45 protein-coding genes, 1 tRNA gene and 1 pseudogene are annotated in these 43,500 nt (G+C 68.9%); 25 read left to right on the top strand and 22 right to left on the bottom strand.

Features of this window, described 5'->3' with window-relative positions; all coding sequences use genetic code 11:
- The first annotated feature begins 90 nt into the window (after nucleotides 1-90).
- Nucleotides 91-579 carry a hypothetical protein gene (locus Q4F04_RS03495; protein WP_303368439.1) on the top strand — a complete coding sequence of 163 codons (489 nt, stop codon included), beginning with the start codon at nucleotides 91-93 and terminating at the stop codon, nucleotides 577-579.
- Nucleotides 580-582: 3 nt separating this feature from the next.
- Here Q4F04_RS03495 and Q4F04_RS03490 read toward each other — a convergent pair whose 3' ends face one another.
- The 6 genes from Q4F04_RS03490 to Q4F04_RS03465 form a co-directional block, all read right to left on the bottom strand.
- Entirely contained in the window at nucleotides 583-1,695 is a 1,113-nt protein-coding gene (locus Q4F04_RS03490; protein WP_303368438.1) for a Hint domain-containing protein, read from the bottom strand.
- Nucleotides 1,696-1,764: 69 nt separating this feature from the next.
- The gene (locus tag Q4F04_RS03485) at nucleotides 1,765-2,526 is read right to left on the bottom strand and encodes an ABC transporter permease (protein WP_303368437.1); all 762 of its coding nucleotides are present in this window, start codon (nucleotides 2,524-2,526) and stop codon (nucleotides 1,765-1,767) included.
- Nucleotides 2,523-3,461 carry an ABC transporter ATP-binding protein gene (locus tag Q4F04_RS03480; RefSeq protein ID WP_303368436.1) on the bottom strand — a complete coding sequence of 313 codons (939 nt, stop codon included), beginning with the start codon at nucleotides 3,459-3,461 and terminating at the stop codon, nucleotides 2,523-2,525. Before Q4F04_RS03480 ends, Q4F04_RS03485 begins: the two co-directional genes overlap by 4 nt.
- Before the next feature lie 30 nt (nucleotides 3,462-3,491).
- Entirely contained in the window at nucleotides 3,492-4,223 is a 732-nt protein-coding gene (locus Q4F04_RS03475; RefSeq protein WP_303368435.1) for a 1-acyl-sn-glycerol-3-phosphate acyltransferase, read from the bottom strand.
- A 173-nt stretch (nucleotides 4,224-4,396) separates the two neighbouring features.
- Nucleotides 4,397-5,341: an ABC transporter permease gene (locus Q4F04_RS03470; protein ID WP_303368434.1), complete on the bottom strand. Its 945-nt coding sequence runs from the start codon at nucleotides 5,339-5,341 to the stop codon at nucleotides 4,397-4,399.
- Between the two features lie 29 nt (nucleotides 5,342-5,370).
- Nucleotides 5,371-6,045, bottom strand: a complete 675-nt coding sequence (locus Q4F04_RS03465; RefSeq protein ID WP_303368433.1) for a cell division ATP-binding protein FtsE — start codon at nucleotides 6,043-6,045, stop codon at nucleotides 5,371-5,373.
- 106 nt (nucleotides 6,046-6,151) lie between these two features.
- On the opposite strand from Q4F04_RS03465, the gene Q4F04_RS03460 reads away from it, so the two are divergent.
- Complete coding sequence (locus tag Q4F04_RS03460) at nucleotides 6,152-7,123, top strand: zinc-ribbon domain-containing protein (RefSeq protein WP_303368432.1); 972 nt, start codon at nucleotides 6,152-6,154, stop codon at nucleotides 7,121-7,123.
- Between the two features lie 481 nt (nucleotides 7,124-7,604).
- On the opposite strand, the gene Q4F04_RS03455 is transcribed toward Q4F04_RS03460, so the two are convergent.
- The 5 genes from Q4F04_RS03455 to argH all read right to left on the bottom strand — a co-directional run bounded on the left by Q4F04_RS03455 (nucleotide 7,605) and on the right by argH (nucleotide 13,418).
- Nucleotides 7,605-10,172, bottom strand: coding sequence for a DUF4175 domain-containing protein (locus Q4F04_RS03455; protein ID WP_303368431.1), 2,568 nt, complete (start codon nucleotides 10,170-10,172; stop codon nucleotides 7,605-7,607).
- Nucleotides 10,169-11,434 (bottom strand): diaminopimelate decarboxylase, encoded by a 1,266-nt coding sequence (gene lysA / locus Q4F04_RS03450; RefSeq protein ID WP_303368430.1) that lies wholly within the window; start codon nucleotides 11,432-11,434, stop codon nucleotides 10,169-10,171. Before lysA ends, Q4F04_RS03455 begins: the two co-directional genes overlap by 4 nt.
- A 129-nt stretch (nucleotides 11,435-11,563) precedes the next feature.
- Nucleotides 11,564-11,752 carry a hypothetical protein gene (locus Q4F04_RS03445; RefSeq protein ID WP_303368429.1) on the bottom strand — a complete coding sequence of 63 codons (189 nt, stop codon included), beginning with the start codon at nucleotides 11,750-11,752 and terminating at the stop codon, nucleotides 11,564-11,566.
- A gap of 119 nt (nucleotides 11,753-11,871) precedes the next feature.
- On the bottom strand, nucleotides 11,872-12,015 hold the full coding sequence (locus Q4F04_RS03440) for a hypothetical protein (RefSeq protein ID WP_303368428.1): 144 nt from the start codon (nucleotides 12,013-12,015) through the stop codon (nucleotides 11,872-11,874).
- The gene (gene argH, locus Q4F04_RS03435; RefSeq protein ID WP_303368427.1) at nucleotides 12,009-13,418 is read right to left on the bottom strand and encodes an argininosuccinate lyase; all 1,410 of its coding nucleotides are present in this window, start codon (nucleotides 13,416-13,418) and stop codon (nucleotides 12,009-12,011) included. Before argH ends, Q4F04_RS03440 begins: the two co-directional genes overlap by 7 nt.
- A gap of 24 nt (nucleotides 13,419-13,442) precedes the next feature.
- Between argH and Q4F04_RS03430 the strand changes: the two genes are divergently transcribed.
- From Q4F04_RS03430 to Q4F04_RS03415, 4 genes are all read left to right on the top strand, one after another.
- Nucleotides 13,443-13,988, top strand: a complete 546-nt coding sequence (locus tag Q4F04_RS03430; protein WP_303368426.1) for a TlpA disulfide reductase family protein — start codon at nucleotides 13,443-13,445, stop codon at nucleotides 13,986-13,988.
- 89 nt (nucleotides 13,989-14,077) lie between these two features.
- On the top strand, nucleotides 14,078-14,908 hold the full coding sequence (locus tag Q4F04_RS03425; RefSeq protein ID WP_303368425.1) for an EAL domain-containing protein: 831 nt from the start codon (nucleotides 14,078-14,080) through the stop codon (nucleotides 14,906-14,908).
- Nucleotides 14,909-15,004: 96 nt separating this feature from the next.
- Complete coding sequence (phbB, locus tag Q4F04_RS03420; protein ID WP_303368424.1) at nucleotides 15,005-15,730, top strand: acetoacetyl-CoA reductase; 726 nt, start codon at nucleotides 15,005-15,007, stop codon at nucleotides 15,728-15,730.
- A gap of 1,011 nt (nucleotides 15,731-16,741) precedes the next feature.
- Nucleotides 16,742-18,241, top strand: coding sequence for a catalase (locus Q4F04_RS03415; RefSeq protein ID WP_303368423.1), 1,500 nt, complete (start codon nucleotides 16,742-16,744; stop codon nucleotides 18,239-18,241).
- 83 nt (nucleotides 18,242-18,324) lie between these two features.
- On the opposite strand, the gene Q4F04_RS03410 is transcribed toward Q4F04_RS03415, so the two are convergent.
- The 3 genes and pseudogenes from Q4F04_RS03410 to Q4F04_RS03400 all read right to left on the bottom strand — a co-directional run.
- Entirely contained in the window at nucleotides 18,325-18,948 is a 624-nt protein-coding gene (locus tag Q4F04_RS03410; protein WP_303368444.1) for a LysR substrate-binding domain-containing protein, read from the bottom strand.
- On the bottom strand, nucleotides 18,942-19,220 hold the full coding sequence (locus Q4F04_RS03405) for a hypothetical protein (protein WP_303368446.1): 279 nt from the start codon (nucleotides 19,218-19,220) through the stop codon (nucleotides 18,942-18,944). Before Q4F04_RS03405 ends, Q4F04_RS03410 begins: the two co-directional genes overlap by 7 nt.
- 6 nt (nucleotides 19,221-19,226) lie before the next feature.
- Nucleotides 19,227-19,403 (bottom strand): annotated as a pseudogene (locus Q4F04_RS03400) (hypothetical protein); the annotation flags it as partial.
- 26 nt (nucleotides 19,404-19,429) lie between these two features.
- On the opposite strand from Q4F04_RS03400, the gene Q4F04_RS03395 reads away from it, so the two are divergent.
- Both Q4F04_RS03395 and Q4F04_RS03390 read left to right on the top strand, forming a co-directional pair.
- Nucleotides 19,430-20,638, top strand: coding sequence for a pyridoxal phosphate-dependent aminotransferase (locus tag Q4F04_RS03395; protein ID WP_303368422.1), 1,209 nt, complete (start codon nucleotides 19,430-19,432; stop codon nucleotides 20,636-20,638).
- A complete protein-coding gene (locus Q4F04_RS03390) occupies nucleotides 20,635-21,069 on the top strand; it encodes a RidA family protein (RefSeq protein ID WP_303368421.1) in 435 nt (144 codons plus the stop codon). The genes Q4F04_RS03395 and Q4F04_RS03390 overlap by 4 nt, the downstream gene beginning before the upstream one ends.
- 73 nt (nucleotides 21,070-21,142) lie before the next feature.
- Here Q4F04_RS03390 and Q4F04_RS03385 read toward each other — a convergent pair whose 3' ends face one another.
- Together Q4F04_RS03385 and Q4F04_RS03380 are read right to left on the bottom strand one after the other, a co-directional pair.
- Nucleotides 21,143-21,445: a LysR substrate-binding domain-containing protein gene (locus Q4F04_RS03385; protein WP_303368420.1), complete on the bottom strand. Its 303-nt coding sequence runs from the start codon at nucleotides 21,443-21,445 to the stop codon at nucleotides 21,143-21,145.
- A gap of 144 nt (nucleotides 21,446-21,589) precedes the next feature.
- Complete coding sequence (locus tag Q4F04_RS03380; RefSeq protein WP_303368419.1) at nucleotides 21,590-21,823, bottom strand: hypothetical protein; 234 nt, start codon at nucleotides 21,821-21,823, stop codon at nucleotides 21,590-21,592.
- Nucleotides 21,824-22,333: 510 nt separating this feature from the next.
- Between Q4F04_RS03380 and Q4F04_RS15995 the strand changes: the two genes are divergently transcribed.
- The 5 genes from Q4F04_RS15995 (at nucleotide 22,334) to Q4F04_RS03360 (ending at nucleotide 25,854) form a co-directional block, all read left to right on the top strand.
- Complete coding sequence (locus Q4F04_RS15995; RefSeq protein ID WP_368660697.1) at nucleotides 22,334-22,507, top strand: FAD-dependent oxidoreductase; 174 nt, start codon at nucleotides 22,334-22,336, stop codon at nucleotides 22,505-22,507.
- 687 nt (nucleotides 22,508-23,194) lie between these two features.
- A complete protein-coding gene (locus tag Q4F04_RS03375; protein ID WP_303368418.1) occupies nucleotides 23,195-24,424 on the top strand; it encodes a hypothetical protein in 1,230 nt (409 codons plus the stop codon).
- The gene (locus Q4F04_RS03370) at nucleotides 24,390-24,617 is read left to right on the top strand and encodes a glycine cleavage T C-terminal barrel domain-containing protein (protein ID WP_303368417.1); all 228 of its coding nucleotides are present in this window, start codon (nucleotides 24,390-24,392) and stop codon (nucleotides 24,615-24,617) included. Before Q4F04_RS03375 ends, Q4F04_RS03370 begins: the two co-directional genes overlap by 35 nt.
- Nucleotide 24,618: 1 nt before the next feature.
- A complete protein-coding gene (locus tag Q4F04_RS03365) occupies nucleotides 24,619-24,948 on the top strand; it encodes a hypothetical protein (RefSeq protein ID WP_303368416.1) in 330 nt (109 codons plus the stop codon).
- Nucleotides 24,949-25,035: 87 nt separating this feature from the next.
- Entirely contained in the window at nucleotides 25,036-25,854 is an 819-nt protein-coding gene (locus tag Q4F04_RS03360) for a response regulator (protein WP_303368415.1), read from the top strand.
- Here Q4F04_RS03360 and Q4F04_RS03355 read toward each other — a convergent pair.
- Together Q4F04_RS03355 and Q4F04_RS03350 are read right to left on the bottom strand one after the other, a co-directional pair.
- Nucleotides 25,851-28,493, bottom strand: a complete 2,643-nt coding sequence (locus Q4F04_RS03355; RefSeq protein WP_303368414.1) for an ATP-binding protein — start codon at nucleotides 28,491-28,493, stop codon at nucleotides 25,851-25,853. The two genes, Q4F04_RS03360 and Q4F04_RS03355, sit on opposite strands and share 4 nt — an antisense overlap.
- Nucleotides 28,490-29,221, bottom strand: a complete 732-nt coding sequence (locus Q4F04_RS03350; protein WP_303368413.1) for an ABC transporter substrate-binding protein — start codon at nucleotides 29,219-29,221, stop codon at nucleotides 28,490-28,492. The genes Q4F04_RS03355 and Q4F04_RS03350 overlap by 4 nt, the downstream gene beginning before the upstream one ends.
- Nucleotides 29,222-29,420: 199 nt before the next feature.
- Here Q4F04_RS03350 and Q4F04_RS03345 point away from each other — a divergent pair, with 199 nt between their 5' ends.
- Genes Q4F04_RS03345 through Q4F04_RS03330 form a run of 4 tightly spaced genes read left to right on the top strand, consistent with a single transcriptional unit; the run spans nucleotide 29,421 to nucleotide 32,662 of the window.
- Nucleotides 29,421-30,263, top strand: a complete 843-nt coding sequence (locus tag Q4F04_RS03345) for a transporter substrate-binding domain-containing protein (protein WP_303368412.1) — start codon at nucleotides 29,421-29,423, stop codon at nucleotides 30,261-30,263.
- Nucleotides 30,264-30,275: 12 nt separating this feature from the next.
- Nucleotides 30,276-31,031 (top strand): amino acid ABC transporter permease, encoded by a 756-nt coding sequence (locus tag Q4F04_RS03340; RefSeq protein ID WP_303368411.1) that lies wholly within the window; start codon nucleotides 30,276-30,278, stop codon nucleotides 31,029-31,031.
- The gene (locus Q4F04_RS03335; protein ID WP_303368410.1) at nucleotides 31,021-31,902 is read left to right on the top strand and encodes an amino acid ABC transporter permease; all 882 of its coding nucleotides are present in this window, start codon (nucleotides 31,021-31,023) and stop codon (nucleotides 31,900-31,902) included. The genes Q4F04_RS03340 and Q4F04_RS03335 overlap by 11 nt, the downstream gene beginning before the upstream one ends.
- Before the next feature lie 10 nt (nucleotides 31,903-31,912).
- The gene (locus Q4F04_RS03330) at nucleotides 31,913-32,662 is read left to right on the top strand and encodes an amino acid ABC transporter ATP-binding protein (RefSeq protein ID WP_303368409.1); all 750 of its coding nucleotides are present in this window, start codon (nucleotides 31,913-31,915) and stop codon (nucleotides 32,660-32,662) included.
- On the opposite strand, the gene Q4F04_RS03325 is transcribed toward Q4F04_RS03330, so the two are convergent.
- A complete protein-coding gene (locus tag Q4F04_RS03325; RefSeq protein ID WP_303368408.1) occupies nucleotides 32,646-33,620 on the bottom strand; it encodes a GlxA family transcriptional regulator in 975 nt (324 codons plus the stop codon). The two genes, Q4F04_RS03330 and Q4F04_RS03325, sit on opposite strands and share 17 nt — an antisense overlap.
- 118 nt (nucleotides 33,621-33,738) lie before the next feature.
- Between Q4F04_RS03325 and Q4F04_RS03320 the strand changes: the two genes are divergently transcribed.
- Genes Q4F04_RS03320 through purU form a run of 6 tightly spaced genes read left to right on the top strand, consistent with a single transcriptional unit; the run spans nucleotide 33,739 to nucleotide 40,594 of the window.
- On the top strand, nucleotides 33,739-34,989 hold the full coding sequence (locus Q4F04_RS03320) for a sarcosine oxidase subunit beta family protein (RefSeq protein WP_303368407.1): 1,251 nt from the start codon (nucleotides 33,739-33,741) through the stop codon (nucleotides 34,987-34,989).
- Between the two features lie 9 nt (nucleotides 34,990-34,998).
- Complete coding sequence (locus Q4F04_RS03315; protein ID WP_303368406.1) at nucleotides 34,999-35,289, top strand: sarcosine oxidase subunit delta; 291 nt, start codon at nucleotides 34,999-35,001, stop codon at nucleotides 35,287-35,289.
- Nucleotides 35,286-38,216, top strand: coding sequence for a sarcosine oxidase subunit alpha family protein (locus tag Q4F04_RS03310; protein WP_303368405.1), 2,931 nt, complete (start codon nucleotides 35,286-35,288; stop codon nucleotides 38,214-38,216). Before Q4F04_RS03315 ends, Q4F04_RS03310 begins: the two co-directional genes overlap by 4 nt.
- The gene (locus tag Q4F04_RS03305; protein WP_303368404.1) at nucleotides 38,209-38,787 is read left to right on the top strand and encodes a sarcosine oxidase subunit gamma; all 579 of its coding nucleotides are present in this window, start codon (nucleotides 38,209-38,211) and stop codon (nucleotides 38,785-38,787) included. The genes Q4F04_RS03310 and Q4F04_RS03305 overlap by 8 nt, the downstream gene beginning before the upstream one ends.
- Nucleotides 38,784-39,674 (top strand): bifunctional methylenetetrahydrofolate dehydrogenase/methenyltetrahydrofolate cyclohydrolase FolD, encoded by an 891-nt coding sequence (gene folD / locus Q4F04_RS03300; protein ID WP_303368403.1) that lies wholly within the window; start codon nucleotides 38,784-38,786, stop codon nucleotides 39,672-39,674. Before Q4F04_RS03305 ends, folD begins: the two co-directional genes overlap by 4 nt.
- A gap of 35 nt (nucleotides 39,675-39,709) precedes the next feature.
- Nucleotides 39,710-40,594 (top strand): formyltetrahydrofolate deformylase, encoded by an 885-nt coding sequence (purU, locus tag Q4F04_RS03295; RefSeq protein ID WP_303368402.1) that lies wholly within the window; start codon nucleotides 39,710-39,712, stop codon nucleotides 40,592-40,594.
- Between the two features lie 452 nt (nucleotides 40,595-41,046).
- On the opposite strand, the gene Q4F04_RS03290 is transcribed toward purU, so the two are convergent.
- The 3 genes from Q4F04_RS03290 to Q4F04_RS03280 all read right to left on the bottom strand — a co-directional run bounded on the left by Q4F04_RS03290 (nucleotide 41,047) and on the right by Q4F04_RS03280 (nucleotide 42,091).
- A tRNA-Arg gene (locus tag Q4F04_RS03290) sits at nucleotides 41,047-41,123 on the bottom strand.
- A gap of 54 nt (nucleotides 41,124-41,177) precedes the next feature.
- Complete coding sequence (locus Q4F04_RS03285) at nucleotides 41,178-41,693, bottom strand: GNAT family N-acetyltransferase (protein WP_368660696.1); 516 nt, start codon at nucleotides 41,691-41,693, stop codon at nucleotides 41,178-41,180.
- Between the two features lie 86 nt (nucleotides 41,694-41,779).
- Nucleotides 41,780-42,091: an ETC complex I subunit gene (locus Q4F04_RS03280; protein ID WP_303368401.1), complete on the bottom strand. Its 312-nt coding sequence runs from the start codon at nucleotides 42,089-42,091 to the stop codon at nucleotides 41,780-41,782.
- 153 nt (nucleotides 42,092-42,244) lie between these two features.
- Here Q4F04_RS03280 and Q4F04_RS03275 point away from each other — a divergent pair, with 153 nt between their 5' ends.
- Both Q4F04_RS03275 and Q4F04_RS03270 read left to right on the top strand, forming a co-directional pair.
- Nucleotides 42,245-42,940, top strand: coding sequence for a superoxide dismutase family protein (locus tag Q4F04_RS03275; protein ID WP_303368400.1), 696 nt, complete (start codon nucleotides 42,245-42,247; stop codon nucleotides 42,938-42,940).
- Nucleotides 42,941-43,054: 114 nt separating this feature from the next.
- Nucleotides 43,055-43,500 (top strand): DEAD/DEAH box helicase family protein (locus Q4F04_RS03270; RefSeq protein WP_303368399.1); only part of this gene is annotated, 446 nt, incomplete at its 3' end.

Below are 43,500 nucleotides of genomic sequence, written 5' to 3'. Positions count from 1 at the left end.
AGCCAGGTTCACCACCCCTTGGCGCGGTCGTGATGCAGGCCGCGCGGCGAACGGATTTCCATCCCCGCAGACAGTCGGCATGATGCCGCCATGCAGATCATCCCTCGCCTTTTCCGCCGTGCCGCCGTCCTCGCGCTGATCGCCCTTCCCGCCTGCGCGGCGCCGCCGCAGGCGACAGTCGCGACCGCATCGCAATCCCGCCCTGCCGCCGGTTCGGGCGAGCCCATCACCATCCACAACAACCGCGGCGGCAACGTCCTGCAGATGATGGCCCGCCGGAACGAGCTTGAGGCCTCGGGCCGCCCCGTCCGCATCACCGGTCTCTGCAACTCGGCCTGCACGATGCTGATCACGCTGCCGAACGCCTGCCTCGACCCCGATGCCTCGGTGGGCTTTCACGCGCCGCGCCTGCCGGGGACGCAGATCATCCCGCCCATCGTGGACCAGCTGATGGCGATGCACTACCGGAACGGCATCCTCGAACGCTGGAACGGCGAATGGCGCCATTCGCTGAAGATACAAAGCATCAGCGCCCGCGAATATGTCCGGCTGGACCCGCAGACCCGGCTGTGCCGGTAAGGGTCAGGCCAGCGCCGAGACCAGCGGCTTGAAGTTGCGGACCTGCCGCTCGATCAGCTTCGCCACGGGCTTGCCGCGCATCACCGGGCGGGCAGTGGGTGGCGGATCACCCTGTCCCGGGTCGACCAGGTCGGGAAACAGCGCCCGCAGTTCCCGCAGCGCGCCCCCGGTCATCGAGGCCACGGCCATCGGCCCCAAGTAAAGCGATTCGGCCTCGGCCCCTTCGGCAAAGACGATCTCGTGGCGGTCGAACATCAGGTGCCAGTAGCCGATGCCGTCCTCTGCCGGGACGCGCTCGATCCCCGGGTGGCCGACAAGATGGACGGCGGCGATCAGCACCTCGGTCGAGCCGGTCATGCGTTCCGCGATGGCCGAGCGGACCAGGATCCGGTGCTGCGGGGACAGGACCAGATCGCGCAGCGGCATCCCTGGCCCCAAGGCGCCGGCGGCGATGCGGATCGGGTTCAGACTGGGGTTTGCCGCAAGGCCCGCTGCCGAAAGCCGCCTGCCGCCCAGCCAGCGCAGGGGCTGCAGGCCATGGTCGCGGGTGCGGACCAGGTCGCCCACGCGCAGCAGATGGACCGGGCGCGGCCCGTCGCCGGTCTCGATCAGCGTGCCGGTGGCAAAGCAGGTGACGTCGATCCTGAAATCGTCGTCATCGTCCAGGCTGCGCCATGGCACCTGCCGCAAGGGCTCGGTCGGGCCGATGAAGATGAACTTGACGGTCTTTCCGGGCTCTTCGCTCCAATCGACCACGGCGCCGTCATAGGGCAGCCAGAGCCGGGCGGTCGCGGATGCATCGGCGGTTCCGGCCAGAGACAGGACCAGCGCCTCGATGTCCCGGCCGGTGATGCCGTTCGGGGCCGCGAACTCGGTATACATCAAGGCCCGGCTGATCCCCGAGATGCGGTATTCGGCGCTGTTCAGGGTGACGAGGTCGCCCAGCGACAGGAAGTCCGGGTCCGACCGGACAACATCCAGCGGGTCGAGGCTGGCCGAGAGGTGATGCGTCGGCTTGTAAGGGTGGTCGTCGCCCGTCCGTCCTTCCGGGAAGACGTAAGCCCCGCCCGCGATGTCCGGCCCCGTAAGGATGCTTGCGTCATGAAGCTTTGCCATGGCTCTCCCCTCGTTTTCACAAAGGGTTAATGGCGATGGGTTAAAGCTTGGTTAAGGGCAGTGGAAAGATCACTCGCGCAGGCGCCAGCCGGTCAGGAAGATCCAGCGGATCGCGGCCAGCAGCACCACGATCATCAGCGCGACCGCGACCAGCGAGACGCCCACCGGCACGTCGGCCAGGTCGAAGAAGGACCAGCGGAAGCCCGAGACGAGGTAAAGGACCGGGTTCAGCTTGGCCACCTGTTCCCAGAAGGGCGGCAGCATGGAGGCCGAGTAGAAGGCCCCGCCCAGGAAGACCAGCGGCGTGATGATCATCATCGGCACGATCTGCAACTGCTCGAAGTTCCTGGCCCAGAGGCCGAGGATGAAGCCCAGAAGCGCGAAGGCCGTCGAGGTCAGGACGAGAAAGGCGACCATCCAGAACGGATGGACGATATGGACGCCGACGAACCAGAAGCTGGTCAGCAGGATCACCAGCGCGATCAGGATGGCTTTCGAAGCGGCCGCGCCGACGAAGCCCAGCGTGACCTCGACCCAGCCGGTGGGGGCCACGAGGTATTCGTAGATCGTGCCAGAGAACTTGGGGAAGAAGATGCCGAAGCTGGCGTTCGACACCGACTGCTGCAGCACCGTCAGCATCATCAGCCCCGGCACGATGAAGGCGCCGTAGGGCACGCCCTCGACCGACTGGATGCGGCCGCCGATGGCCGCGCCGAAGACGACGAAATACAGCACCGTGGACAGGACCGGGGATGCCAGCGACTGCCAGATGGTGCGGAAGAAGCGCGACATCTCGTGGCGGTAGATCGCGCGGACGGAACCCCAGTTCATCGCCGCTCTCCTTCGCCGGATTCCAGAAGCGACATGAACACCTCCTCCAGCGAGGATTGCTTGGTGGCGACATCGCGGATGCCGATGCCGCGCGCGTTCAGGTCGGCCAGCAGCCGGCCGATGCCGGTGCGTTCCGCTCGCGCGTCATAGGCATAGCCGAGCCTGCGGCCGTCGTCCGACAGGGTGATATCGTCCTCGGCCCAGCCGTCGGGCAGCGCGGACAGCGGGGGGTCCAGTTCCACCGTCAGGTGCTTGCGCCCGAACTCGCCCATCAACTCGGCCTTGGGGCGGACCAGCAGCAGGCGGCCCTTGTCGATGACGCCGATGCGGTCGGCCATCTCCTCGGCTTCTTCAAGATAGTGCGTGGTCAGGATGATCGTCACGCCCGAGGCGCGCAGCTCGCTGACGACGGCCCACATCTCGCGCCGCAGATGCACGTCCACGCCGGCGGTCGGTTCGTCGAGGAACAGCACCTTGGGCCGGTGCGACAGCGCCTTGGCGATCAGCACCCGCCGCTTCATGCCGCCCGACAGCGCTCGCGTCGGCGCATCGCGCTTGTCCCACAGGGCAAGGCTGCGCAGCACCTGCTCGACATAGGCCTCGTCCGGCCCCTCGCCGTAAAGGCCGCGGGTGAAGCGGACCGCGTTGGCGACGGTCTCGAAGGGTTCGAGCGCGATTTCCTGCGGGACAAGGCCGATCAGCCGGCGCGCCGCGCGCCAGTCCGTGCGAATGTCATGGCCGCCGACGCGGACGGTGCCGCCCGTGGGCACCACCAGCCCGCAGATGATCGAGATCAGCGTGGTCTTGCCCGCCCCGTTCGGCCCCAGCAACGCGAGGATCTCACCCTGCTCGATGGTCAGGCTGACATCGTCCAGCGCCTTGGTCCCGCCCGCATATTGCTTTGACAGGTGGACGATCTCGATGATCGGGGGCATGGGCGTTCCTTCCAGCGGCTGGATCGAGAGCTATGCAGCCCCGCCCTGCTTGTCCAGCGCAAGCCCGGCATCCGCCATCAGCCGGTCCGAGGCGGCCTCGACCTTTTCCTCCACCCGGGCCACCAGTTCTGCGGCGGGCAGGGTGACGGTCACAGGATCGAGGAACTCGATCACCGCGCGTCCGGGCCTGATCCGCAACCCGTCCTTTGGCCAGAACATCCCGCAATTGACCGCCACCGGATGGACCGGCAGCCCGGTCGCCTGGTGGATGGTGCCGACGCCGTGCTTGTAGCTGCGCCGCTCGCCCGGCCGGGTGCGGGTGCCCTCGGGGTAGATGATGAGCTGGCCCAGGCCGTCGGCCGAGGCGCGCGAGGCCTGAATCCCGGCGATGATCTGGCGCATCGCCTCGGACCCGCGGGTGCGGTCGATGGGGATGCAGCCCGCAAGCCGCGCGTAATGGCCCATGATCGGCACCCGCAGCACCTCGCGCTTCATGATGAAGGCGCATTGCGGGACGGCATGGGCGATGGCGAGGATGTCGAGGAAGCTCTGGTGCTTGGCGGCGATGATGCAGTCATGCACGGGCGGCGTGCCCCGGATCTCGACCGAGATGCCGAGGATCGCGCGGGCCGCGGCTAGCAGTCGCCCGGTCCAGGCGATGGGCAGGACATGGGCGTTCTGCGGGTTGTGCCGGATCTTCGGCCACCACCACAGGCCCATGAAGATGGTGACAAGGGCAATCCAGATGTAGAACACGGCCATTCTGAGCGGCCAGAGGAGCGGCAGGGGGCGGGGTTCGTAGCGCGGATCGGCGCCGGACCGGGGCGCTGCCCCGGACCCCGGGATACTTGTGGCCGAAAGACTTTCGTTGAATGTGCTGCCGGCAGGCGCGGGCAGCAGCGCCCAGCCGGGTTGCTCGATGCGGCGCGCGGACATCAGCGGACCTCGCGCAGCATCCGCAGCGCGGCGGCGCGCGTGGCGACGAAGCCCACCAGCGCGCCCACCGGCGGGATCAGCAGCGGCCAGAGCCAGCCCCAGCCGGTAAATCCGAGACCCGTCAGGAAGCCCCCCGCCGCCTGCATGTCGGGCAGCGCAAGGACCGCGAGCATTCCCAGCGCGGTGCCGCCTACGGCCCCCATCGCGGTGCGGCGGGTGAGGCGGCGGACAAAGGCGGTTGCGATGGTCAGGTCGCGGGCGCCGATCAGCCGCATGACCCGGATCACCTGCACGTTCGCGGCCAGCGTCGCCTGCGCGGCCAGCGTGACGATGGCGGCGCCGGCGGCCCCGATCAGGACCAGCGACAGCCAGCCCAGCATCCGCAGCCGCGATGCGGCCGAGACCAGCGGCTGGCGCCAGCGGGTATGGTCGTCCAGCACCGCGCCCGGCGCCTCGGCCTCAAGCCGCAGCCGCAGCCCTTGGGCGTCAAAGCCCCGCGCGGTCGTGACCTGCACCAGACGGGGCACCGGCAGCGCATCGACGGGGACATCGGGACCGAACCACGGTTCCAGCAGTGCCTCGACCTCGGCGGCGTCCAGGGGGTGGCTTTCGGCGATTCCGGGCGTCGTTTCCAGCACCTGCCGGACCGTGGCCGTCCGCGCTTCGATCTGGTCCGCGGGGGCCGAGACGCGGATCGTCACCGTCTGCGCCAGTCCTTCCGCCCAGCGATCGGCCAGCCGCCCCGTCGCCAGCGCCAGCGCCAGCGCGAAGACCGCAAGGAAGGCCATCACCCCCGCGCCGAAGGCCGTCAGCTTCGCCGTCACGCCCGAAGGCGGCACGATCCGGTCGGCAAGCCCCGCCTCGCGCCGGGCCAGCGACCGCCAGAGCGTGCCGAAGTCCAGCGCCTGCAGGTCAGCGCGCACGGGGCGCGGACGGCGGAACATGGCGCGCCAGCCAGGACGGTTCGGGGCGCTCACAGGTCGGCTCCCGCTGCCTGAATGCGGCCCCCGCCGATCCGCAGCACGCGGGCCGAGACCTGCTGCCGGGCGGCGCGCACGAGGTTCATGTCATGGGTGGCGATCAGCACGGTCTTGCCCGACTTGTTCAACTCGATCAGCAATTGCAGCAGCCTCAGCGACATGTCCCAGTCGAGGTTGCCGGTCGGCTCGTCCGCCAGGATCACGTCCGGCGACAGGATCACCGCGCGGGCCAGCGCCGCGCGCTGCCTTTCGCCCCCCGACAGCGACGGCGGCAGGGCGCGGGCCGCCTGCGTCATCTGCACCCAGGCCAAGAGGTCGCGGATCGCCGCCATGTCCACCGGCTCGCCCGCGATGGTCATGGGCAGGGCGATGTTTTCCGCCACCGGCAGGTGGTCGAGGAACTGCGTGTCCTGGTGGACCAGGCCTATCCTGCGGCGCAGGCTGGCGATGGCGTCGCGCCCCAGCGCCGCCGCATCCTCGCCGAACAGCGAAAGCCGCCCCGCCGTCGGCAGCAGGTCGGCGATGCACAGGCGCAGGAAGGTGGTCTTACCCGACCCCGAAGGCCCGATCAGGAAATGGAACGACCCGCGCGGCAGGCTGAGCGTGATGCCCTGAAACAGCGCCTCTCCCCGAGGGTAGGCGAAGCCAACATCCCGCATTTCGATCACGTCCGCCCTCCTTGGCCCGCGGCGCGCTTGGCGGCCGAACGCGGCGTTGATAGAACGTCCGCGCGCCGATGAAAACCAGCGGCGCAGGCGAAACGGGGGCCATGCGATGCGGCTGATCTGCCCGCGCTGCAACGCGCAATATGAAATCGACGCGGGCGCGGTCCCCCCGGCCGGGCGCGACGTGGAATGTTCCGCCTGCGATCACGTCTGGCGGGCGCTGCCCGGACCCGAGGCCTTCAACCCCGGGGCGCGGCCGCAACTCAGCCGCCCCCTGAGCGAATCGGTGATCGGCATCCTGCGCGAGGAAGCCGCGCGCGAGCTTGAGGTCCGCGCCTCCGACCGCCGGACCCAGCGAGCGGCCGAACGCGCCGCGGCGATCGCGGCAGAGCTTGGGGAGCCGGACCCTGCGCCGCCCTTCCCGGACGGCAGGGCCGATGCAGGGGAGGCAGTCCGACAGGACCCGGACATCACCGCCCTTGCCGCGCCCGGCGGCGTCCTGCCGGAAGAAACGGCCGGGCCGACAGTCGATACGCCCGAAACCCGCGCGCAGGAGGTTGAGCCAAGCGCCGACACGGGCGGGGGAATGGCGGCTGTTCATCCGGTTTCCGATCCGGGGGCTTCTTCTGCAAGCGCGGCCCTGACCGGCGGGGGCCGGACGGATGCCGAACCGCAAGGCGCCTCGGCCGATCACGTCAGAGCCGGACCCGGCACGGGCGCCGACGCGGAAGACCTGCGGGTCCCCCGTGGCGAGACGCCGCGCCCGGGAACCACGGGCGCAGGCCCGCGCGAAGATCGGGACCAGAGGACTGCCCCTTCCATCAGCACGGCAGAGCCGGCGGCGGCCCGGAAAGGCGCTGCGGGTTCCCGTCGGGGTTATGCGGCAGGCGTCAGCACCGCCGCGATCATCGCGCTTGTGGCGCTGGCGCTTTACGCGCTTGCGCCGCGGGTGGCGGATCAGGGGGCGCCGGGGGCGACCCTCGTCGGCTGGCGGAGCGAGGTCGATCGTGGCCGCGACTGGCTGGCCCGACAAGGCAACGCCGCAACAAGCGGCCTGCGTGATCTTCTGGGGGGCGAATAGCGCCCCGGCAAGCAAGGCCCCCAGATGCAGCCAGACAGAGATGCCGCACGGCAGGGGCGGACTTCAGCGCAGGCCGAGCGCCGGATGCGTCCGACGCCACGGAAGAACCGGCCTGACGGCACGGGAAGACCCCGGCCCATGCGCCGCCGCAGCAACGACGGATGCCCGAGCCGCCTTCCGACCGGCCGCTTCTGCGCAGTCTCGCCCCCTTTGCGAAGCGGCGCGTCCGGTCACACCATGATCCGGGCATGTGGTCTGCCCCGGGCATCTGCAGGATTCATCCCGTGACGGCTAATGCCGGGGCCCACTTCTGTCAGCCCCTTCGTCGCTGAGACACTCCCTTTCGGGCCTCCGGCCAGAACACGATCCGCGCGTCTGATTCGAACCCGAAGGGGTGCAGGCCTCATCCCCTGACGGCGGGTGCCCGGACCGCCTTCAGGCCGGCGGCTCAAGCGCCACCCTGCCCCCTCCGGCCGTCCGGTCAGAACCTGTCCAGCAGCCGCCCCAGATAGTCACGTTCCACGCGGGGGCGGTCGGGGTCGCCGCTGCGGCGGCGGATCTCGTCCTGCAGTTCGCGGGCGCGATTGGCCTGCCGCTCGCCTTCGGCCAGCGGCTCGCCGGTGGTCACGTTGCTGCCTTGGCCGCGGGTCTGGCGCCCCAGCGGGTCCAGCGTCGCGCGATCACTGAACCCTTCGCCGCCATCCGCCCGCGACTGGCCCTGCTGGCCGGGCTGGTTGCCCTGGCCGTCTTGCGCCTGCCCCTGCTCGCCCTGCTGCGAGCGGGCAAGATCGCTCAGCGCCCGCATGCCTTCGCGCATCGCCTCGATGGCATCGGCCTGCCCTTCCATCGCGCCAGCCGGGTCGCCCCCGCGCAAGGCGCGCTCGGCGTCTTCCATGGCCCGGCCCGCTTCGTCCAGCCGCCGGCGGGCGGCATCGCCCTCGGGCGTGCCCTGACCGGGCAGAAGCCCCTGCTGCCGCCCGAGATCCTCGCGCAGCCCGCGCTGGCGCTCGGCAAGCGAGCCCTGACCCCCCTGACCTTCGCCGCCCTGGCCGCCGCCCTGCTGGCCTTGCTGGCCCTGGCCCTGCCCCGGCTGCTCGCCCCCGCCCGGCTGCTGGCCGAAGGGATTCTGGCCGAAGGGCTCGCGCTGCGCCTCGCGCATGGCCTCGTCGGCCAGCCGCTGCTGCTCGCGCAGGGTCTCGCCCAACTGCTCCATCGAGCGGCCGCCGGGGCTGCCCTCGCCGCCGCCCTGGCCCTCGCGGACCTGAAGGTTCTCCATCATGCGGTTGAACTGTTCCAGCAGTTCCTGCGCCTCGGCCATGCGGCCCTCGTTCATCAGGCGCTGTATTTCATCCATCATCGCCTGGATCTGGTCGCCGGTGACCGCCTGCCCCTGCTGTTCGGACCGGTCGAAGCGCGCGGCCGGGTCCTCGCCGCGTTCGGCCAGCATCCGGGTATAGTCGTCGGTCGCGGCCTTCAGCTCGCCCATCAGCTTCTGGATCTCGTCGGGGCTGGCACCGTTGCGGATGGCCTCGGACAGCCTCTCCTGCGCCTGCCGCATCCGCTCCAAGGCGTCGCCCAGGCCGCCGTCCTCGATCTGCACCGCCGCGTCCCACAGCGAGTCCGCCACTTGGTCGCGGACCTCGGGCGACAGCGACCCGGCCTCCAGCGTCTGCACGGCGTTCACGATGGCGGCTGCAGCTTCCGCGGGCATGGAGCGGTCCTGCCGCCAGACCATCGCCCGCAGCAGCCGGGCGGAGCGGGCGGCGTTCTCGCGCGACCACAGCAGGTCGCGGCGCATTTCCACCAGCCCGGCGGCCAGAGGGTCGAAGAATCGCCGCCCCGGCAGGATCATCGCGGTGGGGGTGGTCTCGGCGGACTGGCCGATGCCGTCCTGCACCGACAGACGCACGCGCACCGGCAGGTTCGCCCATGGGTGGCGGGAAAGATCGGCGGTGATCGTGCCCTCGACCTGGCGGCGCTGGCCGGCGGCGGGCAGCGGCAGGTCCAGCACCAGCGCTTCGCGCGGTTCCGGGTCGGGGGTCAGGCCGAAGCGGCGGTCCACGGCAGGCAGGTCGAGTTCCAGCGCGGCCAGCCCCGAGGCGATGCCGTGGTCGTCCCTGGCCGAAAATCCCTGCGCCATCCGGCCATCGGCCCGGCGCTCGGCCAGCGCCGCAAGCTGGACGGTAGGGGCGTCGTCGGGGTCCACGGTCAGCGTGAAACTACGCCCGCCCACGCTGACGATGCCGTTCTCCTCAGCGGTGAATCGCGGCGCGTCGGGCGGACTTTCGACGGCGACGCCCACGCCCTGCTCGACCGCCAGCCCCTGCCCGTAAAGGCGGAAGCTCAGCACCGTGCCCTCGGGCACCGTCAGCGCGTCGCCCTTGAGCGCGTTGAGGTAGATCGTAGGGCGACGGGTGTGGCGCGGGGGTTCCGCCCAGCCCTCCCATGCGGGGCCGGTCGCGACCGGCTCGTCCGGGCCGCGGGGGCTGGGCGCCCAGCTTGCGGCCAAGGCGCCCAAGCCCTGCCCGACCGGACCCGCGCCCCCGAACAGCAGCGCCATCGCCAGCGCGGTCAGCCCGACCAGCCGCAGGGCAAAGGGATCGCGCCTCGGCAGCCCCGCGTCGGGCGTGGCGCGGCGGGCCTTGGCGGCGGCCTTGCGCGCGGCGTCCAGATGGGCGCGCCACAGCGCCTCGGCCCCCGGCCCGCCCAGCGCCATGCGGTCACCCAGCGCCGAAAGCGGACGCCCCGCGATCCGCATGTCCACCCGCGCCAGCGCCTCGGCCCGTGCGGGCCGACGGAAGCGCATCCACCCGGCCAGCAGCGCGGCGAGGAAGGTCAGCGCCCAAAGGACCGATACCCAGCCCAGCGCGGCAGGCGGCAGCGCCGCCACCAGCCCCAGCGCCAGCGCGGCCACGGCCAGCATCGCCAGCGTTGCCGGCAGCCAGAAGGCGCGGGCCAGCCGTTCCCACCACATCCCCGCCAGTGTCAGCGCCACGGCCCGCCGGGCGGCGGGGGGTAGCGCGTCGCTCTGGGGGGCCAGGTGGGTCACAGCCAGGCGGGGATGCGGTCCCGCGACAGCATCTCCTCGATCGTGGGACGGGGCCGGATGACGGCAAAGCGGTCGCCCGAGACCAGCACCTCGGGCACCAGCGGCCGCGAATTGTATTCCGAAGCCATCACCGCGCCGTAAGCCCCGGCCGAGCGGAAGGCGACCAGTTCCCCCTGGTCCAGCGGCGGCAGTTGCACCCCGCGGGCAAAGGTGTCCCCCGTCTCGCAGACCGGGCCGACCACGTCCACGGGCGCAAGATCGGTGCCGGGCGCGCGTTCCCGCACCGGCACGATGTCGTGATGCGCGTCATACATCGCGGGCCGGATCAGGTCGTTCATGGCTGCGTCCACGATCAGGAAGTCCCGCCCCTCGCCCCGCTTCAGCCAGATGACCGAGGAGAGCAGCACCCCCGCGTTGCCGGCGATGTTGCGGCCCGGCTCGATCTCGATCTCGCAGCCGAGGTCGCCCACGGTTTCCCGCACCACCTGCCCGTATTCCAGAGGCAGCGGCGGCGCCGCATTGTCGCGCCGATAGGGGATGCCCAGGCCGCCGCCCAAGTCCAGCCGCGTGATCTCGTGCCCGTCCGCCCGCAGCGCGTGGCAGAGTTCCGCCATCTTCGTGTATGCCTGCCGGTAGGGGTCGAGGTCGGTCAGCTGGCTGCCGATGTGCATGTCGATGCCGACCACCTGCAGCCCCGGCAGCGAGGCCGCCAGCGCATAGACTTCGCGCGCCCGCGAGATCGGGATGCCAAACTTGTTTTCCGACTTGCCGGTGGCGATCTTGGCGTGGGTCTTCGCATCCACGTCCGGGTTCACCCTGACGGCGATGGGGACGGTTGCGCCCAGCGACTGCGCCACCTCTGACAGCGCCGTCAGTTCCGGCTCGCTTTCCACGTTGAACTGGCGGATGCCGCCGCGGATGGCCTGCGCCATCTCCTCGCGTGTCTTGCCGACGCCGGAAAAGACGATGCGCTCGCCCGGCACCCCCGCCGCGCGGGCGCGGGCGTATTCACCGCCCGACACGACATCCATCCCGGCCCCCAGATCGCCCAGCAGCTTCAGCACCGCGAGATTCGAGTTCGCCTTGACCGCGAAGCAGATCAGGTGGTCCGTCCAGGCCAAAGCCTCGCGGAACAGGTTGAAATGCCGCGTCAGGGTGGCGGTGGAATAGACATAGACCGGGGTGCCGACCGCGCGCGCGATCTCGGCCAGCGGCACGTCTTCGGCGTGCAGCGCGCCATCCTTGGTGTTGAAGTGGTCCATGCCGTTCCATGTCGTGATCCCCGAGGTCACGATATTGCGCCAGCATGGACGCCTTTGCAAAGGCTGCGCGATGGTGCGGGACGCCGCTCGGGCGAGCCGCACGCAATCGTGCGCGGCGACAGGCTGCGGTCAGGTCGGTTCCAGTCCGATCAGGTCGGCGCCCGACAGCGACACCGGGGCGTGGCGCTGGTTCGGGTTGTAGGTGTAGGTGCCCTGCTGGATCATCACCTCGCCGTCGTCCCGGCCGGACCCGCCCGAGCCGGCGCAAGCCGAAAGGGCCGCCATCGCCAGGGCGATCATCGTCAGTCGTGCGATCATGTCTTGCCTCGTCTGCTCGTTGCGCGGGTCTTGCGCCCGCTTGGGAAAAGCCGCGCCGCCGTTCCGGCGTGTCGCGGATGGCAGGCCGGGCAAGGGCGACCCCCTGCCCGGCTGGATGGTCAGGGCGTGAAGACGACGCCCATGGTGGCGTCGCCCGAAATGCTCACGCCCGGTGCGGGTCCGGCGCGCGGCGCCTCGGGCGGGCCGTCCACGCCGCAGCCCGCGAGGGCCAGTGCGGCGGCGAATGCGAGTCCCTTCACCATTCCTCCATCACCTTGCGCCAGCGGGCAACCTGGGCGCGCACCTGATCGGGCGCGGTTCCCCCGTAGGATTGCCGCGAGGAAACCGAGTTGTGAACGCCCAAAACGCCGAACACGGCAGATGTGATCGCCGGACTGACGGCCTGCATCTCCTCCAGCGTCAGTTCCGGCAGATCGACGCCCCGCGCCTCGGCCGCAGCGACCAGAGCGCCGGTCACGTGATGGGCGTCGCGGAAGGGCAAGCCGGCCTCGCGCACCAGCCAGTCGGCAAGGTCGGTGGCGGTGGAAAAGCCCGAGGAGGCCGCAGCCTCAAGCCGGTCACGGTTCACGGTCAGGTCGGACATCATGCCGGTCATCGCAGCCAAGGCCAGCATCAGGGTGTCGGCGGCGTCGAAGACCTGCTCCTTGTCCTCCTGCATGTCCTTGGAATAGGCCAAGGGCAGGCCCTTCATCACCGTGAACAGCGCGACTGTTGCCCCCAGGATGCGGCCGATCTTGGCGCGGATCAGCTCCGCCGCATCCGGGTTGCGCTTCTGGGGCATGATGCTGGACCCCGTGGACCAGCGGTCGGACATGGAAACGAAACGGAACTGGGCCGAGGACCAGATCACCAGTTCCTCGGCCAGCCGGCTCAGGTGGGTGGCGCAGATCACGGCGGCGCTCAGGAACTCCAGCGCGAAGTCGCGGTCGCTGACGGCATCGAGGCTGTTCGCCGTGGGCCGGTCGAAGCCCAGCGCCTCGGCTGTCGCGTGCCGGTCGATGGGGAACCCCGTCCCCGCCAGCGCGGCGGACCCCAGCGGCGATTCGTTCATCCGCGCCCGCGCGTCGGTGAACCGCCCGATGTCGCGGCCCAGCATTTCCACATAGGCCATCATGTGATGCCCCCATGTGACCGGCTGCGCCACCTGCAGATGGGTGAAGCCCGGCATCACCCAATCCGCCCCCGCCTCGGCCTGATCCACCAGCACCCGGATCAGCGCCCGCAGGCCCTGAACCGCCGCGTCGCACTGGTCGCGCACCCACAGGCGGAAGTCCGTCGCCACCTGGTCGTTGCGGCTTCGCGCCGTGTGCAGCCGGCCCGCCGGTTCCCCGATCAGTTCCTTCAGCCGCGCCTCCACGTTCATGTGGATGTCTTCCAGCGCCGTTTGGAACTGGAACTGCCCGCCCTCGATCTCTGACAAGACGGTGAGCAGCCCTTTCCGGATCGCCTCGGCATCGCTAGGGCTGATGATGCCCGTTGCTGCCAGCATCGCCGCATGGGCCCGGCTGCCCCGGATATCCTGGGCGTAGAGCCGCCGGTCGAAGCCGATCGAGGCGTTGATCGCCTCCATGATGGCATCGGGACCCGCGGCGAAGCGCCCGCCCCACATGGTGTTGGCCGTGGGATGTTCGGGCGTGTCGGTCATCGGATCGGTCCTGTCGGAGGTCACATGTTGCGTTCCCTCGCCCTTTATACGTCGCTGCTAATCGCTGCAAACGCGGCGGTCGCGGGGCCGGTTGACTGGCAGGCCGCGCGCGACGCGGGCCTGCCCAAGCTGATCGAGTCCGAAATCGCCCCTGTCCCGGAAATCGAGTTCACCGATCTGGACGGCGGCACGCACCGGCTGGCCGACTGGCAGGGCAAGGTCGTGCTGCTGAACTTCTGGGCCACATGGTGCGCCCCCTGCCGCGAGGAGATGCCCGCGCTGGACGCGCTGCAGAAAGCGAAGGGCGGCGAGGATTTCGAGGTCCTCACCGTCGCCTCGGGCCGCAACACCGCCGCGGCGATCCACCGCTTCTTCGAGGAATCGGGCGTGACGGACCTGCCGACGCTGACCGATCCCCAGATGGCGCTGGCCCGCGCCTTCGGGGTCATGGCGATGCCGGTGACGGTGCTGATCGACGCCGAGGGGCGCGAAGTCGCCAGGATGAGCGGGGACGCCGACTGGTCATCGCCCGCCGCGCTGGCGCTGGTGGACCAGATGCTGGCGGATTAACCCGTTAATCTTCTTGCCAGAAGCCGGCTGGCATTTACGATTTGTTCGCTCATCCTTGTCACAGTCGCTTCGAGGACAAGGGGACAGCGATGCGATTCGAGAATCAAGACGGGACGCCTGCGGGCCATGCCTCTCCGCTGGATTTCGCGGTCGATCACCAGTCGCGGCTGACCATGGCGACGGTGCGCCGTGCCGTCGAACGGGGCGACGGGGTGCTGGCCTTCCAGCCCATCGTGCAGGCCAGCCGCACCGACCGGCCCGCCTTCCACGAGGGGCTGATCCGCATCATCGACGAAACCGGCCGGATCGTGCCCCTGCGCGACTTCATGCCGCTGGCGGAACTGGGCGAACTGGGGCGGCAGATCGACTGCCTCGCGCTGGCGCTGGGCCTGCGCTCACTGTCCGAGGAACCGGGGCTGCGGCTCTCCATCAACATGTCGGCGCGGTCCATCGGCTATCCCGACTGGCTGCGGACCCTGCGCCAAGGCATCGCGCAGGATTCGACCGTGGCCGAGCGGCTGATTCTGGAAATCACCGAAAGCTCGGCCATGGGCCTGCCCGACCAGGTCCGCCAGTTCATGCGCGAATTGCAGCAGGCCGGGGTCTGCTTTGCGCTGGACGACTTCGGGGCCGGATACACCTCGTTCCGCTACCTGCGGGATTTTTCCTTCGATCTCATCAAGATCGACGGCCAGTTCATCCGCGAGATCGCCGAGCATCCCGACAACCAGGTGCTGACCCGCGCGCTGATGTCGATCGCCGCGCATTTCGACATGTTCACCGTGGCCGAGCAGGTGGAAACCGCCGATGACGCGGCCTTCCTGATCGGGCTGGGGATCGACTGCCTGCAGGGCTTCTATTTCGGGGCGCCGACGATCTCTCCGCCTTGGCGCGCGCCGAATGCGGCGGCGCAGCGCTGAGGCTTTTGGCAAAACTTCCACCAAGGCCTTGCGTAACATTATTTCCTCTCATACCCCTTGGACGAAAGAGGATTTCACGCCAAGTTGGAGGGGATGATGGCAAAGGTCGCTTTGGTTACAGGGGGTTCGCGCGGGATCGGCGCGGCAATCTCGAAGGCGCTCAAGGATGCGGGCTACGAGGTCGCGGCCAACTATGCCGGCAACGACGAGGCCGCAAAGGCCTTTACCGAGGAAACCGGCATCAGGACGTTCAAGTGGTCGGTCGCCGACTATGACGCCTGCGCCGAGGGCATCAAGCAGGTCGAATCCGAGATCGGCCCGGTGGACGTTCTGGTGAACAATGCCGGCATCACCCGCGACTCGATGTTCCACAAGATGACCCCCCAGCAGTGGAAAGAGGTCATCGACACCAACCTGACCGGCGTGTTCAACATGACCCACGGGGTCTGGAACGGAATGCGCGACCGCAAGTTCGGCCGCATCGTCAACATCAGTTCGGTGAACGGACAGAAGGGCCAGGCGGGACAGGCGAACTATTCGGCAGCCAAGGCGGGCGACATCGGCTTCACCCGCGCCTTGGCGCAGGAAGGCGCCCGCGCCGGCATCACCGTCAACGTGGTGGCGCCCGGCTATATCGGGACCGAGATGGTGCGCGCCATCGACGAAAAGGTGTTGAACGAGCGCATCATCCCCCAGATCCCCGTCGGCCGCCTGGGTGAGCCCGAGGAAATTGCCCGCTGCGTCGTCTTCCTTGCCTCTGACGATGCTGGCTTCATCTCGGGCTCGACCATCAGCGCCAACGGGGCGCAGTTCTTCGCCTGACAAACGGCGGCCGACCGGATATCCGGTCCAGTCGGCCGCCTGTCTTCCCAGCGGGAAGGCAGGCAGTCCCACCAGCCCATGAGGCAATCGCCTTGCCGAGTGCCCCAGTTGCCGCGGCTGGTGCCTCAGCGGACAGGTGTCGCCTGATCCGTGACCAAGCAGCAGACAGTCCCCCTGCCGCCTGAACCCTTGCCCGCAGGAAGAGCAAGCAGTTTCATCAGCCGATCAGGCGGCTGCCCAGCCGCATGGCGCCCTTGCTGCGGCCATGTTCCGGCAGGCCCGCATCATCACCCACATTCTGACAAGCGGGGCATCCCTCGGCTGTCCGCCTCAGTGACCGCAGGAAAGGCGGGCAAGTTCGCAAGTCGATCAGGCGCTTGTCCGACCGAATGCCGTTATTGCTGAGCCCATGCCCCGACGAGCCGGCAATTCCCGAACCTGGCAGGGCGGCAGGGACGCCTGCTGCAGCAGTCTTTCGCCACGCAGAAGAGGCTGCCCCCTGTCCGGGCCGCGCAATCCTTGGCGATGATCCGCATGCCCATGATCTGGAATATCCGACCTCCGCGACCGATCCCAGCCCGGCGATGCCGCGCGGGAACGTTGCGCCTCTTGCCCCTCGCGCCCTCGGCGCAGACTGCTTCGTCGTCCCCGGACCGCAACCATTGGCCGGGCGGGCGTCCATTCTCTCTGCAACGATCAGGCACACTGGCATGGCGCACCCCTTGGCCATCGACGCTGCGGCAGGTCCGCGCAAGGTGACGCAGCGGCCCGACCGGGTCTTTCCCCGCCGGGCCGGCTTGCTCCTCCGAGCGAAATCGTAAACATTGCCGCGCATCAAGGCGAAGAGGTCCTTGCGGCCTGCGGTTGCCGGCCGAGGGACCCCGTGGCCACGGCGGGTTGATCGTGCCGCGCATGGCCGCCTTCCGGGCCTCCAACCTCGCAATCGCGCAACTTTTCAACTATCTGCTGTGGCAGAGCCGAATTGCCAAACGAAAGAAGGAAGAAGACGAGATGTCCGACGACACCCAGCGCGGTAAGTTCCCCTCGACCATGTCCACGGGCGCGCCCGCCGTCAGCGACCGCCACAGCCTGACGGTCGGCGCGGACGGCCCCCTGGTCCTGCACGACGTGCATTTCCTGGAACAGATGGCGCATTTTAACCGCGAGAAGACGATCGAGCGCCTGCCCCATGCCAAGGGCTCGGGCGCCTTCGGCACCTTCGAGACGACCGAGGACGTATCGAAATACACCAAGGCCGCGTTGTTCCAGAAGGGCGCGCAGACCGAGATGCTGGCCCGGTTTTCCACCGTCGCCGGCGAGCAGGGCAGCCCCGACACCTGGCGCGACGTCCGCGGCTTCAGCCTCAAGTTCTACACCTCCGAGGGCAACTATGACCTCGTGGGCAACAACACCCCGGTCTTCTTCGTCCGCGACCCGATGAAGTTCCCGCATTTCATCCGCAGCCAGCGGCGGCTGGCGGCCAGCGGGCTGCGCGACAACCACATGCAGTGGGACTTCTGGACGCTGAACCCGGAAAGCGCGCATCAGGTGACCTACCTGATGGGTCCGCGGGGCCTGCCGCGCACCTGGCGCAACATGAACGGCTACGGCTCGCACACCTACATGTGGGTGAACGAGGCGGGCGACCGCTTCTGGGTGAAATACCACTTCCACACCCGCCAGGGGATGAAGTTCTTTTCCGACGAGGAAGCCTCGCAGATGTCGGGCCATGACGCCGACTTCCACCGCCGCGACCTGTTCGACGCGATCCAGCGTGGCGAGTTCCCCCAGTGGGACCTGTCGGTGCAGATCATGCCCTACGAGGAGGGCAAGACCTACCGCATCAACCCCTTCGACCTGACAAAGGTCTGGCCGCACGGGGATTACCCGCTGATCCCGGTCGGCGTCATGACGCTGAACCGGAACCCGGAAAACTTCCACGCCCAGATCGAGCAGGCGGCCTTCTCGCCGGGCAACACCGTGCCGGGCATCGGGCTTTCGCCCGACAAGATGCTGCAGGGCCGCGCCTTCGCCTATAACGACGCGCAGCGGAACCGGATCGGCGCGAACTTCCACCAGCTTCCGGTGAACCAGCCGAAGGTGCCGGTGAACACCTACCAGTTCGACGGCCCGATGCCCTATCTGCATTCGGGTTCGGCGGCGACCTATGCGCCCAACAGCGAAGGCCGCCCGTGGTCGGACGAGACCGGCGCGGTGGACAACGGCTGGCAGGCCGACGGCGACATGGTCCGCAGCGCCTATACCCTGCGGCCCGGTGACGACGACTTCACCCAGCCGGGCATCATGGTGCGCGAGGTCTTCAACGACGCCGAGCGCGAGGCCTTGGTGAACACCGTTGCCGGCAGCCTGGCGGGCGGCGTCCGCGAGCCGGTGCTAAGCCGCGCCTTCGATTACTGGAAGTCGATCGACGCCGAGATCGGCCGCCGGATCGAGGAAAAGGCCCGCGCGGGTGCCGCGCCCCAGCCCGCCGAGGGCATGGGCGAGGGCTGAGTTCCTCTACTCTGATAACAAGGGGGCGCGGGGGAGACTCCGCGCCCTTTTCGTCTGCCGGGGAGTCTACGCGGCCCTTCTGTTCATCCCCTTCCTGCCCGGCAGGGCGCGACGGGGCGCCCTGCCCCGACATCGGAGCCCGCACCGGAAGGCCCGACCGCAGCGCATCCCGCGCCTGCCCGGCGGGCAAGCAGCCCGCGACATGTCTGCATCGTCCGTCTGCACACCGCCTGCAGAGCCGATGCGCCCTGCCCGGCCGCAGGCGCGGACAAAGGCGCCGATCGCCGCCTGACCCGCCCATGAAAGGCGCCAGATGATGCCGGTGTAACGCATGCAGCCGCCGGGCAGCAGCCTTTTGCGTATTCGCAGTCCCTCGGCCCAGGGGGGCGCTCAGTCGGGCACGATGGCGACCCCAGCCCCTTGCCCACCGAAGCGGCGATGGCATCCAGGGTGTCCAGTTCAAGCCATTCCCGCACCGTCAGGCCGTGATCGCGCAGATACCTGTCCACGAGCTGCGCGCCCCACTGGTTGCGGTCGCAGCGGATGAAGCGCGCCTGTCCGATCGCCAGATGCGGGCCCTCCTCGGCGGCGTCCTGCGGGGTGATGAAGACCAAAGGCTCGTCCCGGACCGTCAGCCAGCCGACCCTCTTGGACAGGGCGAATTGCGGGCGCACGATGATCGCGGCGCCCAAATCGCCCCTCAGCACGCGATGAGAAAGGTCGGCCGAGGACCCCGGCTGCACGTAACATTCAAGGCCGGATAACCCGCGCCGAGGTCCATGAGGATCGAGGGCAGCAGCCCGGTCAGCGCGGTCGCCGTCGCCCCCAGCCGCAACTGCCAAGTGGGCACATCCTGCGCGGCAAGCGCGCGCAGGTCGCGCGCCCCTTCGACCAGCGCGCGGGCGTGACGCAGGATCGCCAGCCACTCGGCCGTGGGCTGGATGGTCCGGCCCGAGCGCATGACAAGGGGATGGCCCAAGTCCTGTTCCAGCGCGCACAGGCGCGGGACCGGCGCGGCGGGGGTGCGGTTCAGGCGCCGCGCCGCCTCGGCGATCGACGACGGTGATGAAGGTTTCCAGGAACCTGATGTCCATCGGTTTTCCTGCGGTCTGAAGACAGGAAAGCAAGTTTCCCTTGTGTCTGCTGCGCCGCTATATGTCACCCCGACACAGGCTCCGGAGACCGCAGATGACCATCCAGGACAAGTTCCTCAAACTCGCGACCGACAATGCCCCCGGCCAAGAGGTGCGCCAGTCCTGCGAGGCGGATTTCCTGCGGGGCGAGCCGCTGGACGGCCCCCTTGTCGATTTCTCGCATGGCGACGTCGATGCGCACGAACCCACCCCCGGCGCCTTTCAGGCCTTTGCGGCGGGCGTCGAGGAAGGCGGCGCGCAGGCCTATACCGAATATCGCGGCCGGTCGGACATCAGGGACGCGCTGGCCGCCCGGCTGGCGGATTTCACCGGCGCCCCGGTCGATGCGGCGAACGGGCTCATCATCACCCCCGGCACCCAGGGGGCGCTGTTCCTGGCGGTGGCCTCGACCGTCACGCGGGGCGACAAGGTCGCCATCGTGCAGCCCGATTATTTCGCCAACCGCAAGCTGGTCGAGTTCTTCGAGGGCGAGATGGTGCCCGTCCAGATCGCCTATTCAGGCGCGGCCGAACACGAGGCCGGGCTGAACCTTGACGAACTGGAAGCGGCCTTCAGGGACGGGGCCAGGCTGTTCCTGTTCTCGAACCCGAACAACCCCGCGGGCGTCGTCTATTCGGCCGCAGAGATCGACCGCATCGCCGCGCTGGCCGCCCGCTACGGGGCGACCGTGATCGTGGACCAGCTTTATTCCCGCCTGCTTTACGAGGGCGCGAGTTACACCCACCTGCGGGCGCACCCGGTCGCGGAAAACGTTGTCACCATCATGGGGCCGTCCAAGACGGAATCCCTCAGCGGCTACCGGCTGGGCGTGGCCTTCGGTCCCGCGGACATCATCGCGCGGATGGAAAAGCTGCAGGCGATCGTCTCGCTGCGGGCGGCGGGCTATGCCCAGGCCGTGCTGCGGACCTGGTTCAACGAGCCCGAGGGCTGGATGGCCGAGCGCATCCGCCGCCATCAGGCGATCCGCGACGACCTGGTGGCGCTGTTCCGGGACATCCCCGGCTGTTCGGTGCGGGTGCCGCAGGCGGGCAGCTACCTGTTCCCCGGCCTGCCCGCGCTGGCGATCCGGCCTGCCGAGTTCGTCAAGGCGCTGCGGCTGCAGGGCCATGTGATCGTCACGCCCGGCACCGAGTTCAGCCCCCACACCTCCGGCTCAGTCCGGCTGAACTTTTCGCAGGACCACGCGGCGGCGGTCGCGGCGGTCGAACGGATCGCCGCGCTCGTGGACCGGTATCGCGCGTGATCGCCGCGCCCGCCCACGGCGCCCCGGTTCCGCAGGGCGAATACGTCCCCGCCCGGCGCAGCGGCAAGCTGATCGTCACCGCGGGGATGACCCCGCGGATCGACGGCAGGCTGGCCTGTCAGGGGCCGGTCCGCAGCGACGCGCCTGTCGAGGACCATCGCGATGCCGTAGTCCTGGCCTGCAGCAACGCCCTGACCGCGGCGCGAAGCATGCTGCAGCCGGGCGAGGAACTGGACGCCATCCTGTCGATGACGGTCTATATCGCCGCGGAACCCGGCTTCACCGCCCATTCCCGCCTGGCGGACCACGCCTCTGCCTTCCTGCGGCAAGAGCTTGGCGATGCGGGCATCTGCAGCCGCGCGGCGGTGGGCGTCGCCTCGCTGCCCGGCGGCGCCCCGGTCGAGATCCAGTTGATGGCGGCCGTCAGGTAGGCGGCCGGACCGGCCAGCCGTGGATCACGACCACTTGACCGGGAAGCGCATCATGCGGGCTTTTCCCGGCCAGTCATCCGCCCTTTCGCGGGTCAGTGACCTGACCCTCGACAGCGGGAAAACGGACTGACACCCAAGCCATGAAATCGCAGACCGCGGCGGTTTCCCTGCAGTACGGGTTCCGGCTCATCCCGAGGACAAGCGGGGCCGGGACGCCCGCGCCCAGCGGCGCGGCCAGCCGCCCCTCGGCCAGTGGCCGTTCCGCATAGGTCCGGCAGATCACCGTCACGCCCGCCCCCGCGGCGGCGAGTTCGACCGCCAACAGCGCGTTGTCCACGCGGATGGACGGCAGCCGGGGACGGCGCTCGCGGCCCATGCCGTGACACCACAGGTCTCACAGCGAATGCCGCCCCTGCACCTCGATCTACGGCAGTTCATCGGCATCAGCCGCGCCCGCGTGCTGCGGCCTGCCGACCAGCACCAGCAATTCCCGCGCCAAGACGACCGCCCCGGACGGCAGCTAGGCCGGGTCCATGACGCCGAAGCTCAGGTCGGCAAGCCCGCTGTTCGGATCGGTCCAGATCGAGCTGTTCAACTGCAGCGCAATCCCGCGATGCTGCGCAAGGAAGCCGGGCAGGCGCGGGCCGAGCCACAAGTTCAGGAACGAGATCGGCGCGGAAACCGTCAGCGTCTGGTGCAGCCTGCGTCCGGTCAGGCCGCGGGTTGCCGCCTCGGCGATGTCCAGCGCCTGCATGATCCCCGGCAGGAACGCCTGTCCGGTGGAACTCAGGTCCAGCCCGCTTGCCCGGCGATGGAACAGGGGCCGGCCGAAGCCCCCGCGTGCCCGACATCATCGCCTCCTTCGCGCTGGATCGCTTCGACAGGTTCGCCCTGCTGAACGAGATGGGCGCGACGGCGGCCAGCCAGTGAGGGATTCGTGATGAAACACCTGACCTGCCGGATGAACGGTATGCGCGACATGTTCGAGTACCGGCCGACCGCCATCCATTGTCGGCGGGGCTGTCGGTGACGGCCCAGAACACGACCCACGGCGCTGACCGCGACCTGAACAGCGCGCTGGACCGGCTGGACCGCTTCATGCCGGTGGGCTTTTATTACCGCAGCTTCTTCGGCCCGCGGAAGACCGACTGGCTACGTTACTGGGAACCGCTGATCCGCAGGTCGGCGGGCCTGGGCTGCATCGACACGGCCCTGCCCCCGGGCGGATTACCGCAAGCGGAACCTTCATTGCGACGTTCTGGGGGTGGGCGCCGGACCGGCGGGCATGGCGGCGGCCTGCCGGGCGGCGCAGGCTGGGGCCGAGGTCGTCCTGGTTGATTTCGAGCCTGAAACCGGCGGGGCGCTGACCTATGGCTGCCATGCGGGCGACCTGCAACGGCTGATTCGCGGACAACTTCATCCCGGTGCTTCAGGGTGACCTGCTTTGCCGCGTCCGCGCCGCGCAGGTGATCGTCGCGGCGGGCACGCAGGACCAGCCGCTGGTCTTCCGCAACAACGACCTGCCCGGCATCGTGACGGCCTCGGCTCTCCAGCGGATGCTGCGGCATTACCGGGTCCGCCCCCGGCAGCCGCGCTATGGTCTTTGCCGGGACGCCGCACGGGGCGGCGGCGGCGCTGGACCTGGCAGATGCGGGGGTTGCCGTCGGCGCCGTGCCGATCCCGCCGGCGGCCTGACTGCCCGAGGCCTTGGTGGCCGAGTTGCGCGCCCATGGCCTGCGCATCCTGCAGGGCGCAGCGATCGCCGCGGCGCAGGGGACCCGCGGCAACCGCCGCGTGAGATCGCTGCGCGTCGAAACCGCGTCAGGGCATGAGACGCTGGACTGCGACCTTGCCGTGATCGACGCAGGGACCTCCCCCCCGGCTGCCAGCTTCCGCTGCATGCCGGGACGAAGCTGGGCTTTGACGAGGAAAGCCAGGGCTTTTCGCTGACGGGCCTTCCGGCCCCGATGCACCTTGCCGGATCGGTCGCAGGGGTCTACGGGCTGGACAGCGTGATCCGCAGCGGCGAGATCGCCGGCTGCAGGGCGGCGCGGGCGCTGGGACTGGCGGCCGACATGCCGCCCCCCCGCCCGATGCCGAAGCCGGCTGTCACCGCACCTCTCCCGTGCCTTCCGCGCACAGGCAGGGCCGCGACTTCGTCGACTTCGACGAGGACCTTCAGGTCAAGGACATCGTGAACGCCGTCGCCGACGGCTATGCCGAGCTTGAGCTGGTCAAGCGCTATTCCACCGTCGGCATGGGGCCGTCGCAGGGTCGCCATTCGGCGCTGGCGACGGCGAAGATCGTGGCAGAGGCCACCGGCCGCAGCGTGGCGCAGATCGGCGTCACCACCTCTCGCCCCTCCTTCGGGCCGGAAAAGCTGGGCCTGTTCACCGGCCCCCGGCACCGCCATGACCGGCTGACGCCGATGGACGCATGGCACCGCGCGGCAAGCGCGAAGATGATCCCGGCGGGGATCTGGTGGCGTGCGCTCTACTATGGCCCCTCGCCCGACGCGGTCGCCGCCGAGGTCCGCAGCGAGGGCGTGGGGATGCTGGACGTCTCGACGCTGGGCAAGCTGGCGTTGCGCGGCACGGACGCGGGCGCATTCCTCGACCGCAACTGCACCATGGCGCATCAAAACCAGCCCGTGGGCCGGGTCCCTTACTGCCTGATGCTGAACGACATGGGCTCGGTCATCGACGACGGCGTGGCTTGGCGCATGGCGCCAGAGGAGTTCTACGTCACCGCCACCACCGGCGCGGTGGACAGGGTGTTTTCCGGGATGAGCCTGCTCAACGCCCAGTGGCGGATGAAGGTGGACGTCCAGAACGTCACCGGGGCCTTTGCCGCGATCAACGTGACCGGCCCCTTGGCCCGGCTGGCGCTGCAGGCGCTGGAGGGCGACATCGACCTAGCCGCGGATGCTTTCCCCTATCTCGAAGGTCGCCGGGGCCATCTTGCGGGCTGCCCGGTGCGGGTCATGCGAATCGGCTTCACCGCCGAACTGAGCTATGAGCTGCACACGCCCCGGTCCCATGCGCTGACCCTGTGGAACGCGCTGCTGCAGGCCGGCGCGCCGCATGGGCTGAACCCCTACGAGCTGGAGGCCTCGCGCATCCTGCGGCTGAAAAAGGGGCACATCATCATCGGCCAGGATACCGACGCGCTGAGTTCCCCAAATGAACTGGGGATAGACTGGGCGCTGTCGAAGAAGAAGCCCAGCTACATTGGCAAGCCTGCGGTCGAGAAGCGGCGCAGGCTGGGACTGCGGCGCGCGCTTGTCCGCTCCGAGCTTGCGCCCGAGCGGGGGGACGGCCTTGGGCGAATCCTGCCTGGTGCTGCGCAGGGGTGAGCCTGCGGGCTTCGTGACCTCGATCGCGGTCTCGCCGGGGCTGGGGAAGATGATTGCCATGGCCCATGCCCACCCTGACGACAACCGGCCCGGCGCCTGGATCACCCTGCGCGACCGCGCCGGGGCCGAGGTGCAGGCCACCGTGGTCGGTCCTGCCCTCCATGACCCTGACAACAAGCGCCAGGAGATTTGAGATGACCGCAACCCCGACCGCCCCGCGCGATTTCCCGCAGACCGGGGTGCCCGACATGGCCGCCATTCCGGGCATCCTGCCCGGACTGCGCGGCGTCTTCGATGGCTATCGCGACGAAAGCTGGGCATGGCTGCGGCTGGAAGGCCGGGATTGGCGCGACTGGATGACCTCGGTCGACCTGCGGCGGGGGTCCGCCCCGCCCGGTTCCGTGGTCCAGACCCGGCTGGGCAGCCTCGACGTGGTCCTGCTGATCGACGGCAAGGGGGCCGTGGACATCTTCGGCGACATCGCCTCGGCGCCTGTCCTGGCGGCCCTGCTGGGCGCGGCGTGATGCAGGACGGCGCAGAGGGTGCAGGCGGCTGCCGCCCGGGATAAGGGTGGCGGGTTGCTTCAGAAGCATCCTCGCAGGATCAGGCCCATGACGTCACTCAAGCGAAATCTTCCGCCCCTGACCAGCATTGTCGCCTTCGAGGCAGCGGCCCGGCTGGGCAGCTTCTCCGAAGCCGCGCGCGAGCTGAACGTCACGCGCGAGGCCGTCAGCCGCCAGATCAGGGCGCTGGAAACCCATCTCGGCCTGTCGCTGTTCCAGCGCAACGCCAATGCGACCACCCTGCGGGACTGGAGCCGCCCGTATTACGAGGCGGTCTCGGCCAGCCTCGAAAGCCTTGCGCGGGCGTCGCAGATGATCGGCGGCACGCAGGAGGAGGGCGCGGGGGATGGGACCCGCGCGCCCGCTGCCGAGGACGAGGCGGGGACGGAACGGGCGCGCATCCTGGTCGTGGACGACATGCCCGCGAACATCCAGCGGCTGCACGACATCCTGCGCGGCCGCTATGACGTGATCGCCCATACCAGCGCCAGCGATGCGCTTGACTGGCTGGCGGCGGGCGGGCGGGCCGACCTGGCGATGCTGGACGTCCACATGCCCGAGATGGCGGGATACGCGCTTTGCCGGCGGATCAAGGTGGACCCGCAGCATTCGCGGATGCCGGTGATCTTCCTGACCAGCCTCGACGCGCCGCAGGACGAGACCGAAGGCTTCGCAGCAGGCGCCTGCGACTACATCGCGCGGGGCACCGCCCCGGCGGTGCTGCTGGCCCGGATCGGCGCGCAACTGGACCTGCGCTACACCACCGCCGCGCTCGAGGACCTGCTGGCGCGCCGCGCGGACCGGCTTGAGCGGGCCGAGGCGCTGCTGGCCGCGATCGGGCGCAAGATCTCGGACTACGGCGGCTAGGCATCCTCAAGCAGCGCCGCGGCGGCGCGGAAATCCAGCCGGGCGGCGGCGGCGCGCAGTTCCGCCGCGCGGGGTGCGGGAAAGGCGGGTGCCAGTTCCGCCAGCAGGTCGAAGCCCGCCATCTCGTGCCGGCGCAGCGCGCCGAGGCAGTCGTCCAGCAGCGCCAGCGATGGCGGCGGCGCGGGCGGGGCGGCGGGCTGACTGGGCTGGCCGCCAAGCGCGGCCTCCAGCCGGTCCAGCGCCGCCAGCGCGCGGGCGGGATCGGGCGGAACCTCGGCGCAGACGGCGTGCAGTTCGGACGCGCCAAGCTGGATCGCGGCGCCCCGGATCGCATGCAGCGCCTCGGTGGCGGGAACGGCGCCGCGCAGCATCCGCCGCCAGCCCGCGATCTCGGCGGGCAGCATCGCGAGCCACTTTTCCGCAAGCGTCCCGTCGCCGCCAGCGTTGCGCGCCAGCACCTCGCGGTCGAGCGGCGGCTGCGCGCGGTTCAGCACGTCGGAGAGGGTGGTGAACAGGGTCCTGCCGATCAGGGGCTTTGCCACGAACCCGGCAAAGCCCGCCGCGGCGCAGGCCTCGCGGGTCGCGGTCGAGACATCGGCGCTGGAGGCGACCACGGGCGTATCGGCTAGGCCTCGGGCGCGAAGCTCGCGCAGGGTGGCAAAGCCGTCCAGCCCCGGCATGTGCAGGTCGGTCAGGATCAGGTCGGGCCGGGCATCGGCCAGCATCTCCAGCGCCTGCCCCGCATCCGCCGCCGCCGTCACCCTTGCACCCGCACGGGCCAGCAGCGCCTCGGTCACGGCGCGGTTGATCTGCTGGTCCTCGATCAGCAGGATGCGCCGTTCGCGCAGGCCGGGCAGCGCCTCGGACGCCGCAGGTTCTGCGCCGGCCGAAAGGACCTTCCGTATCGCGGCGCGCAACTCGCGATGGGTCAGGGCCATTGGCAGGGTTTCCGAGGCGCCGGAGGGGCCGGTCAGAAGCAAGTGGCGGCCCTCGGGCGCAAGACCCAGGGTCAGCCCCTCATGCTCGTCCCCCGGGGCCGAGCGGTGCAGCAGATGCGCCATCCGCCGCCGCGCCCGCCCCTCGGGCAGGTCCAGCCGCGGGCGCGGAAGGGGGTCCGGCGGGGTTGCCGGCGCGTCTTCCCCGAGCGGCAGGTCCAGCACGAACAGGCTGCCGCGGTCGGGGCGGCTGCGCAGGCGCAGCGTGCCCCCCATCCCCTCGGCCATCTGTCGCGCGATGGACAGCCCAAGCCCGGTCCCGGACACCCGGCGCGAGGTCGATTCGTCCCCCTGGGTGAAGGGCGCGAAGATCGCCTCCTGTTGCTCGGGCGCGATGCCGGGGCCGGTGTCCATGACGACAAGGCGCAGCCACTGCCCGCGCCGGCAGATGCGCAGCCGGATACGGCCGGACTGCGTGAACTTCACCGCATTGCTGGTCAGGTTCAGCAGCACCTGCATCACCCGCTGCGGATCGCCGAGCACGCGGGCGGGCACGTCGCGGGCGATGTCGCCTTCCAGCACGACGGGCTTGGCGCCGATCAGCACCCGCGTCTGGGACAGCACCTCGTCGAACACCTCTTCGGGGGCGAAGGGGACATGCTCGAACACCATGCGCCCGGCTTCCAGCTTGGACAGGTCCAGCACCGTGTCGATGCTGCCCAGCAGTTGTCGGGCGGCGCTGCGCATGTCCGACACATGGCGCTGCGCCGCCGAGGGAAGCCGTTCGGCCAGCAGCAGTTCCGAGAGGCCGGTGATTGCGTTCAGGGGCGTGCGCAATTCATGGCTCATGTTCGCCAGAAAGGCCGATTTTGCACGGGACGCCGCCAGCGCGTCGTTGCGGGCCAGCACCAGTTCGGCGGTGCGCTGGTCCACCTCGTCGCGCAGGTTGTCGCGGTAACGCTCCATCCTTGTCACGGTCAGGGTGAAGTCGCGGGCGAGGCTCGCGATCTCGTCGTCGCGTCCCTCGGACAGCAGCCCGGCCGCCCTGCCGGTCAGGCGGAAGCCCCCGCCCTCGCGCTGCGTCCGCGCCGCCCGGCTCAACGCGTTCAGCGGGCGGATGACGAGGCTGCGGATCAGCACGAACAGGATGCCCGCGATCAGCAGCGCCTGCAGGACCGTGACCGCGACGACGCTGATCGCGCGACGGCCCAGCTCGTCGTAAAGCCCGGCAAAGGACAGATCGACGTTCAGCCGGGCGATCGGCTCGGGCGCGCGCGGGGCCGAGAGATCGAATTCCAGCCGCCCCGAAAGCCAGTCCCGCGGCACCAGCCGGCCCAGCGCCGAGCGGGGTTCCGCGGCCAGGTCGGATTGCACCGCAAGCGGGCCGATGTTCACCGCCCGAAGGTCTTCGGGCGCAAAGACGAGATCCCGCAGGGACAGGGAATGGACCAGCGGCGCCTCGGCCAGCCGGTCCAGCGTCGTCTGCGTGGCCACGAGGTCCAGGTCCCAGTAGGCGCTTTCCAGTTGCGGCAGCGCGGCGCGCAGCAGGCGTTCCGAGTTCTCGATCGCCGAGGCGAAGCTGCGGCGGAAATCGCCATAAGCGCTGATCCCGCCCAGCCCGATGCCTGATGCGGCGCTGATGATGATGCTGGCCAGCGCGATCTTTCGCGCGATGCCGCCGCTGCTGCGCCGGGGCACGCTCATTCCGGCCGGTGCCGCCGCAGGATGCGGTCCACCCGGCCATCGTCCGTCATCTGCCGCAGGACCATCCCCAGAAGCGCGGCTTTCGCAGCCCCGGCGGGATCGCGGCGGAAGGCGGCATAGCGCGGCTGTTGCGCAAGCGGTGTCGGCAGGATGCGCACCCGGTCCCGCACCCCCAGCCTGTCGGCCGCATGAACTAGGTTGGCCTCGCCCCCCAAGATCACGGTGGCGCGGCCGAGCAACAGCTTGCGCAGGCTGGTCTCGTCGTCCATCGAGCCTTCGCGGACGAAGCCGCCCGCCTCGTCGAAGGCCGCGCCATAGGTGAAGCCGTTCACCGTTCCCACGACCTGCCCGGACAGCCCGGTGAGGCCGCGGATGTCGGCCAGACCCGATCCGGCCGGAACCATGAAGACCAGCCGCGTCATCCGCATCGGCCCCGTCATGTGCCAGTGGCGGATGCGCCGGGGCGTCGGCGTCAACTGGAACAGCCCGTCCCCGGCGCCGGTCTCGAAGGACAGGATCGCCCGCTGCCAAGGCAGCGGCAGCATCCGCATCGTTATGCCCAGGTCGCGCGCCGCCTCGGTCAGGATGTCGATGTCGAGGCCGACCAACTCGTCCCCCTTCAGGTGGTTGTAGGGCGGAAAATGCTCCATCGCGATCATCGACCATTCGCGCGAGGATGCCGCCGCGACATGCGGCGCGGCCAGTGCCGCCGCCACAAGGCCCGCCACGACCCCGCGCCGGGACAGTGCGGGCGGGGACAGACTGGGCCGCCTTGTCCGGTCAATCGGGCGATCCGGTGGTCGTCGCATCCTTCGGTCTTTCCACGGGCAAGACGAAAACTTGCCCTGCGGGGGCAAGATTTTTGTCTCTCATACTCCTGAACGGGGGCGTGATAGCACCTTCCGGCATTCACAGGGAGGTGAATCCATGAAAAACGCACTGACCGCCATTCTGGCGAGCACGGTTGCCCTGGCGCCGCTGGCTGCGGCCGCCGAGGCCTGCACCAACGCGGGACTGAAGCGCATCCAGGACCGCGGCAAGCTGATCGTCGGCGTCAAGGCCGACTACAAGCCCTGGGGCTATCGCGACACCGACGGCTCGATCATCGGGCTGGAAATCGACCTCGCCCAGAAGGTCGCCGACACGCTGGGCGTGGGACTGGAACTGGTGCCGGTGATCGCCTCGAACCGGATGCAGTTCCTGCAGCAGGGCCAGACGGACCTGATGATCGCCACCATGACCGACACCCCCGACCGGCGCGAGATGGTCGGCATCAAGGGGCCGAACTATTACGCCTCGGGCACCGCCGCGATGACGCCGAAGGCGCTGGCGATGACCTCGTGGGAAGACCTGCGCGGCAAGCCGATCTGCGGCGTGCAGGGGTCGTTCTACCTGCAGAAGATCGAGCAGGACTACGGCGTCACCATCGCCGCCTTCGGCAACGCGGCCGAGGGCAAGCAGGCGCTGCGCGACAAGAAATGCGTGGCCTTCGTTTACGACGACACCACCATCAACGCCGACTACGCGGCGGGCGGCTGGGACGACTTCGAGATCTCGCTGCCGGTCGAGGATTATTCCCCCTGGGGCATGGCCGTCGCCAAGGAAGAGGAAAGCTGCGTCCTGGGCCAGATCGTCTCGGGCCTGCAGTACCAGTGGCACCGCGACGGCACGCTGGTCGAGCTGGAAAAGAAATGGGGCGTCACCCCCAGCCCCTTCCTGGCCGAGATGCACGCGCGCTACGGCGATCCGGTCGCCCCCGCGGCGCAGTAAGGCCGGGACCCGATGATCGAAGGGATGCAGGAGTTCTTCCGCGAACTGGCCGCGTCGTCGCCGCACTGGAACTTCATCTGGCTGCATGACGAGCGCCAGATGGCGCGGGTGCTGTCCGGCCTGTGGATGACGATCAAGCTCAGCATGGCCTGCCTGATCTTTTCGGTCATCATCGGCATCGTGGGTGCCTGGGCGCAGGGGGCGAAAAGCCGCCTCCTGCGCGGGATCGTGGCGGGTTATGTGCAGTTCTTCCGCAACACGCCGCCGCTGATCCAGTTGCTGTTCTTCTATTTCGCGCTGGGCCAGCTCACCCCCAGCTACAGCCCCGACGGCTGGACCGAGGTGCCGATCATCTCGAACGTGGGCTGGGCCATCATCTCGCTGTCCTTCTTCGCCGGCGCCTTCAACATCGAGATCTTCCGCGCCGGCATCGAGGCGGTTCCCGATTCCACCCGCGAGGCGGCGGAATCGCTGGGGATGTCCCGGCTGATGACCTACAACAACGTCGTGTTTCCGCTTGCGCTGCGCATCTCGATGCCGGCGCTGACCGCGAACCTGGTCAATCTCGTCAAGACCACGAACCAGGCCTATGCGATCGCGGTGCCGGAACTGCTCTACCAGTCGGTGTCGATCTGGAACGACTATCCGTCCGCGCAGAACCCGACGATGCTGCTGATGCTGGTGCTCTACCTGGGCCTGGTCGGCATCGTCTCGGCCGGCATGGGCACATGGGAACGCAGGATGAGGATTCCCGGCTATGGCGCGTAAGACCCCCGTTCCGATGGCGCCGGTCAGGGGCGTGCTGCCGGTGCTGCTGCCCTTCAGCCCCCGCGGCCCGGCTTACGACGACTTCTTCATGCTGCGCTGGCTGGCCTCGATCCCCGCGGCTTGGCTGCTGGCGGCAGCCGCGCTGTTTCCCCTCGCGGTCATGGCGCAGTCCGGCCGCGACGCCGCCTCGGCCTTCGAGGCCGTGATCCGCTGGGCGCCCTTCCTGTTCACGCAGGGGTTCCTGTTCAACGTGCTGATCTCGGTTCTGGCGATGGCGCTGGGAACCGCGGTGGGGGCGCTGGCCGGCTTGGGCCTCATCTCGCGCAACCGCCTGCTGCGGGGCATCGTGCAGGCCTATGTGACCTTCTTCCGCAACGTGCCATGGCTGGTCCTGCTGTTCATCATCCTGCTGGGGCTGCCGTTCCAGGTGCAGGCGTTCGGCATGACGATCCCCCTGCCCGGCTGGATCAAGGTGGTGATCGGCCTTGCCCTGCCGGTGTCCGCCAACATCGCCGAGGTCGTGCGCGGCGCCATCCAGTCGGTGCCCACCGCCCAGTGGGAGGGCGCGGAATCGCTGGGCTTCACCCGCCGGCAGACCATCTGGCAGATCATCCTGCCGCAATGCGTCAAGCGGATGCTGCCGCCGTGGATGAACTGGTATGCGATCATGACCATGTCCACGCCGCTGGCCTCGCTGCTGGGGGTGAACGAGGTCATCAGCCTGACCCGCCAGGCGATGGAGGCCGAGGGCAACTATCCCGAGCTTCTGATGCCCTTCTACGGCTTCGCCCTGCTGCTTTTCCTGGCCTACTGCTATCCGATCGCGCGCCTGACGATGCGGCTGGAACGGCGGTTCGCCGTCAAGACCTGAGAGGTTCCCGATGACGAACTGGACCAAGAGCCAGCCCATCGTCCGCATCCGCGACGTCCGCAAGTCCTTCGGCCAGGTCGAGGTGCTGCGCGGCATCAGCTTCGACGTGATGAAGGGCGAGGTGGTCTGCATCATCGGCCCCTCGGGATCGGGCAAGTCCACCCTGATCCGCTGCATCAACGCGCTGAACGACATCCAGGGCGGCTCGATCCAGGTCGAAGGGCAGGAGGTGCATGACCCGAAGCTCGACAAGCTGGCGCTGCGGCGCAAGGTCGGGATGGTGTTCCAGCAATACAACCTGTTCCCGCACAAGACCGCGCTGCAGAACGTGATGATGGCGCCGATCAAGGTGCTCAAGGAAGACAAGGCCGAGGTCGAGACCCGCGCCCGCGCCCTGCTGAAGAAGGTGCGGCTGGAAGGGAAAGAGGATCACTATCCCGGCGAGCTGTCCGGCGGCCAGCAGCAGCGGGTGGCCATCGCCCGGTCGCTGGCGATGCGGCCCGACGTGATGCTGTTCGACGAGGTGACGGCGGCGCTGGACCCGGAAACGGTCAAGGAGGTGCTGGTCACGATCAAGGACCTGGCCGCCGAGGGCATGACCTGCATCCTCGTGACCCACGAGATGGGCTTTGCCCGCGAGATCGCCGACCACATCTATTTCACCGACCGCGGCGTGATCGTGGAACACGGCCCGCCCGCCGAGTTCTTCACCAACGCCAAGGACCCGCGCACGCGCGACTTTCTTAACCAGGTGCTCTGACGGGCGGACGAGAGACCGCTTCCGCCGCGCGCCGCCTGCGGCCCGGGGGCGCGCCGTATCTGGCGGCAAAGCAGCGGGTGAAATGGGCGGCGCCTGAAAACCCGGTCATCACCGCGATCTCAAGCACCGGCAGGGCGGTCTGCTGCAGCAGTTCATCCGCCTTGGCCAGCCGCAGGTCGCGGTAGAAGCCGGTCATGGTCTGCCCGAAGCGGGCGGCGAACAGCCGCTGCAACTGCCGGGCGCTGGCGCCTGAAAGCGCTGCAAGCTGCTCGGGCGCCAGGGGATCGGCGAGGTGGCTGGCCATCAGTTCCACCGCGGCCTCCAGCGCAGGGTGATGCAGGTCGAAGCGCTGTCCCGCGCCGGGCTGCTGGGGCTCGTCGGCGGTGCGCAGCCGCGGATGGATGAACCAGCCGCTGACCTCGCGGGCAAAGCCCGCGCCATGTTCGCGGGCGATCAGCGCCCCCATCATGTCCATCGCCGCGACCCCGCCCGCGCAGGTGTAGCGGTCGCGGTCGATCACATAAAGTGCGCGCTCGATCAGCAGGTCGGGGCCGTATTCCTGCAACGCGTCGATATGGGTCCAGTGCACGGTGAAGCGCCGCCCTGCCATCAGCCCCGCCTTGGCCAGATGCGCCGAGCCTCCGGAAATCCCGCCCAGCCGCATCCCCTTCTGCGCCAGCCCGCGCAGCCCCCGCATCAGCGCGGGATCGTCGTGCAGCATCGGATTGCCGCCCGAGACGACCATCGCGAGGTCCAGCCCGGCCTCCGCGGCGTCGGCCAGCGGCTGCGTGTCGAAGCCCCCACCCGAGGACGAGGCAGCAAAGCCACCAGCGACGGAATGGAACTGGAAATGGTAAAGCGCCCGGCCCGCCAGGTGGTTGGCCGCCCGCAGCGGCTCGACCGCCGAGGCGACCGACATCAGCCCATGATCGGGCGTCAGGATGAAACCGATCCGCATGGCGCGCCAGTAACACGCGCGTCCGAGGTGGACAAGAATATGTCCGCACTGTGCAAGCCGCGCGTGCTGCGCCGCGCTACGAACCCCGCATACCCTGCTGACTCAAGGATGATCTGACTTGCGCTATTCGGCTTACCGCGTTGTCAAAGAGGCACTGGGCGGCCACAAAGGCTGGCGCCCCCTGTGGCGCAACCCCGACCCCCAGCCCGCCTATGACTATGTCGTCGTCGGCGGCGGCGGGCACGGGCTGGCGACCGCCTATTACCTTGCCACCACCTTCAAGCAGGCCCGCATCGCCCTGCTGGAAAAAAGCTGGTTGGGGTCCGGCAACATCGGCCGCAACACGACGATCATCCGGTCCAACTACCTGCTGCCGGGGAACGAGCCGTTCTACGAGTTCTCCATGAAGCTGTGGGAGAACATGGAACAGCTTCTGAACTTCAACGCGATGGTCAGCCAGCGCGGGATTCTCAACCTGTTCCATTCGGACGGCCAGCGCGACGCGTATCGGCGGCGCGGCAATGCGATGCTGCTGGCGGGGGCGGATGCGGAACTGCTGGACCGCGACCAGGTGCGGCGGATGGCGCCCTTCCTCAATTTCGACAATGCCCGCTTCCCGATCAAGGGCGGCCTTCTGCAGCGCCGCGGCGGCACCGCGCGCCATGACGGCGTGGCCTGGGGCTATGCCCGCGGCGCGGACCTGGCGGGCGTGGACCTGATCCAGAACTGCGAGGTCACAGGCTTCCGCATCGAGAACGGGCGCGTGAAGGGTATTGAGACCTCGCGCGGTTATATCGGGGCGGGCAAGGTCGGCGTGGCGGTCGCGGGCTCAAGCAGCCGGGTCATGACGCAAGCGGGGATGCGGCTGCCGATCGAAAGCCATGTCCTGCAGGCCTTCGTGTCCGAGGGGCTGAAGCCGACCATTCCGGGGGTCATCACCTTCGGCGCCGGGCATTTCTATGTCAGCCAGTCCGACAAGGGCGGGCTGGTCTTCGGCGGCGACATCGACGGCTACAATTCCTACGCCCAGCGCGGCAACCTGCCGGTGATCGAGGACGTGGCCGAATCCGGCATGGCCCTGATGCCGATGATCGGGCGGGCGCGGCTTCTGCGGGTCTGGGGTGGGGTCATGGACATGTCGATGGACGGCTCGCCCATCATCGACCGCACCCCGGTCGAAGGGCTCTACCTCAACGCGGGCTGGTGCTATGGCGGTTTCAAGGCCACGCCCGCCAGCGGCTATTGCTTCGCCCATCTGCTGGCGACCGACAAACCCCATGAGACCGCGAAAGCCTATCGGCTGGACCGCTTCGAGCGCGGCTACATGATCGACGAAAAAGGCATGGGCGCCTCGCCCAATCTGCACTGAGAGCAAGACATGCTTATCCCCCACCCCCTTCTCGGCCCACGCGACGCGCAGGAGTTCTTCTGCCTCGGCTCTGCCGAACTGCTGGACCGCCCCGACCCCGGCGCGGACGGCGCACAACTCGCGTTCCACGATTACGTCTATTTGCGCGACAACCCGGCCGGCGTGCATCGCGAGCTTTGGTTCCATGAACAGGGCGACCGCTCGTGGCTGGTCGTCACCCGCAACACCCTGACCCATGAGATCTTGGGCGCGGAACTGGCCCGCAACGTGGCGCTGGCCGCGAAAGGGGGTGCGGCATGACCCGGCTATCCGGCGGTCTGATCGACCGCTCGCGCAGGCTGCGCTTCACCTTCAACGGGAAGGAGTTCACCGGCCATCCGGGCGACACGCTCGCCTCGGCGCTGATGGCGAACCGGGTCGGGCTGGTCGGCCGCAGCTTCAAGTACCACCGCCCGCGCGGCATCTTCACGGCGGGGTCCGAGGAACCCAACGCGCTGGTGGAGATCGGCATCGGCGCGCGGGCCGAGCCGAACACCCGCGCCACCGTGGTCGAACTGTTCGACGGGCTTCAGGCGCGCAGCCAGAACCATGTCGGCTCGCTGAAACGCGACCTCTTGGCGGTGAACGACTGGTTCTCGCCCTTCTTCGCGGCGGGCTTCTATTACAAGACCTTCATGTGGCCGCAGAAGTTCTGGGAGAAGTTCTACGAACCCGCCATCCGCCGCGCGGCGGGGTTGGGGCGGCTGTCGGGCCAGCCCGACCCGGATGCCTATGACAAGGGCTTCCTGCATTGCGACCTGCTGGTGACCGGCGGCGGCGCGGCGGGGCTGGCCGCGGCCCTGACGGCGGCGCGGGCGGGCGCGCGGGTCATCCTTGCCGACGAGGACTTCCGGCTGGGCGGGCGGCTGCTGGCGGAAACCCATCCGCTGGACGACGCCCCCGCGACCGACTGGATCGCCACGGTCGAGGCCGAGCTTGCCAGCCTGCCGAACCTGCGGATCATGCGCCGCACCACGGTTTACGGGGTCTTCGATTCCGGCGTCTATGGCGCGCTGGAACGGGTGTCAGACCACCTTCCCGTTCCCGGCAAGCTGCGCCAGACCCTGTGGCGCATCACCGCCCGCCGCGCCGTTCTGGCCGCGGGCGCGACCGAGCGGCATATCCCCTTCGCCAACAACGACCGCCCCGGCGTGATGCTGGCGGGGGCGATGCGCGCCTACGCCAACCGCTACGCCGCCGCGCCTGCGGACCGGGTGGCGATCTTCACCAACAACGACGACGGGCACCGGACCGCGCTGGACCTGCTGGGCAACGGCGTCGGCATCGCGGGCGTGATCGACTCTCGCGCAAATACCACGGCGCAGGGCGATTATCCGCTGTTCGCGGGCGCAATGGTGACGGACAGCAAGGGCCGCCAGGGCTTGCGCAGGGTTCAGGTCACACGGAACGGGCGGGCCGAATGGCTGGACTGCGGCGCGCTTGGCGTCTCGGGCGGATGGAACCCGAACGTGCATCTGGCCTCGCACCACCGGGGCCGCCCGGTCTGGGACGAGGCGGCGCAGGCCTTCCTGCCGCCACCCGACGGGCCCGAGGGGCTGGTCGCCGCCGGGGCCGCCGCCGGGCATGGCTCGACCGCCGCCGCGCTGCGGTCGGGGGCCGAGGCCGCGCGGGATGCGCTGGCGGACCTCGGCATCGACGCCCCCCTGCCCGGCCTGCCGCGGGCCGAGGATGCGTCGCTGAACCTGCATCCCCTGTGGCATGTCCCCGGCAAGGGCCGCGCCTGGGTGGATTTCCAGAACGACGTGACCGTCAAGGACATCGCGTTGTCCTATCTGGAAAACATGCGCTCGGTCGAGCATCTGAAACGCTGGACCACGCTGGGCATGGCGACCGACCAGGGCAAGACCGCGAACGTGACGGCGCTGGCGGTCATGGCGGAACTGACCGACCAGACCATCCCGCAGACCGGCACCACGGTCTTCCGCCCGCCCTATACCCCCGTCGCGCTGTCAGCGCTGGGGGGCGGCGACAACGGCGGGCATTTCAAGCCGCGCCGCCTGACGCCCACGCATGAATGGGCCAAGGCGCAAGGCGCGGTCTTCGTCGAGGTCGGCCAGTGGATGCGCGCGCAATACTTCCCGCGCCCCGGCGAAAGCCACTGGCGCGAGACGGTGGACCGCGAGGTTCTGGCCACCCGCAGGGGCGTCGGCATCTGCGACGTGACCACGCTGGGCAAGGTCGATGTGCAGGGCGGGGACGCGGGCGAGTTCCTGAACCGCGTCTATGCCAATGCCATGGGCAGCCTCAAGACCGGCATGGTCCGCTACGGGTTGATGCTGCGCGAGGACGGGATCGTCTGGGACGACGGCACCTGCGCCCGGCTGGGGGACACGCATTACGTCGTCACCACCACCACCGCCAATGCCGGCACGATCTACCGCCACATGGAGTTCTGCCGCCAGTGCCTCTGGCCGGACCTCGATGTGCAGTTGATCTCGACTACCGACGCATGGGCGCAGATCGCCGTGGCGGGGCCGAACGCCCGCCGCCTGCTGGAACGTGTCGTGGACGGCTTCGACCTGTCGAACGAGGCCTTTCCCTTCATGGCCTGCGCCAACCTGACTGTCTGCGGTGGGCTGCGGGCGCGGCTGTTCCGCATCTCGTTCTCGGGCGAACTGGCCTATGAGATCGCGGTGCCTGCGCGCTATGGCAATGCGCTGATGGCACGGCTGGTGGAAACCGGTGCTGACCTTGGCGCCACCCCCTACGGGACCGAGGCGCTTGGCGTCATGCGGATCGAAAAGGGCCATGCGGCGGGCAACGAGCTGAACGGCCAGACCACCGCGCAGATGCTGGGGCTGGGGCGGATGGTGTCCACCAAGAAGGACTCGATCGGTGCGGTCATGTCGCGCCGGGCGGGACTAGCCGATGACCGCCGCGTGCTGGTGGGCCTGCAGCCCGTCGATCCCGCCGAGCCGGTCGTGGCGGGGGCGCATCTGTTCACCGAACGGGCCGAGCAGAACACCGGGACCGATCAGGGCTGGATCACCTCGGGCGCGCACAGCCCGCATCTGGGGCACGCCATCGGCTTGGGCTTTCTGGAAGACGGCGCGGCGCGCATGGGCGAGGTGATCGTTGCGGCCAACCCGCTTCAGAACCAGACTGTCCGGGTGCGCGTCACCAGCCCCCATTTCATCGACCCCGAGGGAGAACGCCTCCGTGCCTGATCGCGTGCCTGACCTTTCCCCCCTCTGCGCCACCGGCGGCTCCGCTCCGGCCGAGGCGCGCCATGGCGCCCTGAGCGTCCGCGAGAACCCGGAACTGGCGCTTGCCTCGGTGGCGCGGCGGGGGGATGCGCCCGAACCCTCGCCCTTCGGGCTGAGCCTTCCCGGACCCGGCGGCTGGACAGCGTCCGGGGATGTTTCGGCCTTCTGGACCGGGCCGGACCAGTGGATGGTCGAGGGGCACGGGCTTGCGGACACCGACTTCGCAGCCCGGGTCGCCGCCGATTGCCCGGATGCGTCCGTGACCGAGCAGACCGACGGCTTTGTCGCCTTCGAGATCCGCTCGGCCAAAGGCGAGCGGCCGATCACTGACCTGCTGGCCAAGCTCGTGAACCTCGATCCGCTGCGGCTTCAGCCCGGTTCCGCCGCCCGCACCGGGCTGGAACATCTCGGCGTCTTCGTGATCCGCCGCGCCCCGGATGGACTGGCGGTCATCGGCATGCGCTCGGCGGCCGGGTCGCTGTGGCACGCCCTAGAAACCGCGATCTCGCGGCAGGTCGAGGTGGCGGCATGACGGCGAGGATCATCGACGGCCGCGGTTTTGCGCACGGCATCCGCGGGAAGGTCGCGGCCCATGTCGCGCGGCTCAGGTCCGAACACGGCCTCACCCCCGGCCTCGCCGTGGTGCTGGTGGGCGAGGACCCTGCCTCGGCGGTTTACGTCAAAAACAAGGGCATCCAGACGCGCGAGGCCGGGATGGCCAGCTTCGATCACCGGCTGCCCGCCGATACTTCCGAGGCCGATCTGATTGCGCTGATCGACCGGCTGAACGCCGATGCGGCGGTTCATGGCATCCTCGTGCAACTGCCCCTGCCCGACCACCTTGATTCGGAACTGATCATCAACCGGATCGACCCGGCCAAGGACGTTGATGGCTTCCACGTCCTGAACGTCGGCCTGCTGGGCACGGGGCAGAAGTCGATGGTGCCTTGCACGCCGCTGGGCTGCCTGATGATGCTGCGCGATCTGCATGGCAGCCTGTCGGGGCTGAACGCGGTCGTCGTCGGCCGGTCGAACATCGTCGGCAAGCCGATGGCCCAGTTGCTGCTGGGCGACAGTTGCACCGTGACCATCGCCCACAGCCGCACCCGCGATCTGCCCGAGGTCTGCCGCCACGCCGATATCCTGGTCGCCGCCGTGGGCCGCCCGCAGATGATCCGGGGCGATTGGGTCAAGCCGGGGGCGACCGTCATCGACGTCGGCATCAACCGGGTCGAGCAGGACGGAAAGGCCCGCCTTGTCGGCGATGTCGATTTCGACGAAGCGGTGCAGGTCGCAGGCGCCATCACCCCGGTTCCGGGCGGCGTCGGCCCCATGACCATCGCCTGCCTGCTGGCCAACACCCTGACGGCCTGCTGCCGCGCTAACGGGCTTGCCGAACCGCAGGGCCTTACCGCCTGATCCTTCCCCCGAACCCCCCGGAGGCTTGAAACCCCATGTCCCGCTATGCCCTTCGCGTCACCTGCCAGTCCACCCGCGGCATCGTCGCCGCCATCGCGGGTTATCTTGCCGAACAGGGCTGCAACATCACCGACAGCGCCCAGTTCGACGATGCCGATACCGGCCGCTTCTTCATGCGGATCAGCTTCCAGAGCGAGACCGGCAAGCAGCTTGCGGAATTGTACGAGGGCTTCGCGCCCGTGGCGTCCAGCTTCGACATGGAAGCCGAGTTCTTCGACGAGGCCCGCAAGCGCAAGGTCATCCTGATGGTCTCGCGCTTCGGCCATTGCCTGAACGACCTCTTGTATCGCTGGCGGATCGGGGCGCTGCCGGTCGAGATCGTGGCGGTGATCTCGAACCACATGGACTACCAGAAGGTCGTCGTGAACCACGACATCCCCTTTCACTGCATCCGCGTGACCAAGGAAAACAAGCCAGAGGCCGAGGCCCGGATCATGGAGGTGGTCGAGGATACCGGCGCCGAGCTGATCGTGCTGGCGCGCTACATGCAGGTCTTGTCGGACCAGATGTGCCGGAAGATGTCGGGCCGCATCATCAACATCCACCATTCCTTCCTGCCGTCCTTCAAGGGCGCCAACCCCTACAAGCAGGCCTATGAGCGCGGCGTGAAGCTGATCGGGGCGACCTCGCATTACGTCACCGCCGATCTCGACGAAGGCCCGATCATCGAGCAGGACACGATCCGCGTGACCCATGCCCAATCGCCCGAGGACTATGTGAGCCTCGGCCGCGACGTCGAGGCCGCGGTCCTGGCCCGCGCAGTGCATGCCCATGTGAACGGCAGGGTCTTCCTGAACGGCAACAAGACGGTGGTCTTCCCCCCCTCGCCCGGTTCGCACGCATCGGAACGGATGGGCTGACGCAACGGTCCTGCCTCTCAAGGGGGCGGGGTGCCCTCTTGAGACGCATCCGTGACCCAAGGCCCCCCGCGCCCATGCCGGGTTGCGCGCCCGCATGGGTGCCTGCCTCGTCCCGGACCCCGATCATGCTCAAGCAGCGGTGCGCCGCAGCGTCACAGGGGCAGTTGTCCGCCGACGCGCTTCAACCTCGGGGATGGTCGAGGGCGCGGAGGCATCAGAAACGCATGCTCTGCGACGCCAGCCTTTGTCGGGGACACCGACCCCGGTTGCGCCTTCCGGCAGGCCGGGGTCTTTCCGTTCTGATCGAAGAACTTGCCGAACAGGCGTCCGCGTCCTGCAAGCAATTTGCACGCAGGCTCACGACCCATTGGGGAAAAACAGGCGTCTTTTCCAAAGATGCCGCAGGAAGGGAACCAAGGACCCTTGAGACACCCGGCATCCGCCGCGATGTCTGGCGACCCCGGGAGGGCTCGAACCCCCAACCTTGGACTTAGAAGGTCCCTGCTCTATCCAGTTGAGCTACGGGGCCGCGCCCGTTGTGATTGCGGCAAAGCCCGGCCCGGTGCAAGGGGCCAAGGCCGCATCAGACCTCGCGGGTCATGAAGACGCTGTTCGGGTCCGGGACGTAGCCCGTGAAGGGCGCACATTCGGCGAAGCCTGCGCGGGCATAAAGGACGCGCGCCGCGCCGAAGCTGTCCTGCGCTCCGGTTTCCAGCGACACCCGCAGGTAGTTCCTTGTTCTCGCCTGGTCGATCAGCGCGTCCAGCAACCGGCGGGCGTAGCCTTCTCCCCGCCGCTCGGACAGGATGTGCATGGACTTGATCTCGCCGTGACCCGCGGCGATCTGCTTCAGTGCGCCCATGCCCACCGGCGCTCTCTTTACCCGCAGCACAAGGAAGTCGATCAGGGGCGAGACAAGATCCTCGCGCGGCAGCATGTGGATCGACCCGGGCGGGGTGTCGGCATGCATGGCCTGAACGTGGCGGGCAAACAGAAGATCCAGATCGGGTGACAGCGGGCTTTCCATCGCGATGGTGACGCCCGCCGTGGCTTGTGGTGCAATGGGCCTGTGGCGTTGGGTGCTGCCGTGCTTGTTCATTTCAATGGACCAGTCCCAGAGCGAACCTTTGCCTGCCGGACAATCTCACTTTCCATCAGCAGAAACTATGCCCCGACCTGCAAAGGTCAATGCGTCCAGGGCGCCTTGCGGTCCGTGGCGAAGTTTTCGCCGTAGCCACGCGGACGGATGTTGTGGGCGCGGGGTTTCGGCTCGGTCACGATGTATTCAAGGCCCTTGGCCTTGGCGTAAGCCTCGGCCTCGGCGCGGCTGTCGAAGCGCAGGCGGACCTGCGACTGGGTGTCGTCGGAACTCCTCCAGCCCATCAGCGGGTCCAGGTCCGGCCGGTCGGAACGAGAGAATTCGAGCACCCATTCCTTGGTGCGGGCGACGCCGGACTGCATGGCGTTGCGGGCGGGCTTGTAGATGCGGACGCGCATGGCGGAACCCCTTGGCGGCTGAAGACGGGCCGGCCTCTTGTGGCGCAGGCGGCGCCGACGATCAAGCGCCACCGTCCGGCAAAGGCGAAACAGGGGGAACGGCTGCCGCCCTTGGGCGTTGACCGCAGGCAAGGACAGACAGGAGTGCCCTCGATGACCCGATCCCTCAACGCGACCCGTGCTCTGCCCCAGCCCCATGCCGTGGGTGCCCTTCTGCTGGGCGCGGCTCTGGTGCTGGCCCCGCATCCAGGCCATGCGCAGGATTCCCAGCCTGCCGCGGCTGACGCCCAACCCGCACAGGCGGCGCCGGTCGAGAATGCCTCTCCGGCAGCAACAGGCGCGGATCAGCCGGATGCGCCCGCAGCAGGCGGTGCCGCCGCAGCGGCGGGTGACGAGCAGTTCCGCCAGGCCGGCGGCGTCCTTCGCAATGGCGAAGGAGCGGATGTCGGCAGCGTCCTCATCACCGAGACCGCCTCGGGCGTGATGCATTTCGTGCTGGACATCAGCGAGGGCGCGGTGCCCGCCGCACAGCACGGGCTGCATATCCATGAGACCGGCCTGTGCGAAGGCCCCAGTTTTGAAAGCGCCGGCGGCCATATGGCAGGCGACCGGGAACATGGCGTCCATTCGGCGAACGGCCCGCATCCGGGCGACCTGCCGAACATCACCATGGGGTCGGCAGGCGCGCTGCATGTCGAATATTTCCTGCCCGGCGTGCTGATGGATCAAATCCTCGATGAGGATGGCTCGGCCGTGATGATCCATGCCGATGTGGACGATTACGCGAGCCAGCCGGCCGGCAACGCGGGCGACCGCATCGCCTGCGCGGTTCTCGAACTGTCAAGCTGAACCACGCCTGCAGCAGCATGGGGCCGCCCGCGACAGGGCGGCCTTTTCCTTGAAAACGGGGGCTTTCCGCACCACCTAACGGCATCCTTCGCGCCACATTCCCCAAGGATCGTCATGGCCCATAACAACACCAACGCCCCCATGCCGATGCTGCTGCAGCCCGAGCGGCGGGTGAAGCTGGAAGGCGGCAAGCGTTTCGTCATGCACAGCGAATTCGCGCCGGCGGGCGACCAGCCGACTGCCATCGCCGAACTTTCCCAAGGGGTCCGCAATGGCGACAGGGACCAGGTGCTGCTGGGCGCGACCGGCACCGGCAAGACCTACACCATGGCCAAGGTGATCGAGGAGACGCAGCGTCCCGCCATCATCCTCGCCCCGAACAAGACGCTGGCCGCCCAGCTTTACGGCGAGTTCAAGGGCTTCTTCCCCGACAACGCGGTCGAATACTTCGTCAGCTACTACGACTACTACCAGCCCGAGGCCTATGTCCCGCGGTCAGACACCTATATCGAGAAGGAATCGCAGATCAACGAGGCCATCGACCGGATGCGCCACTCGGC

The sequence above is a fragment of the Paracoccus sp. (in: a-proteobacteria) genome (assembly GCF_030536915.1).
Lineage (GTDB): Bacteria > Pseudomonadota > Alphaproteobacteria > Rhodobacterales > Rhodobacteraceae > Paracoccus.
The sequence above is the reverse complement of the archived record's forward strand: the minus strand, read 5'-3'. Positions and strand labels throughout refer to the sequence as shown.

Coding starts and splice junctions, on each gene's coding strand:
- folD (WP_303368403.1), top strand. CDS start 38,784: ATGACGGCGAGGATCATCGACGGCCGCGGTTTTGCGCACGGCATCCGC.
- Q4F04_RS03325 (WP_303368408.1), bottom strand. CDS start 33,620: ATGCGGATCGGTTTCATCCTGACGCCCGATCATGGGCTGATGTCGGTC.
- Q4F04_RS03280 (WP_303368401.1), bottom strand. CDS start 42,091: ATGCGCGTCCGCATCTACAAGCCCGCCCGCAACGCCATGCAGTCCGGC.
- Q4F04_RS03315 (WP_303368406.1), top strand. CDS start 34,999: ATGCTTATCCCCCACCCCCTTCTCGGCCCACGCGACGCGCAGGAGTTC.
- Q4F04_RS03475 (WP_303368435.1), bottom strand. CDS start 4,223: ATGGCCGTGTTCTACATCTGGATTGCCCTTGTCACCATCTTCATGGGC.
- lysA (WP_303368430.1), bottom strand. CDS start 11,434: ATGGACCACTTCAACACCAAGGATGGCGCGCTGCACGCCGAAGACGTG.
- Q4F04_RS03480 (WP_303368436.1), bottom strand. CDS start 3,461: ATGCCCCCGATCATCGAGATCGTCCACCTGTCAAAGCAATATGCGGGC.
- Q4F04_RS03430 (WP_303368426.1), top strand. CDS start 13,443: ATGTTGCGTTCCCTCGCCCTTTATACGTCGCTGCTAATCGCTGCAAAC.
- Q4F04_RS03460 (WP_303368432.1), top strand. CDS start 6,152: ATGCGGCTGATCTGCCCGCGCTGCAACGCGCAATATGAAATCGACGCG.
- Q4F04_RS03360 (WP_303368415.1), top strand. CDS start 25,036: ATGACGTCACTCAAGCGAAATCTTCCGCCCCTGACCAGCATTGTCGCC.
- Q4F04_RS03445 (WP_303368429.1), bottom strand. CDS start 11,752: ATGATCGCACGACTGACGATGATCGCCCTGGCGATGGCGGCCCTTTCG.
- Q4F04_RS03470 (WP_303368434.1), bottom strand. CDS start 5,341: ATGTTCCGCCGTCCGCGCCCCGTGCGCGCTGACCTGCAGGCGCTGGAC.
- Q4F04_RS03495 (WP_303368439.1), top strand. CDS start 91: ATGCAGATCATCCCTCGCCTTTTCCGCCGTGCCGCCGTCCTCGCGCTG.
- Q4F04_RS03380 (WP_303368419.1), bottom strand. CDS start 21,823: ATGCAGGCGCTGGACATCGCCGAGGCGGCAACCCGCGGCCTGACCGGA.
- Q4F04_RS03395 (WP_303368422.1), top strand. CDS start 19,430: ATGACCATCCAGGACAAGTTCCTCAAACTCGCGACCGACAATGCCCCC.
- Q4F04_RS03440 (WP_303368428.1), bottom strand. CDS start 12,015: ATGGTGAAGGGACTCGCATTCGCCGCCGCACTGGCCCTCGCGGGCTGC.
- argH (WP_303368427.1), bottom strand. CDS start 13,418: ATGACCGACACGCCCGAACATCCCACGGCCAACACCATGTGGGGCGGG.
- Q4F04_RS03275 (WP_303368400.1), top strand. CDS start 42,245: ATGACCCGATCCCTCAACGCGACCCGTGCTCTGCCCCAGCCCCATGCC.
- Q4F04_RS03385 (WP_303368420.1), bottom strand. CDS start 21,445: ATGGGCCGCGAGCGCCGTCCCCGGCTGCCGTCCATCCGCGTGGACAAC.
- Q4F04_RS03425 (WP_303368425.1), top strand. CDS start 14,078: ATGCGATTCGAGAATCAAGACGGGACGCCTGCGGGCCATGCCTCTCCG.
- Q4F04_RS03355 (WP_303368414.1), bottom strand. CDS start 28,493: ATGAGCGTGCCCCGGCGCAGCAGCGGCGGCATCGCGCGAAAGATCGCG.
- Q4F04_RS03490 (WP_303368438.1), bottom strand. CDS start 1,695: ATGGCAAAGCTTCATGACGCAAGCATCCTTACGGGGCCGGACATCGCG.
- Q4F04_RS03415 (WP_303368423.1), top strand. CDS start 16,742: ATGTCCGACGACACCCAGCGCGGTAAGTTCCCCTCGACCATGTCCACG.
- Q4F04_RS03285 (WP_368660696.1), bottom strand. CDS start 41,693: ATGAACAAGCACGGCAGCACCCAACGCCACAGGCCCATTGCACCACAA.
- Q4F04_RS03340 (WP_303368411.1), top strand. CDS start 30,276: ATGATCGAAGGGATGCAGGAGTTCTTCCGCGAACTGGCCGCGTCGTCG.
- Q4F04_RS03335 (WP_303368410.1), top strand. CDS start 31,021: ATGGCGCGTAAGACCCCCGTTCCGATGGCGCCGGTCAGGGGCGTGCTG.
- Q4F04_RS03345 (WP_303368412.1), top strand. CDS start 29,421: ATGAAAAACGCACTGACCGCCATTCTGGCGAGCACGGTTGCCCTGGCG.
- Q4F04_RS03485 (WP_303368437.1), bottom strand. CDS start 2,526: ATGAACTGGGGTTCCGTCCGCGCGATCTACCGCCACGAGATGTCGCGC.
- Q4F04_RS03330 (WP_303368409.1), top strand. CDS start 31,913: ATGACGAACTGGACCAAGAGCCAGCCCATCGTCCGCATCCGCGACGTC.
- phbB (WP_303368424.1), top strand. CDS start 15,005: ATGGCAAAGGTCGCTTTGGTTACAGGGGGTTCGCGCGGGATCGGCGCG.
- purU (WP_303368402.1), top strand. CDS start 39,710: ATGTCCCGCTATGCCCTTCGCGTCACCTGCCAGTCCACCCGCGGCATC.
- Q4F04_RS03310 (WP_303368405.1), top strand. CDS start 35,286: ATGACCCGGCTATCCGGCGGTCTGATCGACCGCTCGCGCAGGCTGCGC.
- Q4F04_RS03365 (WP_303368416.1), top strand. CDS start 24,619: ATGACCGCAACCCCGACCGCCCCGCGCGATTTCCCGCAGACCGGGGTG.